This window comes from Streptomyces sp. NPDC049541 (genome assembly GCF_044465725.1).
Taxonomy (GTDB): domain Bacteria; phylum Actinomycetota; class Actinomycetes; order Streptomycetales; family Streptomycetaceae; genus Streptomyces.
Genome location: NZ_JBITLY010000009.1, coordinates 227030 through 283781 on the forward strand (window position 1 = coordinate 227030; position 56752 = coordinate 283781).

At 70.2% G+C, this 56752-nt stretch carries 47 protein-coding genes and 1 pseudogene (2 of these 48 cut by a window edge); 18 read left to right on the forward strand and 30 right to left on the reverse strand.

Features of this window, described 5'->3' with window-relative positions; translation table 11 throughout:
* Positions 1 to 608, reverse strand: the 5' portion of a protein-coding gene (locus ACIBW9_RS31040; RefSeq protein ID WP_398960343.1) for a fumarylacetoacetate hydrolase family protein. It extends 178 nt beyond the left edge of the window; 608 of the gene's 786 nt are visible here — the first part of the coding sequence; its start codon is at positions 606 to 608; its stop codon lies beyond the left edge, outside the window.
* A 127-nt stretch (positions 609 to 735) separates the two neighbouring features.
* Entirely contained in the window at positions 736 to 924 is a 189-nt protein-coding gene (locus ACIBW9_RS31045) for a hypothetical protein (RefSeq protein ID WP_398960344.1), read from the reverse strand.
* Positions 925 to 1527: 603 nt separating this feature from the next.
* Between ACIBW9_RS31045 and ACIBW9_RS31050 the strand changes: the two genes are divergently transcribed.
* From ACIBW9_RS31050 to ACIBW9_RS31085, 8 genes are all read left to right on the forward strand, one after another.
* Positions 1528 to 5235, forward strand: a complete 3708-nt coding sequence (locus tag ACIBW9_RS31050; RefSeq protein WP_398960345.1) for a nitrate- and nitrite sensing domain-containing protein — start codon at positions 1528 to 1530, stop codon at positions 5233 to 5235.
* 9 nt (positions 5236 to 5244) lie between these two features.
* A complete protein-coding gene (locus ACIBW9_RS31055) occupies positions 5245 to 5658 on the forward strand; it encodes a roadblock/LC7 domain-containing protein (protein WP_003973453.1) in 414 nt (137 codons plus the stop codon).
* A gap of 109 nt (positions 5659 to 5767) precedes the next feature.
* Positions 5768 to 6163: a DUF742 domain-containing protein gene (locus ACIBW9_RS31060; protein ID WP_030943001.1), complete on the forward strand. Its 396-nt coding sequence runs from the start codon at positions 5768 to 5770 to the stop codon at positions 6161 to 6163.
* Complete coding sequence (locus ACIBW9_RS31065; RefSeq protein WP_115905688.1) at positions 6144 to 6719, forward strand: ATP/GTP-binding protein; 576 nt, start codon at positions 6144 to 6146, stop codon at positions 6717 to 6719. The genes ACIBW9_RS31060 and ACIBW9_RS31065 overlap by 20 nt, the downstream gene beginning before the upstream one ends.
* Positions 6720 to 7106: 387 nt before the next feature.
* On the forward strand, positions 7107 to 10394 hold the full coding sequence (locus ACIBW9_RS31070) for a nitrate- and nitrite sensing domain-containing protein (RefSeq protein WP_398960346.1): 3288 nt from the start codon (positions 7107 to 7109) through the stop codon (positions 10392 to 10394).
* A 10-nt stretch (positions 10395 to 10404) separates the two neighbouring features.
* The gene (locus ACIBW9_RS31075; protein ID WP_004983065.1) at positions 10405 to 10818 is read left to right on the forward strand and encodes a roadblock/LC7 domain-containing protein; all 414 of its coding nucleotides are present in this window, start codon (positions 10405 to 10407) and stop codon (positions 10816 to 10818) included.
* Positions 10819 to 10916: 98 nt separating this feature from the next.
* The gene (locus ACIBW9_RS31080; protein WP_390699006.1) at positions 10917 to 11510 is read left to right on the forward strand and encodes a DUF742 domain-containing protein; all 594 of its coding nucleotides are present in this window, start codon (positions 10917 to 10919) and stop codon (positions 11508 to 11510) included.
* Positions 11491 to 12072 (forward strand): ATP/GTP-binding protein, encoded by a 582-nt coding sequence (locus ACIBW9_RS31085; RefSeq protein WP_026248371.1) that lies wholly within the window; start codon positions 11491 to 11493, stop codon positions 12070 to 12072. The genes ACIBW9_RS31080 and ACIBW9_RS31085 overlap by 20 nt, the downstream gene beginning before the upstream one ends.
* A 114-nt stretch (positions 12073 to 12186) precedes the next feature.
* Here the strand turns inward: ACIBW9_RS31085 and ACIBW9_RS31090 are convergent, their stop codons facing one another.
* From ACIBW9_RS31090 to ACIBW9_RS31100, 3 genes are all read right to left on the reverse strand, one after another.
* Positions 12187 to 12381: an acyl-CoA carboxylase subunit epsilon gene (locus tag ACIBW9_RS31090; RefSeq protein WP_398960347.1), complete on the reverse strand. Its 195-nt coding sequence runs from the start codon at positions 12379 to 12381 to the stop codon at positions 12187 to 12189.
* A 57-nt stretch (positions 12382 to 12438) separates the two neighbouring features.
* On the reverse strand, positions 12439 to 14022 hold the full coding sequence (locus ACIBW9_RS31095; RefSeq protein ID WP_398960348.1) for an acyl-CoA carboxylase subunit beta: 1584 nt from the start codon (positions 14020 to 14022) through the stop codon (positions 12439 to 12441).
* A 154-nt stretch (positions 14023 to 14176) separates the two neighbouring features.
* Complete coding sequence (locus ACIBW9_RS31100) at positions 14177 to 16480, reverse strand: polysaccharide lyase 8 family protein (protein ID WP_398960349.1); 2304 nt, start codon at positions 16478 to 16480, stop codon at positions 14177 to 14179.
* A 158-nt stretch (positions 16481 to 16638) separates the two neighbouring features.
* Between ACIBW9_RS31100 and ACIBW9_RS31105 the strand changes: the two genes are divergently transcribed.
* On the forward strand, positions 16639 to 17193 hold the full coding sequence (locus ACIBW9_RS31105) for a YceI family protein (RefSeq protein ID WP_398960350.1): 555 nt from the start codon (positions 16639 to 16641) through the stop codon (positions 17191 to 17193).
* A gap of 33 nt (positions 17194 to 17226) precedes the next feature.
* Here ACIBW9_RS31105 and ACIBW9_RS31110 read toward each other — a convergent pair whose 3' ends face one another.
* From ACIBW9_RS31110 to ACIBW9_RS31120, 3 genes are read right to left on the reverse strand one after another with little or no spacing between them, the layout of a single operon-like run.
* Complete coding sequence (locus ACIBW9_RS31110; RefSeq protein WP_398960351.1) at positions 17227 to 17910, reverse strand: DUF899 family protein; 684 nt, start codon at positions 17908 to 17910, stop codon at positions 17227 to 17229.
* A 56-nt stretch (positions 17911 to 17966) separates the two neighbouring features.
* The gene (locus tag ACIBW9_RS31115) at positions 17967 to 18512 is read right to left on the reverse strand and encodes a hypothetical protein (protein WP_398960352.1); all 546 of its coding nucleotides are present in this window, start codon (positions 18510 to 18512) and stop codon (positions 17967 to 17969) included.
* Positions 18442 to 19557 carry an FUSC family protein gene (locus ACIBW9_RS31120; protein ID WP_398960353.1) on the reverse strand — a complete coding sequence of 372 codons (1116 nt, stop codon included), beginning with the start codon at positions 19555 to 19557 and terminating at the stop codon, positions 18442 to 18444. Before ACIBW9_RS31120 ends, ACIBW9_RS31115 begins: the two co-directional genes overlap by 71 nt.
* Before the next feature lie 109 nt (positions 19558 to 19666).
* Here ACIBW9_RS31120 and ACIBW9_RS31125 point away from each other — a divergent pair, with 109 nt between their 5' ends.
* Positions 19667 to 20092: a MarR family winged helix-turn-helix transcriptional regulator gene (locus ACIBW9_RS31125; RefSeq protein ID WP_398960354.1), complete on the forward strand. Its 426-nt coding sequence runs from the start codon at positions 19667 to 19669 to the stop codon at positions 20090 to 20092.
* A 24-nt stretch (positions 20093 to 20116) separates the two neighbouring features.
* Here the strand turns inward: ACIBW9_RS31125 and ACIBW9_RS31130 are convergent, their stop codons facing one another.
* The 3 genes from ACIBW9_RS31130 to ACIBW9_RS31140 form a co-directional block, all read right to left on the reverse strand.
* Positions 20117 to 21475 carry a hypothetical protein gene (locus tag ACIBW9_RS31130; RefSeq protein WP_398960355.1) on the reverse strand — a complete coding sequence of 453 codons (1359 nt, stop codon included), beginning with the start codon at positions 21473 to 21475 and terminating at the stop codon, positions 20117 to 20119.
* Between the two features lie 70 nt (positions 21476 to 21545).
* Complete coding sequence (locus ACIBW9_RS31135; RefSeq protein ID WP_398960356.1) at positions 21546 to 24554, reverse strand: glycoside hydrolase family 3 protein; 3009 nt, start codon at positions 24552 to 24554, stop codon at positions 21546 to 21548.
* Positions 24555 to 24628: 74 nt separating this feature from the next.
* On the reverse strand, positions 24629 to 25042 hold the full coding sequence (locus ACIBW9_RS31140; RefSeq protein WP_398960357.1) for an ATP-binding protein: 414 nt from the start codon (positions 25040 to 25042) through the stop codon (positions 24629 to 24631).
* Positions 25043 to 25154: 112 nt separating this feature from the next.
* Here ACIBW9_RS31140 and ACIBW9_RS31145 point away from each other — a divergent pair, with 112 nt between their 5' ends.
* Together ACIBW9_RS31145 and ACIBW9_RS31150 are read left to right on the forward strand one after the other, a co-directional pair.
* A complete protein-coding gene (locus ACIBW9_RS31145; protein WP_398960358.1) occupies positions 25155 to 25961 on the forward strand; it encodes a Scr1 family TA system antitoxin-like transcriptional regulator in 807 nt (268 codons plus the stop codon).
* Complete coding sequence (locus tag ACIBW9_RS31150; protein ID WP_398960359.1) at positions 25958 to 26149, forward strand: DUF397 domain-containing protein; 192 nt, start codon at positions 25958 to 25960, stop codon at positions 26147 to 26149. The genes ACIBW9_RS31145 and ACIBW9_RS31150 overlap by 4 nt, the downstream gene beginning before the upstream one ends.
* Positions 26150 to 26191: 42 nt before the next feature.
* Here ACIBW9_RS31150 and cimA read toward each other — a convergent pair whose 3' ends face one another.
* The 6 genes from cimA to ureA form a co-directional block, all read right to left on the reverse strand.
* Positions 26192 to 27796: a citramalate synthase gene (gene cimA / locus ACIBW9_RS31155; protein WP_398960360.1), complete on the reverse strand. Its 1605-nt coding sequence runs from the start codon at positions 27794 to 27796 to the stop codon at positions 26192 to 26194.
* Between the two features lie 318 nt (positions 27797 to 28114).
* Positions 28115 to 29392 (reverse strand): TolB family protein, encoded by a 1278-nt coding sequence (locus ACIBW9_RS31160; protein WP_398960361.1) that lies wholly within the window; start codon positions 29390 to 29392, stop codon positions 28115 to 28117.
* Between the two features lie 137 nt (positions 29393 to 29529).
* The gene (locus ACIBW9_RS31165; protein WP_398960469.1) at positions 29530 to 30075 is read right to left on the reverse strand and encodes a TetR/AcrR family transcriptional regulator; all 546 of its coding nucleotides are present in this window, start codon (positions 30073 to 30075) and stop codon (positions 29530 to 29532) included.
* Positions 30076 to 30204: 129 nt separating this feature from the next.
* Positions 30205 to 31242, reverse strand: coding sequence for an agmatine/peptidylarginine deiminase (locus ACIBW9_RS31170; RefSeq protein ID WP_398960362.1), 1038 nt, complete (start codon positions 31240 to 31242; stop codon positions 30205 to 30207).
* Positions 31243 to 31266: 24 nt separating this feature from the next.
* Positions 31267 to 32961: an urease subunit alpha gene (locus ACIBW9_RS31175; protein WP_398960363.1), complete on the reverse strand. Its 1695-nt coding sequence runs from the start codon at positions 32959 to 32961 to the stop codon at positions 31267 to 31269.
* Positions 32958 to 33641, reverse strand: a complete 684-nt coding sequence (gene ureA, locus ACIBW9_RS31180; protein ID WP_398960364.1) for an urease subunit gamma — start codon at positions 33639 to 33641, stop codon at positions 32958 to 32960. The genes ACIBW9_RS31175 and ureA overlap by 4 nt, the downstream gene beginning before the upstream one ends.
* Before the next feature lie 118 nt (positions 33642 to 33759).
* Here ureA and ACIBW9_RS31185 point away from each other — a divergent pair, with 118 nt between their 5' ends.
* Complete coding sequence (locus ACIBW9_RS31185) at positions 33760 to 35241, forward strand: cytosine permease (RefSeq protein WP_398960365.1); 1482 nt, start codon at positions 33760 to 33762, stop codon at positions 35239 to 35241.
* A 36-nt stretch (positions 35242 to 35277) separates the two neighbouring features.
* Here ACIBW9_RS31185 and ACIBW9_RS31190 read toward each other — a convergent pair whose 3' ends face one another.
* Complete coding sequence (locus tag ACIBW9_RS31190; protein ID WP_398960366.1) at positions 35278 to 36366, reverse strand: branched-chain amino acid aminotransferase; 1089 nt, start codon at positions 36364 to 36366, stop codon at positions 35278 to 35280.
* A gap of 251 nt (positions 36367 to 36617) precedes the next feature.
* Positions 36618 to 37661, reverse strand: coding sequence for a 3-isopropylmalate dehydrogenase (locus ACIBW9_RS31195; protein WP_398960367.1), 1044 nt, complete (start codon positions 37659 to 37661; stop codon positions 36618 to 36620).
* A 142-nt stretch (positions 37662 to 37803) separates the two neighbouring features.
* Between ACIBW9_RS31195 and ACIBW9_RS31200 the strand changes: the two genes are divergently transcribed.
* Complete coding sequence (locus ACIBW9_RS31200) at positions 37804 to 39399, forward strand: purple acid phosphatase family protein (RefSeq protein WP_398960368.1); 1596 nt, start codon at positions 37804 to 37806, stop codon at positions 39397 to 39399.
* A 54-nt stretch (positions 39400 to 39453) separates the two neighbouring features.
* On the opposite strand, the gene ACIBW9_RS31205 is transcribed toward ACIBW9_RS31200, so the two are convergent.
* Positions 39454 to 39585: a hypothetical protein gene (locus ACIBW9_RS31205; protein WP_107056436.1), complete on the reverse strand. Its 132-nt coding sequence runs from the start codon at positions 39583 to 39585 to the stop codon at positions 39454 to 39456.
* A 285-nt stretch (positions 39586 to 39870) separates the two neighbouring features.
* Between ACIBW9_RS31205 and ACIBW9_RS31210 the strand changes: the two genes are divergently transcribed.
* Entirely contained in the window at positions 39871 to 40077 is a 207-nt protein-coding gene (locus tag ACIBW9_RS31210; protein WP_398960369.1) for a DUF5988 family protein, read from the forward strand.
* On the opposite strand, the gene ACIBW9_RS31215 is transcribed toward ACIBW9_RS31210, so the two are convergent.
* The 3 genes from ACIBW9_RS31215 to ACIBW9_RS31225 form a co-directional block, all read right to left on the reverse strand.
* Positions 40074 to 40946, reverse strand: coding sequence for an alpha/beta fold hydrolase (locus ACIBW9_RS31215; RefSeq protein ID WP_398960370.1), 873 nt, complete (start codon positions 40944 to 40946; stop codon positions 40074 to 40076). The two genes, ACIBW9_RS31210 and ACIBW9_RS31215, sit on opposite strands and share 4 nt — an antisense overlap.
* A 25-nt stretch (positions 40947 to 40971) precedes the next feature.
* Positions 40972 to 42603: an L-glutamate gamma-semialdehyde dehydrogenase gene (pruA, locus tag ACIBW9_RS31220; RefSeq protein WP_398960371.1), complete on the reverse strand. Its 1632-nt coding sequence runs from the start codon at positions 42601 to 42603 to the stop codon at positions 40972 to 40974.
* A gap of 79 nt (positions 42604 to 42682) precedes the next feature.
* Positions 42683 to 43609, reverse strand: a complete 927-nt coding sequence (locus ACIBW9_RS31225; protein WP_398960372.1) for a proline dehydrogenase family protein — start codon at positions 43607 to 43609, stop codon at positions 42683 to 42685.
* A gap of 128 nt (positions 43610 to 43737) precedes the next feature.
* Here ACIBW9_RS31225 and ACIBW9_RS31230 point away from each other — a divergent pair, with 128 nt between their 5' ends.
* Positions 43738 to 44949, forward strand: coding sequence for a PucR family transcriptional regulator (locus ACIBW9_RS31230; RefSeq protein WP_398960373.1), 1212 nt, complete (start codon positions 43738 to 43740; stop codon positions 44947 to 44949).
* 131 nt (positions 44950 to 45080) lie between these two features.
* Positions 45081 to 45254 (forward strand): annotated as a pseudogene (locus ACIBW9_RS31235) (ATP-binding cassette domain-containing protein); the annotation flags it as partial.
* Positions 45255 to 45262: 8 nt separating this feature from the next.
* Here the strand turns inward: ACIBW9_RS31235 and ACIBW9_RS31240 are convergent.
* The gene (locus ACIBW9_RS31240; protein ID WP_398960374.1) at positions 45263 to 45844 is read right to left on the reverse strand and encodes a TetR/AcrR family transcriptional regulator; all 582 of its coding nucleotides are present in this window, start codon (positions 45842 to 45844) and stop codon (positions 45263 to 45265) included.
* A gap of 95 nt (positions 45845 to 45939) precedes the next feature.
* Between ACIBW9_RS31240 and ACIBW9_RS31245 the strand changes: the two genes are divergently transcribed.
* On the forward strand, positions 45940 to 47457 hold the full coding sequence (locus tag ACIBW9_RS31245) for an MFS transporter (protein ID WP_398960375.1): 1518 nt from the start codon (positions 45940 to 45942) through the stop codon (positions 47455 to 47457).
* 59 nt (positions 47458 to 47516) lie between these two features.
* Here the strand turns inward: ACIBW9_RS31245 and serA are convergent, their stop codons facing one another.
* The 6 genes from serA to ACIBW9_RS31275 form a co-directional block, all read right to left on the reverse strand.
* Positions 47517 to 49106 carry a phosphoglycerate dehydrogenase gene (serA, locus tag ACIBW9_RS31250; protein ID WP_365844103.1) on the reverse strand — a complete coding sequence of 530 codons (1590 nt, stop codon included), beginning with the start codon at positions 49104 to 49106 and terminating at the stop codon, positions 47517 to 47519.
* A 231-nt stretch (positions 49107 to 49337) separates the two neighbouring features.
* Positions 49338 to 50336 carry a ketol-acid reductoisomerase gene (ilvC, locus tag ACIBW9_RS31255; protein ID WP_030942878.1) on the reverse strand — a complete coding sequence of 333 codons (999 nt, stop codon included), beginning with the start codon at positions 50334 to 50336 and terminating at the stop codon, positions 49338 to 49340.
* 118 nt (positions 50337 to 50454) lie between these two features.
* Complete coding sequence (ilvN, locus tag ACIBW9_RS31260) at positions 50455 to 50979, reverse strand: acetolactate synthase small subunit (protein WP_059128941.1); 525 nt, start codon at positions 50977 to 50979, stop codon at positions 50455 to 50457.
* Positions 50980 to 51004: 25 nt separating this feature from the next.
* Entirely contained in the window at positions 51005 to 52858 is a 1854-nt protein-coding gene (locus ACIBW9_RS31265; protein ID WP_398960470.1) for an acetolactate synthase large subunit, read from the reverse strand.
* A 236-nt stretch (positions 52859 to 53094) separates the two neighbouring features.
* Complete coding sequence (locus tag ACIBW9_RS31270) at positions 53095 to 56106, reverse strand: putative bifunctional diguanylate cyclase/phosphodiesterase (protein ID WP_398960376.1); 3012 nt, start codon at positions 56104 to 56106, stop codon at positions 53095 to 53097.
* 446 nt (positions 56107 to 56552) lie between these two features.
* Positions 56553 to 56752, reverse strand: partial view of a 2-hydroxyacid dehydrogenase gene (locus ACIBW9_RS31275; RefSeq protein WP_398960377.1) — the 3' end only. It continues 751 nt past the right edge of the window; 200 of the gene's 951 nt are visible here — the last part of the coding sequence; its start codon lies off the right edge, out of view — the gene reads right to left on this strand; it ends in the stop codon at positions 56553 to 56555.

Sequence of the window (56752 nt, forward strand, 5' to 3'; positions counted from 1 at the left end):
ATCTCGCTGGTGCGGCCGAGCTGGCGTTGTTCGCCGTTGACCGTGAGCTGGACGGTCAGGTCGGACGCGGTCGCGAGGTCGATGCCGGTCTCCACCCAGGGGCCGAGCGGGCAGGACGTGTCGAAGCCCTTGGCCCGGGCCCACTGCTTCTCGCGCTTCTGCACATCGCGGGCGGTGACGTCGTTGGCGCAGGTGTAGCCGAAGATCACGTCGGCCACGCGCTCGCGCGGGACCTCGCGGCACATACGGCCGATGACGACGGCCAGTTCCGCCTCGTGGTGCAGGTCCTCGGAGAAGGAGGGGTACTGGATCTCGTCGCCGGGGCCGATCACCGAGGTGGCGGGCTTGAAGAAGGCGAACGGGGCGTCGGGCACCTCGTTGCCCAGTTCGCGCGCGTGCTCCGCGTAGTTGCGGCCGAAGGCCACGACCTTGTTGGGGAGCACCGGCGGCAGCAGCCTGACCTTGCTGACCGGCACCTTCGTACCGGAGAGCTCGAAGTCCGCGAACGGGATGCCCTTGATGATGTCGAGGACGAGCTCGTCCGGCTTGTCGCCCTCGACCGCGCCGAAGGCGACGTTCCCGTCGATGGAGAACCTGGCGATGCGCACGGGATCCTGCGCCCCTCACTTGAGCCGGCTGGAGTCTGACGCTCCAGGCTAACGCGGTGAGGGGGCTGCGCTTCGCCCATTTGATCCGTGCGCGGCCGCGGTGAGTGATCTACCGCCGGTGTGCGTACTACTGCGCGACGGAGGTCGTGGCGGGGACCTCCATCAGGATGGTGCGGCGCGGGTTGGCGGTCTGGGAGGGGAGGTCGACGGAGTGCTCCGGCTGCTGCGGTGTCTGCAGTGCGTCGGCGTCCTCCAGGTGCGCCAGCGTGGTGCGCCGCGGGTTGGCTATGTTGCGGAACATCGTCGTCGTCTTCACTGTTGTACGTGACCTTGTCGTCTGCGGGCGCCCGGCCGGGACCTCGGGCCCCTCGCGCAGGCGCGGTTGTCAAAGTGTTACATCCTGTAAAGCGTCAGGCTAAACATTCAATTCCCGCCCCAAGGCGTGAAGTCCCCATGATCAGCATGTGAGTTTGCTCACGACCTGACAGGCAAAACGGTCAATCCGGGCCAGGGGGTGACCTCTACGAAACGGACATTGCCCACCTGAAGCCCGCATTCCGCTCCTGATCATGGCGACTGGGACACCGCTCCCACCTGGGCGACTCGCTCGCATAAGTCCGTTATGGACGAGATCACTTTCTACGTCCGGTAATCCCGCACTCACGTGCTGTCACGTGCGGCACGGCATAGTGCTCGGCCCTTGTTGGAGATCCGGCACTGTGCTGGAATTCCACGGACCGCCGCAGGATCGAGCCGGCGCACAGGGGGCGCGACGAGCGTCGCGTTGCGGCGAGAAGGGGGAGCCAGCGCCGGTCACTTCACGACCACAGGTGGGCGCATTCAGGGCGCCGCCTAAAACGCCGACACCGTGTCTTTCCGTTCACGCGGAGGGGCGCCTGGTCCAGAGGTTGCGACGCTAGTGCAGGGACGTTTCAAGAGGGATGGCAGTGCTTCGGCGGAGCCGGAGCCGCACGGCGGGACTGGCCCCAATGCCGGCAGTCCCTCCCCCCAGCACGCCCAGAACCCGGGCCCGGCACCGTCCGGCGACGGCGGAGAGCGCTCCGGGCGCTCCGGCGCGTCGGCACCTCCCGGGTCCCCCGGCTCCGCCGCTCCGGCGGTCAAGCCGCCCAGCGGTCCGAGCGGTCCGGGGTCCCGTATGGCCCTGCGCAACTGGCGCATCTCCACGCGCCTGGTGTCGCTGCTCGCGCTTCCCGTGGTGGCGGCCACCTCGCTGGGCGCGCTGCGCATCAGCGACAACGTGAACGACATCCAGCAGCTCGACAACATGAAGCTGCTGACGGACATGACCAAGCAGGCCACCGAGCTGGCCGACGCGCTCCAGAAGGAGCGCGACCTGTCCTCCGGTCCGCTGGCGCACGGCTCCAAGGCGAGCGACTACACGGTCAAGGGCTACCGGGACAAGACGGACCGGGCCAAGACCAACTTCATCGACTCCGCCGAGCAGATCGACACGTCCAACAAGGACGGCTCCCTCCAGGGCGTCCGCGAGAGCCTCGTCGGTGTGGTCCGCGACCTCGAACAGCTGGCGCAGATCCGCAACAGCGCCTACCAGGCCAAGAACAACTCGACCCAGACCGTCGAGGCCTACCACCGTCTGGTCACGCACCTGCTGGACCTCTCCCAGGACATGGCCGAGGCCACCAGCAACCCCGAGATGATCCAGCGCACCCGCGCCCTGGCCTCCTTCTCCTCCGCCAAGGAGTACGCGTCGATGCAGCGCGCCGTTCTGGCGGCGGCGCTCCCCGCGAACAACACCACCGTCGGCGACCTGTCGGAGAACGACCGGCTCTACGCGCAGTCGGCGCTGGAGAGCCAGAAGTCCGAGCTGCGCAGTTTCCGGAGCATCTACGGCAGCGAGAAGGCCACCGCTCTCCTCAAGCCCATCGAGGAGAACAACACGACGATCACGGCCAGCGACAAGTACGCCAGCCGTGCCCTCGCCTCCCAGAACGCCCTGGACGACCTGCCGAAGCGCTCGTACCAGGACTGGGTGGACGACAGCTCGACCAAGATCGAGCAGATGAAGAAGATCGAGCACACGCTGCTCGAGGACATGGAGCAGAAGGCCCGCGAGCTGCGTTCCGCCTCCGAGCGTGAGGCGATCATCTCCGGTGCGCTGATCCTGCTCGTGCTCGGCGTCTCCCTCGTCGGCGCCTTCGTCATCGCCCGCTCCATGATCCGCTCGCTGCGCCGGCTGCAGGAGACCGCCAACAAGGTCGCGCAGGACCGCCTGCCCGAGCTGGTCAAGCAGCTCTCCGAGTCCGACCCGCAGGACGTCGACACCTCCGTCGAGTCGGTCGGTGTGCACTCCCGTGACGAGATCGGCCAGGTGGCCGCGGCCTTCGACGACGTGCACCGCGAGGCGGTCCGCCTCGCCGCCGAGCAGGCCCTGCTGCGGGGCAACGTCAACGCGATGTTCACCAACCTCTCGCGCCGCTCCCAGGGCCTCATCCAGCGTCAGCTGTCGCTGATCTCCGAGCTCGAGTCCCGTGAGGCCGACCCGGACCAGCTGTCCTCGCTGTTCAAGCTCGACCACCTCGCGACGCGTATGCGCCGTAACGGTGAGAACCTCCTCGTCCTCGCGGGTGAGGAGCCCGGCCGCCGCTGGACCCGCCCGGTCCCGCTGGTCGACGTGCTCCGCGCCGCCGCCTCCGAGGTGGAGCAGTACGAGCGCATCGAGCTGGCCGCCGTGCCGACCACCGAGGTCGCCGGCCGCGTGGTCAACGACCTCGTGCACCTGCTCGCCGAGCTGCTGGAGAACGCGACCTCGTTCTCCTCCCCGCAGACCAAGGTCAAGGTCACCGGTCACGCGCTGCCCGACGGCCGCGTCCTGATCGAGATCCACGACACCGGTATCGGCCTCTCCCCCGAGGACCTCGCGGCGATCAACGAGCGGCTCGCCTCGCCGCCCACCGTGGACGTCTCGGTCTCCCGCCGCATGGGTCTGTTCGTGGTCGGCCGCCTTTCGCAGCGCCACGGCATCCGCATCCAGCTGCGCCCCTCCGACTCCGGCGGTACGACCGCGCTGGTCATGCTGCCCGTCGATGTCGCCCAGGGCGGCAAGAAGCCACAGCCCAAGCCGGGTCAGGGCGCCGGTGCCTCCGGTGGTCCCGCCGCCGCGCAGGCCGCCGCAGGTGTGGCCGCCGCACGGCGCCAGGCCGGTGCCGGTGCGCCCGGTGGCGGCGCCCTCGGTGCCGGTGCGGCCTCCGGTGGTGGTCTGCTCGGCGCCGGTCAGGGCCCGCGGGCCGCGCTGCCGGGTGCCGGCGACGGCCGTCCGGGTGCGCCCGGAGCGCGTGGACCGCAGTCCCCGGCAGCCCCGCAGCAGGGCCGGCCGGCTCCCGCGGGTGCGGGCGCCGGGTTCGGCCAGGCACCGGGTGCGCCGCAGGGCCTGCAGGCCGCGGGCATGGGCCAGGACAGCTTCGGCGGCGCTCGTGGCGCCGTACCGCCGCAGTCACCGTCCGCCGGCGCATCCGAGCAGGAGGGCCGCGGCCGGCGTGGCCGTCAGCCGCAGCTGCCGGGCCGTGGCGGTCCGCGTGCCGAGCTGCCGGGCGGCAACCCGCAGTCCCGGCCGAGCTGGAGCGACGAGAACGCGCAGCCGCCGGTGCCGCGTGCCTCGCTCGACACCCCGCGCGGCCACGACGAGACCTCCCGGATGCCGCGGATCGACGCGACGTCCGAGATGCCGGCGGTCCCGCGGTCCGACGAGCGTCAGGGCCCCGGTTCCACCTCGGAGTTCGCCCGCCCCGACTTCGGTGCTCCGGCGCCGGGCAACCCGCAGCACACCGGTCAGTTCGCCGCCCAGGACTTCGGGGCGCAGCAGCCGAGCGGCAACGGTTCGCAGAACTCGGGCCAGTTCGTCCGCTCGGACGTCTTCGGCGCTCCGTCCGGCCAGAACGGGCGAGGCGGCCAGAACCACCTGAACAACCCGAACAACCCCGCCAACACGGGCCAGTTCGCGAGCCCTCAGGCGTATGACTCCAGCTCCACGGGCCAGTTCGCCGCACCGGGCTACGACAACGGCTCCACCGGGCAGTTCGAGCGTCCGGGCGGCGACTTCGGTGCTCCCCGGCAGCCGGCTCCGCAGCGTCCGCAGCAGCGGCCCGTCCGCCAGGAGCCCGAGGCGCTGCCGCCGGCGCCGGGCCCGGGCGACGGCCGTACGCCGCTGTACGACACGCTGGAGACCAACTGGTTCCACCAGCAGGGCGGTCAGCAGAGCAACGGCTCCGCACCGGCCCCGCAGCAGCCGCAGGCCCCTGCCGCTCCCGCGGCCCCGCAGCACTCTGCGGCTTCACAGCGTCCCGCCACCTCTTCCTGGCGCACCTCGCCGAACGACGATCTCGTCCGGCAGGCAGAGCGTGTCAGGCAGCCGGCGGCGGGCGGCGTCACCACCTCCGGCCTGCCGCGCCGGGTGCCCCGGGCGAACCTCGTTCCGGGCACGGCTCAGCAGCAACAGCACCAAGCCGGTCCGCAGGTCTCGCGTGCGCCTGACGACGTACGCGGCCGGCTGACCAATCTCCGTCGGGGCATCGCGCAGGGTCGCCAGGCCGGTACCGGTACCGGTCAGACCGGCAGTTTCCCGAGCCCCACTCACCAGCAGGAGCGTTAGTTGAGCCAGATGAGCCAGGCGGCACAGAACCTCAACTGGTTGATCACCAACTTCGTGGACAACACCCCGGGTGTGTCCCACACCGTCGTCGTGTCCGCCGACGGTCTCCTTCTGGCGATGTCGGAAGGCTTCCCCCGCGACCGCGCCGATCAGCTGGCGGCCGTCGCATCCGGGCTGACCTCGCTGACGGCCGGGGCCTCCCGGATCTTCGAGGGCGGCAACGTGGCGCAGACGGTCGTCGAGATGGAGCGGGGTTTTCTCTTCCTGATGTCCGTCTCGGACGGCTCGTCCCTGGCCGTGCTCGCGCACCCCGAGTGCGACATCGGTCTGGTGGGCTACGAGATGGCACTGCTCGTCGACCGGGCAGGTGCGGTCCTCACGCCGGATCTGCGCGCCGAACTACAGGGCAGTCTGCTCCACTGACCCGCCCAGGATCCACACCCGTCACCACATCACCGTCCGGCCGCCACAATCCCCCCACGGCCAATAAGACGGCCAGCCCGACCGACTTGCTGTCCCGCCCGGAGGATTCATGACCCCGCCCACCGCCTCTCATGATCCGTACGCGGAGCCGTACGAGGACGAGGGCGACCAGCCACTGGTACGTCCGTATGCGATGACCGGTGGCCGGACCCGGCCCCGCTATCAGCTGGCCATCGAGGCGCTGATCAGCACCACGGCCGACCCCGCAGCGCTCATGGGACTGCTCCCGGAGCACCAGCGCATCTGCCACCTGTGCCGTGAGGTGAAGTCGGTCGCAGAGGTGTCGGCGCTCCTGTCCATGCCGCTGGGCGTGGCCCGGATCCTTGTCGCGGACCTGGCCGAGGCCGGGCTCGTCGCCATCCACCAGCCTGGTGGCGACGAGACGACCGGTGCGCCGGACGTGACCCTGCTCGAAAGGGTGCTCAGTGGACTTCGCAAGCTCTGAACCGAGTCGTGCCACGACCTCCGCCAAGATCGTGGTGGCGGGCGGCTTCGGCGTGGGCAAGACCACGTTCGTCGGCGCCGTCTCGGAGATCAACCCGCTGCGCACCGAGGCCGTCATGACCTCCGCCTCCGCGGGGATCGACGACCTCACCCACACCGGGGACAAGACCACCACCACGGTGGCCATGGACTTCGGCCGTATCACCCTGGACCAGGACCTGATCCTGTACCTCTTCGGTACACCGGGCCAGGACCGGTTCTGGTTCATGTGGGACGACCTGGTACGCGGTGCGATCGGCGCGGTGGTGCTCGTGGACACCCGGCGCCTGGCGGACTGCTTCCCCGCGGTCGACTACTTCGAGAACAGCGGCCTGCCCTTCGTCGTCGCGCTGAACGGCTTCGACGGGCACCAGCCGTATGCTCCCGAGGAGGTGCGCGAGGCGCTGCAGATCGGTCCGGACACCCCGATCATCACGACGGACGCCCGGCACCGCGCGGATGCCAAGAGTGCGCTGATCACGCTGGTCGAGCACGCTCTCATGGCACGGCTGAGGTAACACCCAAATCAACCATGCCGTACGGCAGTTGTCGTAGACGCATCGGAGCCGGCTGTGGCCTTTGACACGGTCGGCCCCGGTGTTCATAACGTTTCGGCAGAGGAATCGGGTGGAACGGCCACGCGTCGTTGCCAAACGGTCTCGCTGTGCTCACATCGGCCCCGTCTTTTGACGGGGCTCGCTCTTTATGACCGTTTTATCTGGGGCTTACATCACACGGAATCCTCGCTTTCCACTGTTTGGAAGAGCGCAGGTCCCCGTGCTGGAATGCCTGAACTGCCCAATAGTCAAAGACGTACTCGGTAGTACTGCGTACTCAATGGCGTACTGGGCTCTGAGACACTGCGGCACAACGTTGGTGCCCGCCGCCGAGAGGTTGTTGGTCGAGTGAGGCGAAGCAAGAACGGTCCCGAGCCGTCGGCCCGGGGCAACTTCACCCCGCCGCCGCGCGGAGCGGCGCCCGCCCCTGTGCCCGGTTCGGAACCGACGGCCGTACCCGCTCCGAGCGGCGGCCGTTTCTCCCCCCGCAACTGGCGGGTGCCGACCAGGCTGAACGCGATCCTGCTCATACCCGTGACGGTCGGGCTCGTCATGGGCGGCTTCCAGGTGAAGAGCTCGATCGACACCTGGCAGGAGGCGCAGGACGCGGAGAACACCGCACGGCTGGTGCGGGCCTCCCTGACCTATGCCAACGCGGTGAACAACGAGCGTGACATCACCGCGGCACCGCTGCTCAAGGGCAAGAGCGCGACCGCCAAGGACAAGGCGACGGTCGAGGCGGCCCGCAAGGCCACCGACGACGCGGCCGACGCCTTCGACGCGGCGGCGCAGCACATGCCGCAGAAGTCCGGCCTGCTGCGCCGCCTCAAGCTGTTCCGCCAGGCCGAGCCGCAGCTGGCCACCCTGCGCGCGATTGCGTACTCCTCCAAGGCCCACGGAGTGGAGACCGAGGAGGGCTACGTCGCCGTCGCCCACCCCCTGATGGAGTTCGCCAACGAGCTGGGCCTGGGCACGGGCAACATCACCAGCTACGGCCGGACCGTCTACGCCATCTCGCTCACCCAGGCCGCCCTGTCCCTGGAGCGGTCGATCGGCATGCACCTGCTGATCGCGCCCGGCCCCAAGAAGGACGACCTCGCCAAGCAGCGCGTCGCCCTCTCCTCCTACGCCTACCTCGAAGGCATCGCCATCGAGGAGTACAAGGCGGGCGGCACCGAGGCGGACGCGCAGAAGCTCGTCGACCTCGAGACGAAGGCCAAGGCCGAGGGCGTGGCCCAGGCCAAGCAGGCCGCCGCGCAGGCGGCCGCCAACAACCAGGCGTACGTACCGCCCCCGTCCGACCCGACCGCCATGGTCACGGCCCTGTCGTCGCTGCAGTCCACCGACACCAGCGACCGCGCCGTGCTCGCCGCGAAGGGCATCACCGCCGAGAACTGGTGGGGGGTCACCACCCTCCGCGCCAACGTCTACCGGCAGATCCAGTCGGACATGGCCGACAAGGCCGTGAACGAGGCCTCGGACATCGCCGACAACGCCAAGCGTGACGCCCTCATCACCGGTGCCGCCGTCGTCGTCGCCCTGCTCCTGGCATTCATCCTGGCCGGTGCCGTGGCCCGCCAGATGTCCCGCTCGATGCGCCAGCTGCGCAACGCCGCCTTCGGCATCGCCGAGCAGCGGCTGCCGATGCTGGTCGACCAGCTCTCGCGCACCGACCCGGGCCGGGTCGACACCCGCGTCCAGCCCATCCCGATCAACACCCGCGACGAGATCGGCGAGGTCGCCCGCGCCTTCGACCAGGTCCACCGCGAGGCGGTCCGGCTCGCGGCCGAGCAGGCCCTGCTCCGTGGCAACATCAACGCGATCTTCACCAACCTCTCGCGCCGCAACCAGTCGCTGATCGAGGGCCAGCTGACCCTGATCACCGACCTGGAGAACAACGAGGCCGACCCGGACCAGCTGGAGAACCTCTTCCGCCTGGACCACCTCGCGACCCGTATGCGCCGCAACGGCGAGAACCTCCTGGTCCTCGCCGGCGAGGAGCCCGGCCGTCGCTGGGACCAGCCGGTCCCGCTGGTCGACGTACTGCGCGCCGCCTCATCCGAGGTGGAGCAGTACGAGCGCATCGAGCTGTCCGGCGTCCCGGAGGCCGAGATCCACGGCCGCGCGGTCACCGACCTCGTGCATCTGCTCGCCGAGCTGCTGGAGAACGCGACCACGTTCTCCTCGCCGCAGACCAAGGTCCGGGTCACCGCGACCCGGCTGCCCGACGGCCGCATCATGATCGAGATCCACGACAAGGGCATCGGCCTCACCGCCGAGGACTTCGCGGACATCAACCACAAGCTGGCGAACCCGCCCACCGTCGACGCCGCGATATCCCAGCGCATGGGCCTGTTCGTGGTCGGCCGGCTGTCCGACCGGCACGGCATCCGGGTCCAGCTGCGCCCCTCCGGCGAGCAGGCCGGCACCACCTCGCTGGTCATGCTGCCGGACGCGATCACCCATGGTGGTGGCGGCGAGCAGCAGCCGCGCGACGAGTTCACGGTCTCGCAGATCATCCCGGAGCAGAACTACCGGGGTGAGGACTTCAACAACGGCCTGCCGATGCGGACGGCAGCGGAGCTCGGCTTCGACGACAGCCGCTACGCCGACGTCCCGGACGACATACGTGAGCTGGACCCCGTCGGCCGCTCGCTGATGCGCGAGGAGCGCCGTGCGGCCCTGGAGGCCCAGGCGCAGGACCAGCCGGCCCAGGAGTCCCCCGAGACGTCCTACGCAGACGCGTTCGACCAGTCGTCCTACGACAACGGCCTGGGCGGCTTCCCCGAGCAGCAGCCCGGCGGCTACGACCCGCGCCCGGCCTACGACGAGCCGCAGCAGACTCCGTACGAGGAGCAGCAGCGTCCCGCGTATGACGAGCCGGCGCAGCGCCCGTCGTACGACGAGCCGTACTTCGCGCCGAACGGCTCACTGCCGCACAACGACACGTTCTCGTCGAACGGCGGCTACCCCGAGCCCTCCTATGCGGAACCCGTCCGCGAGGAGCACGCCTCGGCCCCGGAGTCCTTCCCGGCCTTCCAGGAACGCCGCCAGCAGGACGACTGGCCGCAGCAGGACGGCTACCAGAACGGCTACTCCTCTGATTACGCTCCGGAAACGGAATCCGCGCAGGCCGCTGACGTGAGTGAGCGTGACCGCGTAGGCTTCGACCGTCCGGGACCGGCCTCTTCCGCCGCCCACGCGCTGACCGACGCCGGACTGCCCCGCCGCGGATCCTTCGCGGCAGGTGCGAACGGCACGAGCGGTGCGAACGGCTCGCGGCACGTGAGCCAGGAGGCGCCGGCCCCCAAGCCGGAGAGCAACGGCAATGGCACCGGCGACTGGCGTTCGGCGAACGACGAGCGCTGGCAGCAGGCCTCGCAGCTCCGGAAGCCGAAGGCAGGCGGGGTCACCTCCTCCGGCCTGCCGCGGCGGGTGCCCAAGGCCAACCTGGTCGAGGGAGCCGCCGAGACCACCCCCCAGGGCGGCCCACAGGTCTCCCGCGCCCCGGAGGACGTCCGGGGCAGGCTGAGCAACCTGCGTCGGGGCGTCCAGCGCGGACGCAGCGCCGGCGCAGGCAGTGAAACGAACGGTCAGGGCTTCGGTTCTGACAGCACCTACAACCAGGAGCGTTAGTGTGAGCCCGATGAGCCAGGCGGCACAGAACCTGAACTGGTTGATCACCAACTTCGTGGACAACACCCCGGGGGTGTCCCACACGGTGGTGGTCTCCGCCGACGGACTCCTTCTGGCGATGTCCGAAGGGTTTCCGCGCGACCGCGCCGATCAGCTCGCGGCCGTCGCCTCCGGTCTGACCTCGCTGACCGCGGGTGCCTCGCGCATCTTCGAGGGCGGCAGCGTGAACCAGACCGTTGTGGAGATGGAGCGGGGGTTCCTGTTCATCATGTCCATCTCCGACGGTTCCTCGCTCGCGGTGCTGGCCCACCCCGAGGCGGACATCGGTCTCATCGGGTACGAGATGGCTCTCCTGGTCGACCGTGCCGGTACGGTCCTGACACCGGATCTCCGTGCGGAGCTCCAGGGCAGCCTGCTCAACTGACAGACAGACGGTGCGTTTTGGCGTCCCGGGGCCGTAAGGTTTCGGGACGCGGCTCCACAGGGATTGGGTGCCCGGCACGGTCGGAGGAGGAGAAGAGAGTGGCAACACCCCCAGGCGGTTCGAATTCGGGCAACTGGTCGTACGGCCCTGCCCAGGGTCAGGGCGGCGGTCCCCAGAACCCGAACCGCTACAACTTCCCCTCCACCCCGAGCCAGCGGCGTCAGAACCCGTATGCGCCGCAGGGTCCGCAGGGCCCCGGTCCTTCGCCGTACGACCAGCCGCCGGCGCCGCGTATCCAGCCCGTGCAGCCGCAGCGACGCGCTCCCGAGCCGGCGCCCGCAGGGTCGTCGAACAACCCCCTGGTGCGTCCGTACGCCATGACCGGCGGCCGGACCCGCCCGCGCTACCAGCTCGCCATCGAGGCGCTGGTGCACACCACCGCGCAGCCGCACCAGATGCAGGGCCAGCTGCCCGAGCATCAGCGGATCTGCAACCTCTGCCGCGAGATCAAGTCGGTGGCGGAAATCTCCGCCCTCCTGACGATCCCTCTCGGCGTGGCCAGGATCCTCGTCGCCGACTTGGCGGAGGCGGGACTGGTCGCCATCCATCAGCCCGGCGGCGACGAGAACGCCGGCGGCCAGCCAGACGTGACACTGCTCGAAAGGGTGCTCAGTGGACTTCGCAAGCTCTAGCGGCGGTCCTTCCCGCTCCACCACCTCGGCGAAGATCGTGGTGGCGGGTGGCTTCGGCGTGGGCAAGACCACGTTCGTCGGGGCCGTCTCGGAGATCAACCCGCTGCGTACCGAGGCCGTCATGACGTCTGCTTCGGCAGGCATCGACGACCTCACCCACACCGGGGACAAGACCACCACCACGGTGGCCATGGACTTCGGCCGTATCACCCTGGACCAGGACCTGATCCTGTACCTGTTCGGCACCCCCGGGCAGGACCGGTTCTGGTTCATGTGGGACGACCTGGTGCGGGGTGCCATCGGCGCGATCGTCCTGGTCGACACCCGCCGTCTCGCCGACTGCTTCCCGGCGGTCGACTACTTCGAGAACAGCGGCCTGCCCTTCGTGATCGCCCTGAACGGCTTCGACGGCAACCAGCCGTACAACCCGGACGAGGTCCGGGAAGCCCTGCAGATCGGTCCGGACACCCCGATCATCACCACCGACGCCCGGCACCGGGCCGACGCCAAGAGCGCGCTGATCACCCTGGTCGAGCACGCCCTCATGGCACGACTGCGCTAGCACCCCCCTGCAAGCCGGCCCCTCTTCGGAGGGGCCTGTTTGCTGCCTCCGGCAGGAAGACGTACGAGAAGGGCCCCTCCCGGTTCGGGAGGGGCCCTTCTGTGTCGTACCGGCTCAGTGCCAGCTGTGCGGGGCGCGGAAGCCGCCCTCGCGTTCCAGGCGGCGCCAGCCGGCTTTCGCGCGGCCGCGGTGGGCCTGGGTGTCGTCCGACGGGGCGGCCGCGGCACGGGCCAGGAGGACGGCCGTGATGGCGGCGACCTCCTCGGGCTCGGCGTGGCCCTTCTCGACACGAATGTCAGGGGTGTTCATAGGTCTCAGTCTCCGTGAGAGAGGTTTCCGCGAGGGTGTCGCGGAGGGTCCGCTGGGTTACTGCGGGGGGTTGCCGTGCTTGCGGGACGGCAGATCGGCGTGCTTGGTCTGCAGCATCGCCAGGGAGCGGATGAGGATCTCGCGGGTCTCGGTCGGGTCGATGACGTCGTCGACCAGGCCGCGCTCGGCCGCGTAGTAGGGGTGCATCAGCTCGGACTTGTACTCCTTGACCATGCGGGCCCGCATGGCCTCGGGGTCCTCGGCCTCTGCGATCTGTCGCCGGAAGATGACGTTGGCGGCCCCTTCGGCGCCCATCACGGCGATCTCGTTCGTCGGCCAGGCATAGGTGAGGTCGGCACCGATGGACTGGCTGTCCATGACGATGTAGGCACCTCCGTACGCCTTGCGCAGGATCAGCGAAATCCTCGGCACGGTCGCGTTGCAGTAGGCGTAGAGGAGCTTCGCGCCGTGGCGGATGATTCCGCCGTGCTCCTGGTCGACACCGGGGAGGAACCCCGGCACGTCCAGGAAGGTGACGATCGGGATGTTAAAAGCGTCACACATCTGGACGAAGCGCGCAGCTTTTTCACTGGCCTCGATGTCCAGGACGCCCGCGAGGGTCTGCGGCTGGTTGGCGACGATGCCCACCACCTGGCCGTCCAGGCGGCCCAGGGCGCAGATGATGTTGCGGGCCCAGCGCTCGTGGACCTCCAGGTACTCGCCGTCGTCGACGATCTCCTCGATCACCTTGGCCATGTCGTACGGCCGGTTGCCGTCCGCCGGGACCAGGTCGAGCAGCACGTCGCTGCGGCGGTCCGCCGCGTCGGTGGGCTCCACCCGCGGCGGGTTCTCCCGGTTGTTCTGCGGGAGGAGGGAGAGCAGGTAGCGGACCTCGGCGATGCAGGTCTCTTCGTCGTCGTAGGCGAAGTGGCACACGCCGGAGGTCTCGGCGTGCACGTCCGCGCCGCCCAGGCCGTTCTGGGTGATCTCCTCGCCGGTGACCGCCTTGACCACGTCCGGGCCGGTGATGAACATCTGCGAGGTCTCACGGACCATGAACACGAAGTCCGTCAGGGCCGGCGAGTACGCGGCGCCGCCGGCGCAGGGGCCGAGCATCACCGAGATCTGCGGGATGACACCGGAGGCCTTGGTGTTGCGCTGGAAGATGCCGCCGTACCCGGCGAGCGCGGAGACGCCCTCCTGGATGCGGGCGCCGGCGCCGTCGTTCAGGGAGACCAGCGGGGCGCCGGCCGCGATCGCCATGTCCATGATCTTGTGGATCTTGGTGGCGTGGGCCTCGCCCAGCGCGCCGCCGAAGATACGGAAGTCATGGGCGTAGACGAAGACCGTGCGGCCCTCCACCGTGCCCCAGCCGGTGATCACACCGTCCGTGTACGGCTTCTTCGCCTCCAGGCCGAAGCCGACCGCACGGTGCCTGCGCAGCTGCTCGACCTCCTGGAAGGAGCCCGGGTCGAGGAGCAGCTCGATGCGCTCCCGGCCGGTCAGCTTGCCCTTGGCGTGCTGCGCCTCGGTCGCCTTCTCGCTCGGGCCGGCCAGTGCCTGCGCACGAATCTCGTGCAGTTCGGCCACTCGCCCGCGCGCGTCCGTCGGCTCACCCGGCGCCTCATCCAAAACGGTCATGTAGTGACCTTACGAAGCCCACCCAAGAAAGCGAGCCGTCGACTCCGTACAGTCTCCGGCCCGTTTTCCTGGTGCCACTGAACAGAACCATGACGGCATGCAGGCCTTCCGACTGCTCAGAGGGCGTGCGGCTTGTAGGGGTCACACAAAGCGGTCAGCTGAGAGCCAGCTCACATCGGTGAGTCGCACATGACACGCCTGGGGTAATCCGGAGGGTCGTACGGCGGCCTGTACCGAGGACTTCGACGGTGTCGTCGGCCCGTACCACTCCGCGCACCGGGTGGTTCCAGGTGATCTCGAACGGCTCGCCCGTTCGGGGTGGCTCGCTCACGCAGAGGGTAGCGGTGCGGCGGTGACGGCGTACGAGGACGCTCGCGGCGGCGGAGGCGGTCAGCGGGCCCGCCGTGCCGGGCGCCCAGAAGTTGGCCGCCGTCAGACCGAGGGAGGGGACGTGGACGGCCTGCCGGGTGCTGTCGTTGGCGAGGAGCGACAGCCAGTGGGGGTCGGCGGCGCGGGAGGCGACGGCTCGGCGGGAGGCACCGGGCATGAGGAGGTAGACGTAGGTGGCGTCGGCCGGGTCCGTGCCGTGGTCGAGCCACAGCGTCTGCCAGCGGCGGGTGGCCCGCCGGGTGGTGCTGGTGGTGTTGATGTCCGACCAGGCGCCGGTGCGGTCCTCGCGGAGGGTGTGCAGCCCGCCGCCGGGGACGACCCAGCCGCCGTGTCCCTCCAGATGGGCCCAGCCCCTCCCCCGTACGAACTCCTGCGTCCCGCCCTCCCCCAGGTTGCGGTTGTCCACGACGGTCTCGACCGGGACGCCGTCGGTGCAGGTGATGCCCGCGCCGAGGCAGATCACCGCGTCCATGACGCAGAACCACGACTTGCGGGCCTGGAGCGTCGAGCCGAGGCCCCTGAGGTGCTGGCCGACGGCCGCGTACTCGCCGTCCGTCGTGCCGCCCACCCAGCGCACGTCCGGCTTGGGCGCGCCCCACTCGCCGCCCGCCTTGTCGGGCAGCGGAAGGGTGGAGACGGTGGTGCCCGGGAGGCGGTACCAGTCGACGGTCGGCCAGAACCAGTCGGTGTACTGATCGCTGCGGCCTGCGGGCCACCAGGAGAGCATTCCGGCGCCCGTGTGCCAGCCGCGCGGGTTCTCGCCGTTGCCGCACTCGTAGTACGCGATGCGGTCGCTGCACATGGCGATGCTCGCCGTGAAGCCGGAGCCGCGGTGGACGGCGCGGTCCATCGCCGGGAAGAGGCGGTGGCCGGCCGGTTCGGGGGCGGCCGGGACCGGCGCGGCGGCGACCGCGTGCAGCCGGGCCAGGTCGGCGACGTCGAACTGACGTGCCGTCAGGATCGGTGTCACGGTGTCCCGTTCGATCCAGCCCTTGATGTACGCGTACCAGCGGTCCCGTTCGGCCGCGCTCGCCCCGCCGGCCAGCAGGGCGACGGCCGCGATGACGCCCTGCCCGTGGAAGTGGTCGCTGCGCATGACCTGGCGGTCGTCGTTCTTGAGGTAACCCCGGCTGATCGCACGGCCGTTGACGGCGTCCATCACCAACCCGTCGTGGATCAGGGGCGCGTAGGCGTGCTCGACGCTGTCGAGGACGAGCTGCCGGTTCGGGTCGGTCACCTCCCAGGCGGATCCCGAAAGGAGCGTGAAGAGGCGGCCGAGGCCGTCGAGCATGACCTGTCCGTACGTCCCCGAGTACGCGACCCAGGTGTGCTGCACGAACGAGCCGTCCGCGTACAGCCCGTCCCCTTTCGTGACGTACGGGAAGACCGGGGAGAGGGCGTCGCGGGCGAGGGCCAGCTTGGCGTCCGCCCGGCCCAGGATCCCGCGCAGGGCGACCGAGCGGCACAGGTCGACGCGGTTGGCGCCGGTGGAGGTGCCGGAGTAGTCGGTGAGCATCCCGTCGGGGATGAAGTGGTCGACGGCGGCGCAGGCCGCTTGCCGCTGGACATCGGTGAGGTCGTCGTACAGGACCGCCGTGATGTCCATCAGCAGGCGGGGACTGCCGATCTGCCATTCCCACCAGTTGCCGTAGCGGGTGGTGGCGGGGTTGTAGATCGTCGCGGAGAGATGGTCGAGGCCGCGCAGGACGGCCGCGAGGAGGGCGGGGTCGCCGGTCGAGCCGGTGCCCTGCTGGACGTAGGCCCGGGTCATCGTCCACAGACGGCCGTAGCTCTGGGTGATGCCCGAGGGAGGGTCGTAGGGGTAGGCGGGCCAGAGGGAGGTAGGCGTGGCGGCCATGGTGGCCAGGGCGGCGCGGGCGAGTTCGCCGGTCTGGGCGAGCCGGGAGGCGTACGGCTCCGCGGTGGGGTCGTAGCCGGTGCCGAGGGCGAGGTCGAGCCAGCGGCGGCGCAGGGCGTCATAGGGGTCCGGGGCGGCGGCGCGGGCGGGCGGTGCGGCCGCGGCCAGGAGGGCCGCCGCGAGTAGGACGGCTCTGCGGGTGGGTCTCATGGAGCCCCTGCGGTGTGTGGTCATGCCATGGGCGACTACCACCTGAGCGTAACCACGCCAACACTTTGCGGATGACGTTGAAACGCGAAGGGAATAGGTCTACGGTCGTTCCCGTTGAGTAGTTCAACGTTCAACATCCTCATTCAGGGAGCACCGTCATGGCGAACACCGACCTGACCGCACTGACCGGCGACTACACGATCGACACGGCCCACTCCACCATCGGCTTCACCGTCCGCCACGCCATGGTCACCAACGTCAAGGGCAAGTTCCTCGACTTCAGCGGGTCACTGCACCTGGACGGCGGCGACCCGTCCGCGTCGTCGGCCTCCATCGACGTCAAGATGGAGAGCATCGACACGGGCTCGGCCGACCGCGACGGTCACCTGAAGAGCGCGGACTTCTTCAAGACCGACGAGTTCCCGACGATGACCTTCCGCTCGACCTCGGCGGAGGCCCTCGGCGGCGAGGACTACCGCATCACCGGCGATCTGACGATCCTCGGCACCACCAAGCCGCTCACCATCGACCTCGAGTTCAACGGCGCCGCGAAGGACCCCTTCGGCAACGAGCGCGTGGGCTTCGAGGGCAAGGCGGAGATCAAGCGCTCCGAGTGGGGCCTGACCTGGAACGCGGCGCTGGAGACGGGCGGCGTGCTGATCTCCGACAAGATCAAGCTGAACTTCGACATCTCGGCGATCAGGAACGCCTGATCCCTGCGCCTGGAGCGGAACCGGGGCGTGGGGTCAGTACTCGATGCTCGGGTACCAGTCGCCGCGCCCCCGCGGGGTCAGGTCCAGGAGGTGCCACACCGGCGCCAGGAGGTCGATGCCGCGTTCCTTGATGTCATCGGCCATGCGGGGGTGCGTGGAGTAGAAGTGGCGGACCGTGCCGTCGTCGTCGCGGGTGAAGACCGAGACGGTGGAGTCCTGTTCGCCGTTCTCGTCCTCGCTGCCGGTGTCGTACTTGAACGTGCTGTCGCCGCAGCTGAGCAGGCGCAGCCCGGACCAGCCGCGGTTGCGGGCGTACCGGCGCAGGACGGGCGGGTCGGCGGCGGCCGCGACGACGAAGTCGGCGTTCCGGGTGACGTGGTGGGCCACGCCGCTGAAGCCGTCGATCCACAGGGTGCACATCGGACAGGGCTCGGTCTGCTTCTTGCCGTACATGAACTGGTAGACGATCAGCGGGCGTTCGGGGGCGCTGAACAGCTCGCTCAGCCTGACCTCGCGGACCGGGGTGTCGCCGGCGTCGAGGTCGGCGGGGCCCTCCAGGAAGGTGTAGTCGTCGACGGGCGGCCCCGGCGGCAGCGCGCGGCGCTGAGCGGCGACCTTCTCCCGTTGGCGCATGAGCTCGATCTCGGCCAGGCGCAGCTCTTCGCGGGCGGCGAGGTACTCCGCGCTCTCCCCGGCCAGTCGTGTGTGCCGCAACATCGCGTCCTCCTGGGGTGCGGGTCCCCCGTGCCGGTTCTTCCACTGTAGGACGGCGGTCACCGCCGGCAGATCTGCTGCACGGCGCGGTCGATGCCGGCGAGTTGCACCGCGGTGGGCACGACCGGTGCCCGGCCCTCGCGGCGGGCGTTGCGCACGGTCACGAACAGCAGGGGTGTTCCCTGCCGTGGCAGGGGCAGCTGGCAGTAGACGTTCAGACGGGTGTGCAGGACGCGGGCCTGACCGGGCAGCAGCGCGCCGCCGGGTACGGGCAGGGTCTGCAGGAAGCCGTCGTAGCCCTGTCCCGTTCCCGTGAGGGTGACGGGAGCGTCGGAGGCGACGCGGAAAGTGATGCCGAGGTCCAGGGTGTAGCGCTGCGGCATCTCCACTTCGGTGATCCGGACACTGGTGGCGGCGACCGGGTCGGGCGGCGGCCGCGTGGCGACGACGTAGCCCAGAAGCACGCCCAGCAGGACCGCGCAGACCGACCCGACGACCGCAACCCGGGCCCGGCGCGACAACGCCCGCCACCGCTCACCGAGCAGTGGCCGATCGTCGCCGAAACCCTCGACGAGTTCCCGTTCGTCCCCATCGGGCGCGGTCACCACCCCCCAAGAGTAGGAGCCCGTCCGGCCGTTGGACACCGGTCGGAGCGGTCTGTGTCGCCGTCGCCCGCCTGCGCGGCACCGGCAGCAGCCACCACGCCGACGCCACCGAGAGCGCCGCGCCGACGGCGATGCCCTCCAGGCGGGTGGGCAGCAGGTGCTGGGCGTCCTGGCCGAAGTAGCCGAGGAGCAGGGAGAGGGCGCAGGTCATGCCCGCCGCCCAGTAGGCGTAGCTGAGCGGGCGCAGCCACAGCGCGACCGCGAGGATCGTGAACATCAGCGCCACGGAGGCGTGACCGGTGACACCGGCCGCGGCCACCCCCGTCGCCAGCAACGTGCCGACACAGGCGCCCAGCAGCCGCTCGATCCCCTTGCGCAGCACGTCGGTCCGGCCGCGGTTGCCGCTCGCCGCCACGTAGGCGGTCAGCACCACCCAGGGCCAGTGGTCGTCGAAGAGCAGTCGGCCGAGGGCGAAGGCGAGGGCGACCCCGGCCGCCATCTGCAGGGCCATGCGAGTGCTCGGACTGGGGTGGAGACGGGAGCGGCGCGGCGGCTGCTCGGGGACCGGCTCGGCGCGCCACGGCCCGTACCGGTCCGCCGGCCCCTGCACCAGCCAGACCGAGCAGCACGCCAGCGCCCCGATCAGCGCGGACCAGAACCAGGTCACCAGCCCGCTCTGCGCCTCGGGCGGCAGCGCGGGACCCGGCACGACCAGGAGGGCGATGAGGGGGAGGGTCAGCAGGGTCCCGGCCTTCGTGGCGGCCGGGCCGTAGCGGCGGATCCAGATGCCCAGCGAGATGCCCGCGGTGAAGACGGCGGCCCCGATCACGTAGTGGGCGGCGATCAGCCGGCCGAGGAAGATCGACGCACCGGCCGCCACGGGCAGCACCACGAGCGCGGTGAGCCGACGGCGGGTGTCCGCGGTGCGCTGGCTCGAGGACAGGGTGAGCGACAGGGCCACCGCGAGGACGAGCACGTCGGTGTGCAGCCCCGCGGCGCCCTCCAGCACGAGGGCGGCGGCCCAGCACAGCAGCATGGCACTCATCGTCAGCACCGCTTCGTACGCATTACGTATTAATATTGCGGTCACTCGCCCGATATTACGGGCATTGAGGGCAGGCCAGGTAGTAAGTAAACACGTACGATCGTTCCTCATGGACCACCTCGCCGAAGCCGCCCGTATCCGCCGTGGCGTCATGCGTCTCAACCGTCGGCTGCGGCAGGAGCGCGGCGCCGGGAGTCTCAGCGCCAACCAGCTGTTGGTGCTCGGCCATCTGCACCGTCACGGTCCGGCCACCCCCGGCGAGGTCGCGGCGGCCGAGCGGCAGCGGCCGCAGTCGCTGACCCGGGTCTTCGCGGAGCTGCAGGCGGAGGGGCTGGTCGCACGCGAGCCGGACACGGCTGACCGGCGGCAGTCCGTGCTGTCGCTGACCGAGGCGGGCCGGCGGGCGCTGGAGCGGGACATGGCCGAGCGGGACGCCTACCTGTCGCGGGCGCTGGACTCCCTGAGCCCGACCGAGCGGGGCGTGCTGGAGCTTGCGGTGGCGCTGATGGAGCGGCTGGCGGACGCGGAGGTGTGACGCATCAAGGCGCCTCAGGACGCCTCAGAACCCTCCGCCGAAGTCACCGCCCCCGCCTCCGAAGTCCCCTCCCCCACCGTCGCCGAATCCGCCCCCGAAGTCACCGGGGTCGAAGTCCGCGCCCGAGGTGTCCCCGCCCTCGAATCCGCCGCCGAAGTCCCCGTATCCGGTGCCGTAGTCGGCCGCGTACGACGGGGTCGCCATCATGCTGCCCAGCAGGGTGCCGACCAGCAGGCCGGGCAGCAGGCCGCCGCCGAAGTAGCCGCCCGCCCAGGGGCCGTAGGCCGGGCCCGCGTCCCAGTACGGGCGGCGGCCGTAGTCGGTGTCGACCTCGCGGACGACGGGGTCGCGGCCGTCGGCGAGGCGGGTGGCGTCGGCCGCGCAGACCGGGACCTCGCGCGGGGCGCCGCCCGGGGGCGTCCAGTGGGCGTCGGCGACGGACGGGCCGTGGCGGGGGTCGAAGAAGCAGGGCGGCCGGCGTTCCGGCAGCGGGCGGCCCTCGCGTCGGGCGGCGAGCAGGGCCAGCGAGAAGCGGCCGTCCTCCAGAGCCTGGGTGACGGCCCGCACGTCCTCGGGCTTACGGGCCTCGGCCATGGCCGACTTTGCCTGCTCGTAGGCGTCCAGCGCGCGTTCGTAGTCGGCGCGCATGGCGTCGTCGGCGCCCGGCTGCGCCGGGTGGAAGTCGAGGCGGTCCAGCTCCTCGCCGAAGGCCGTGATGTCCTCGTCGACCACGACCCGCAGCCGGTCCAGTGCCGCCTGCTGCTCCGCGGCCCTGCGGCGCCGGCTCCGCCGTACCAGCGTGAAGGCGCCCGCGCCGCCCGCCACCAGCACCGCGCCCGCGGTGATCAGCGCGGTGTACGACACCCCGCCGCCACCGGAGGAGGAGCCCCAACTCGACGGGGCGGAGCCGCCCATGTCGGTGACGGCGCTGTTGGTGAAGTCGGTCAGCTGGGTCCTGGCGGCCTTGTCGCCCTGGACGCTGTTGACGAGGTTCTCTACGGCGGTGCGCGGCAGGACGGACGAGTCGGCCCTCGCGTCGAAGCGGTCGCCGAGCCGGATCGCGTACAGGCCCGTGATGCCGGTGGCGGTGCGGAGGTTCCGGAAGAGGTCCGTCGTGGGGTAGCCGGCGGGGAGGACGGCGACGAAGAGCGGTTTGTCGGCGCCCTTGATCCGTTCGGCGAGGGCGTGCGCGTCGGCGGACGACAGCTGGGCGCTCGCTGCCGGGTCGACGTAGACCGGGCTCTTGCGCAGGGCCTCGGCGATCGTCGAGACGCCGGTGGCGGCGGAGGCCGGCGGGGAGCCCGCCGACAGGACGGTCAGGGCGGCGAGCAGCAGGGCCAGGAGCAGCCCCGGGAGACTTCGGGTCCGTACGACGGCCTTCATGGTTCGAAGCTACCCGAAGCCTCCCAAAACTGGTCATCCGGTCAGGTAAAAGAGGCGGGCGATGTCCTCCTCAGGTGGCCCGGTAGGCCGTGATCAGCTTCTCCACGGCCGCTCCGTACCGTCCGGTGAGCGAGAGGTGGTCCGCGTCGGCGAAGGGCTTCGCCACCGCCTGGGTGATGCCCGCCCCCACCTTCTGCTGGACGATCAGCCGGGCCTTGGTGACGAGCGCGCGGCCGGTGGCGTCCGCGCCCTTCTTCTCCGCGACGGCGGCGGCGACGGCGAGCGCCCTCAGCGTCGCCGCGCCTCCCTCCGGCACCTCGGTCAGGGTCGTCAGACCCCAGCCGTACGGGAACTGCGGGTCGTACGCCGTGTCACCGACGTTGATCGGCAGCTGCGCCTCGGACTTCGGCCAGGTGACCGGCAGTTGACCGGTGAAGGGGCGTTTGCCGTACAGCACGTCGGCCACCCCGTCGCCCTCCGTGCCCGGCAGCCAGGAGGCGACCAGGCCGTCGATCTCGCCGAGCCGGTCACCGATCAGCTGGGGGCGTCCGGAGACGATCAGCACCGCGCACTTCATGGCCGCGCACACCTTGTCGACGGCGGCCCGGTCGGCGGCGGACAGCTGCAGATCATGCCCGTTGCCGACGTCTCCGACGCCCTCGGCGTACGGGGTCTCGCCGACGACGACCACGCCGACGTCGTAGCCGGCCGTGGGTGCGGAGGCGTCCTTGGAGTAGGTGACGTCTCCGTCCTTGCGCATCCCGGCGAGGATCGTCGTGCCCTGGGTGTGGGTGCCGGAGGCGCCCTGCCAGGTGACGGTCCAGCCGCCGGTCTGGTTGCCGAGGTCGTCGGCGTTGGACCCGGCGACGTAGACCTTCTGGTTCTTCTTCAGGGGCAGTACGCCGTTCGCGTTCTTCAGCAGGACCTGCGACTCGGCGGCCGCCTGCCGTGCTACGGCCCGGTGGGCGGCGGAGCCGATCGCCGGGGCACCGCTCGTGTCGGCGTACGGCTTCTCGAAGAGCCCCAGCCGGAACTTCTGGGTGAGGATGCGCGAGACGGCGTCGTCGATCCGCCGCTCGCCGATGCGGCCGGCCTGCACCTCGGCGACGAGCTGCGCGGTGAAGTCCTTGTACGAGTACGGCACCATCATCATGTCCACACCCGCGTCGACGGCTGTGCGTACGTGGGAGGAGTAGTCGCCGGGAAGCTGGTCGATGGCGTTCCAGTCGCTGATCACGAAGCCGTCGAAGCCCATCCTGCCCTTGAGCACGCCGTTGATCATGTCGGCGCGGGCGTGCATCTTCACGGGGCCCTGTCCGTCGCCGAGGATGTCGAGCGAGGAGTACGAGGGCATGACCGTACCGATGCCACGGTCGACGGCGGTCCGGTACGGCGCCAGGTGGACGGCCTCCAGCTGCTGCCGGGTGACCTTGGTGACCCCCTGGTCGATGGTGTACGTGCCGGTCGTGGACGAGCCGTACTCGGTGCCGCCGTCGCCGACGAAGTGCTTGGCGGTGGCGAGGACCTTGTCGCCGTCCTTCAGGTCCCGTCCGTCCGCGCGGCCTTGGAGGCCGTGGATGATCGTCTCCATGGACTCGACGAGGGCCGGGTCCTCGCCGAAGGACTCGTAGGAGCGGCCCCAGCGTTCGTCGCGGGAGACGCAGAGGCAGGGGGCGAAGTCCCAGGGGACGCCGGTGGCGCGGACCTCGGAGGCGGTCACCGCGCCTGCCTTCTCGGCGAGCCGGGGATCTCGGGTCGCCCCGATGCCGATGTTGTGCGGCATGATCGTGGCACCGACCAGGTTGTTGTGGCCGTGCACCGCGTCGACCCCGTAGATCAGCGGGATCTGGAACCGCGTTGCCTGGGCCCGCAGTTGGAAGCCGTCGATCATCTTCGCCCAGGCCTCGGGGGTGTTGGGCGTGGGCGTGGAACCGCCGCCGGACAGGAGTGAGCCGAGCGCGTACGTCGCGATGTCGCCGCCGTCCCCGACGGCCCCACGCTCGGCCTGGGTCATCTGGCCGACCTTCTCCGCCAGGGACATACGGGACAGGAGGTCGGCGACGCGCTTCTTGACCGGCAACTTGCCGTCCAGATACGGCAGTCCGTGGGCGTCGATCACCACCTGCGGGGTCTCGGCCGGGGGTTTGGCGCCGGTGACCGTGAGCTTGAGCGGGATCGTCTCGGCGGACTCGGGCGACTTGTCGCGCAGGGTCGGTACGTGGATGGTCCGCGTCGCCCCGGAGGCCGTACCGGCGGGGAAGGTGAGGGTTCCGGAGACCGGTGTGTAGTCCCTGCCGGGGGCCGCGGTGCCGCCCGTGGTCTCGTACGTGACGGTCACCGGGTCCGCGACGGGGGCGGAGCCGGTGGTGGCGAGGGTGACCCGGATCGCGGCCGTACCGCCCTCCTTCACCGGGTGCACGGCGGCGTCGGTCGTGACGCCCGCCCGCAGCGACTGGTCCGCCTTGCCGTACAACTCGACGTCGTCCATGGCGAATCGGCCCTTGACGCCGACCGGGAGGGTGACGGAGTAGCCCCACATCTGCGTCAGGCCGAGGACGTGGTCGATGCCGCCGACCGGCTGGTAGTCGGTCCGGTAGACGAAGTCCGTGAAGGGGATCTCGACCTGTTTCCAGCCGGTGAAGTCGTCGGTGAAGGAGGTCGTCCAGAGCTCGGAGGCCTCGCCGTTCGCGCCGCCGTCCTTGATCTCGAAGGCGATCTTCTTGCCGTTGTCCTGGCCGTCCCACCAGAAGCGGATGCCCTTGCGGGACGACCAGTCGTGTGCGGGTTCGTCGGCGGCGAAGTCGTGGCTGAAGCCGCCGTAACCGCTGATGTCGTAGGTGCCGGTGAGTACTTTTTCGCCCTCGGGGGCGTCGGATCTGGCGGTCAGCTGCAGCGCGGGCGGATCGTCGCTGTCGCCGCCCCAGGTGAAGATGCCCTCCGCCGGCTGGGAGGCGAAGGGGACCTCGCCCTCGAAGCGGTCGACGGGCGTGGGAGCCGGATCGTCGACCGCCTGGGCCACGGCGAGGGGTAACAGGGCGGTGAGCAAGGCGGTGGAGACGAGCAGGGCGGTTCTGCGCATGGCCTTCCCTCAACTCTCTTGTCTCACAAACGACTTAGTTCACCTCGTGAGTTAACGAGTGACGCAGGAAGCCGTCAAGACGGCCGACAGCCCCGGAACTCACACCAGACCACTTTTCCAGGATCCCGCTGCCGCACGCCCCAGTCGTCGGACAGCGCGGCGACGAGCAGGAGCCCCCGGCCGCGTTCCGACTCCGGCGCGATGTCCGGGGTGCGGAGCTCGCCGGGTCCGCTGTCGTGGACCTCGATGCGGAGGACTTCGGCGGTGTCGAGACTCAGGTCCAGCCGGAAGCAACGGCCCGGCGGGACGCCGTGCAGCAGGGCGTTGGTGGCCAGTTCGCTCACGCAGAGCAGTACGTCGTCGCTCCGCCGCGTCAGCCCCCAGCCGGCGAGGGTGATGCGGGTGAGATCTCTGGCCACGGCCACGTTTCTGCGGTCGCGGGGGTAGAGGGCCGTGCGGGCGTGGAGGAGTTGGGGATGGGCGTTCATGGGGCGACTGTCACAGGGAGTGACTATGGTTGGGCAGTGAGTGAGGTCGTAGTTCTGATTACTACGAGTTCACTACGAGGACTTCGTGCGTGTACGGGGGAAAGGGTTGGCCATGCCCAAAAAGGTTGGTTCATGGTTCGCGGTCGGTGCGCTGGTTGCGCACTACCGGAAGCAAGCGCGGCTCACACAGGAGCAGTTCGCCGAGTTGGCGAACATTCACGTCGACACGGTGGGATCGATCGAGCAAGGGAGACTGGCACTTCAGCCCGATCGCGCCGAGCACTTCGACGAACTGCTCGACACCGGCGGATCGTTGGCGGTGTTCGTGGCGAACCTGCCCGTGCGAGACAAGATCGTGCAGTTCGCGCAGGGCCTCGTGGACCAGGAGCAGGAGGCGGTCGGCATCCTCTCCTACCAGGGCCTGGTGGTCCCCGGGCTGCTCCAGACCCAGGACTACTGCCGTGCCGTCTTCGGCTACCGGTATCCGGCGCTGGGAGGCGAGACGGCGGAGCAGTGGGTGAACGCCCGAATGGAACGGCAGTTGGTCTTCCAGCGGGAGCGGCCTCCCGTGTGCCACTTCATCATCGAGGAGAGCATCTTGCGCCGGCAGGTCGGCGGCCCGGATGTGATGCAGGAGCAGTACCGCCGGATCCTGGAGTACACCGAGCCGGTCCACATGAGCTTCCAGATCATGCCGATGGATCGAACGCCGCACGCGGGTTTGGACGGACCCATGGTGCTGCTGGAAACACCTGAACATGAGCGCCTGGCCTACTTGGAGGTCCAGCGTGTCAGCTTCCTCGTGGACGATCCCGACGAGGTCAGCGACTATCACCACAAGTATGGAATGCTGCGGTCACAGGCCCTCTCGCCAGACGAGAGCGTGCGCTACCTGCGAAAATTGCTAGGAGACCGATGAGCACCGCACTTGAGTGGTTCAAGTCCAGCTACAGCGGCAGCGAAGGCGGCGACTGCATCGAGGTCGCCACGCAGCCTTCCGCCGTCCACATCCGCGACACCAAGAACACCGGCCCCAACCTCACCGTGTCGCCGCGCACTTGGGCGGCCTTCGTCGGGCTCGCCCGGCAGGAAGGGCACGGGGCCTAGCGGGGGTCTTCGCGGACGAAGGCCCCCGCGCGAGCGACGGAGTTACTCCGCGGGCTCCACCCCGGCCCGCAGCAGACCGTACGTGTACGCGTCCTCCAGCGCCTGCCAGGACGCGGCGATCACGTTCTCCGCGACGCCCACCGTCGACCACTCGCCCGCGCCGTCGGAGGTGGAGATCAGGACCCGGGTCGTGGACTGCGTGCCGTGGACGCCCTCCAGGATGCGGACCTTGTAGTCGACGAGGTCGAGCTTGGCCAGCTGGGGGTAGATCTTCTCCAGCGCCACGCGCAGGGCGCGGTCGAGGGCGTTGACCGGGCCGTTGCCCTCGGCGGTGGCGACAATGCGCTCGCCCTTGGCGTAGAGCTTGACGGTGGCCTCGTTGGCGTGGGTGCCGTCGGGGCGGTCCTCGACGATGGCCCGCCAGGACTCGACCTCGAAGTAGCGCAGCGGCCCGCCCTGGACCTCGGCGCGCAGCAGCAGCTCGAAGCTCGCGTCGGCGGCCTCGTAGGTGTAGCCCCTGAGCTCGCGCTCCTTGACGCGCTCGACGACCCGGCCGACCAGCTCGCGGTCGCCGCCCAGGTCGACGCCGAGCTCCTTGCCCTTCAGCTCGATCGAGGCGCGGCCCGCCATGTCGGACACCAGCATCCGCATGGTGTTGCCGACCAGCTCGGGGTCGATGTGCTGGTACAGGTCCGGGTCGACCTTGATCGCGGAGGCGTGCAGACCGGCCTTGTGGGCGAACGCCGAGACACCCACATAGGGCTGGTGGGTGGAGGGGGTGAGGTTGACGACCTCGGCGATGGCGTGCGAGATCCGGGTCATCTCGCGCAGCGCGCCCTGGGGCAGGACCCGCTTGCCGTACTTGAGCTCCAGGGCGGCGACGACCGGGAAGAGGTTGGCGTTGCCGACGCGCTCGCCGTAGCCGTTGGCCGTGCACTGGACGTGGGTGGCGCCCGCGTCGACCGCGGCGAGGGTGTTGGCGACCGCACAGCCGGTGTCGTCCTGGGCGTGGATGCCGAGCCGGGCCCCGGTGTCGGCCAGGACGGTGGAGACGACGGCCTGGACCTGGGCGGGGAGCATGCCGCCGTTGGTGTCGCAGAGGATGACGACGGAGGCGCCGGCCTCGGCGGCGGCGCGTACGACGGCCTTCGCGTACTCGGGGTTGGCGCGGTAGCCGTCGAAGAAGTGCTCGCAGTCGACGAACACCCGGCGGCCCTGCTCACGGAGGTACGAGACCGTGTCGCGGACCATCTCCAGGTTCTCGTCCAGCGTGGTGCGCAGGGCGAGCTCGACGTGCCGGTCGTGGGACTTGGCGACCAGGGTGATCACCTCGGCGCCCGAGTCCAGGAGCGCCTTGACCTGCGGGTCCTCGCTCGCCTTGGCGCCGGCGCGGCGGGTGGCGCCGAAGGCGACGAGCTGGGCGTGCTTGAAGTCGATCTCCTGCCGGGCGCGGGCGAAGAACTCGGTGTCCCGCGGGTTGGCGCCGGGCCAGCCGCCCTCGATGAAGCCCACGCCGAAGTCGTCCAGGTGCCGTGCGATGGCCAGCTTGTCCGCGACCGTGAGGTTGATGCCCTCACGCTGCGCGCCGTCGCGCAGGGTGGTGTCGAAGACGTGGAACGAATCGTCGAGCTCGCTGGTTGCGGTCATGGTGTTCAAGGCTCCTGCTGTTGGATCCCGTCGGATCACGGTCGTTACCGGAATGACCGGCTCCACCGTCCTCAATGATCCCTCGCGCTTTGCTCCCGGCTGAAGGTGGGCCAGAAAAGCGAAAAACCTCTCGCGGGTGCGAGAGGTCTGCGCGCGGGTCGAGGACGACGGTGTCCACCCGTACCTGGTCGTACGTGGCGGTCACTGCGGACCGGCGCGCCTGCTGCCAATAATCATGGCGAACGAGAGCACGGGGGCAGTCTGGCACAACCCGCCCCCGCGCTCACCCTCCGTCTCAGGATGCGAGCACTGTGCTGATCACGGCAGGCGTCGTACGAAACCGTCGTAGAAGCCGTTGGTGTCGCCCGCGACGAGCTGGCTCGACTCGCTGCCGAGGCCGATGCGGTGGGCGCCCGCGCTCACCGAGTAGACGGCGACGGACCGGTCCGTGACGGGTCCGCCGGTGACGGACTCGCTGACCAGGCGGGTGGAGCCGGTGCGCAGGTCGCGGAGGTAGACGTTGGCGGGCCCGGGGCGGCCGTCCGCGAGTCGCGGCTGTGCCTCATAGGTCACATAGCGACCGTCCGGGCTGAGCACGGGCTGGCTGATCCCGTCCTCCTCCGCGGGGCCGGCCTTGACCCGCCGGGTGACGTCCTTGCGCAGGTCGCGGACGTAGACGGTGGAGCCGGTGCCGGGGTCCTCGCCCGGGACGAGTTCCTCGTCGCCCCAGTAGGAGAAGGCGATGGTGCGGCCGTCCGCGGAGAGCGAGGCGGGCAGCGCGTACCGCTGGGCCGGGGTGCCGTCCGGTTTGACGTTGACCTGTTCCTCGGTGCCGGTGCGGCGGTCGTGCACCCAGGTGCGGCCGTAGGAGCTGCGCGGCACCAGCTGGGTGTACGCCACATAGCGGCCGTTGTCGCTCAGCCCCTGCAGCAGGGAGGGATTGTCCGGGCGGTCCCGGTTGCTGATCCGCTCCACGGTGCCGGTGCGGCGGTCCAGGAGGTACACGAGTCCGAAGATGTCGCGGGGGTTCGTCTCCATCCGGTCGGCCTTGGCGTTGAATGCGATGTAGCGGGCGTCCGGTGTCATCGTGGCGTTGGCGGTGAACGCGGAACCCCCGTCGAGGGCGACGCTGATGCGCTCGGTGCGGCCGGTGCGGCGGTCGTGCAGATAGACGTCCTGGGCCGCCTCGTTGGTGGGCGGGTTGTCCCAGTGGACCAGGTTCCTGGCGTTGGAGCTGAACAGCACGTACCGGCCGTCGGCGCTGATGGCCCGCGCCTGAGAATCGCCGCCGGCCGCCTGGGTGCCGTCCGAAGCGACATCGACCCGCTCGACCGTCCCCTTGCGCAGGTCGCGCACGAAGACGTCCCCGCTGCGGTTGGTGTCGCCCGGCACCAGATTGGAGGCGTATGCCGTGAAGAGCGCGAAGCGGCCGTCCGCGCTGAACTGCGGTCCGTACGCGTTGTCGTCGGCCTGCTGCCCCGTGGCCGACAGCGTGACCCGCTCGGTCCCCGGCCTGTGCGCCGCTGCCCCGGACGACGACGTCGCCGTCAACGCGACCATGGCACCCGCAACCACCGCGACGGACATCCCACGCATGGCTCTGAGCACGATTCCCCCTGTGTTCCCCGTGTGACGCTTGTCCCCCCGGCCCTGCGCCAAGGGCTCCCTTGGAGACAAACGCATCACGCGGGACAGCGTCAATCCCCCGAATTGAGTACAACCCGGGCACCGGGTCAGACGTCCGCGAGGAGGCTCTCGTCCAGGAACTCCCTTACGTGGCCGAGAACTTGCGCCCGGTCCGTCCCCCGCAGCCCGATCGCCACGTGGATGGAGAAGCCGTCGAGCAAGGCCCGCAGCCGGGTGGCGAAACGGTCCGGATCGACCCGGCGGAACTCCCCCCGCGACACCCCCTCCGCGACCAGTGCCACCAGGTCACGGTGCCAGACGCCCTCGATGGCGGCCTGCCGGTCGCGGGCGTCCTCGTCGGCGTTCTGCGAGCGGTTCCAGACCTCCAGCCAGAGGGTCCAGTGCGGGTCGCGGTGGCCGTCGGGGACGTACAGGTCGACGTAGGCGTCGAGCCGCTCGCGGGCCGTGCCGCCGCGCGCCAGCAGCCGTCCCCGCGCGGCGCCCAGCCGGCCCTCGCTCCACTCCAGGGCCTGCAGCAGCAGCTCGTCCTTGGTGCGGAAGTAGTAGAGGAGATGCCCGCTGCTCATGCCGACCTCACGGCCGAGCGCCGCCATGGTGAGCTTCTCCAGACCGCGCTCGGCGATCATCTCCATCGCAGCCGCCAGGACGTCCTCGCGGGGCGGGGCGGGGGTGCGGCGCCGGGTGGTCACGGGGCCGCCTCGGCGGCGCAGATCAGCACGTTCACCCGTATGTTCTACCTGACGGTCCTGCCCCGCGGGCCGTCAGCGGACCTTCGGCTGCTGCTGGGTGATGCAGTGGATCCCGCCGCCGCCCGCGAAGATCGTCCGGGCGTCCACGAGGGTCACCGTCCGCTCCGGGAAGAGCCGCCGGAAGATCCCGGCGGCGATCTCGTCGCGCGGGTCGTCGAAGCCGCAGAGCACGACTCCGCCGTTGCAGAGGTAGTGGTTGATGTAGGAGTAGTCGGCCCAGTGGCCGTCGGCCTCCAGCACGGTGGGCGCCGGGACCTCGACGACCTCCAGGCTCCGGCCCCGCGCGTCCCTCTGCGCCCTCAGCAGCCCGATGACCTCCTTCGTCACCTCGTGGTCCGGGTGCGCCGGGTCCGGCTGGGAGTGCGCGACCACGACACCGGGGCGTGCGAACGCGGCGACGATGTCGACATGGCCGAGGGTGCCGAAGCCGTGCGGGGGGTAGTCGCCGGTGAGGCCGCGGGGCAGCCAGATCGCCTTGCGGGTGCCGAGCTGGGCGTGGATCTCCGCCTCGACCTGCTCCTTCGTCCAGCCCGGGTTGCGCTCGGAGCCGAGCTGCACCGTCTGCGTGAGCAGGACCGTCCCCTCGCCGTCGACGTGGATCGCGCCGCCCTCGTTGACCAGCTTCGAGGCGTACGTCCTCGCGCCCGCGAGGTCCGAGACATAGGCGGCGATCTTCGCGTCGTGCTCCCAGCGGGCCCAGCCCTGGGCGCCCCAGCCGTTGAACGTCCAGTCCACCGCGGCGAGTTCACGCCCGTTCGTGAGGAACGTCGGGCCGATGTCCCGCATCCACGCGTCGTCCAGCTCGCGCTCGACCGTGTCGACGTCCGGGCCCAGCAGCGCCCGCGCCTGCGCCGACTGCCCCGGCCCGCACACCACCGTCACCGGCTCGAAGCGGCGGACCGCACGGGCGACCGCGGCCCAGGCGGCGCGGGAGGCGGCGAGGTCCTCCGGGTCCTCGAAGGTCGCGTTGGGTCCCGGCCACGCCATCCAGGTGCGCTCGTGCGGGGCCCATTCGGCGGGCATGCGGAAGCCGTCGGCGGCAGCAGACATCGAGGGTCCTTGTCGGAGGAAGTGTCAGAGGAAGTAGAGGCGGTTGAGGGAGACGGAGTCGGCCGGCTGCGAGCGGATCGGCTCTCCGTCGAGGGTGACCAGACCGGTCCGCTGGTCGACGTCCACCGCTCCGGTACGGGAGTTGAGCCGCAGATCGGCCGGTCCGATGCCGCGAGTACCGCGCACGGCGACCCTTCTGCGCCGGGTCGGCATGGTGTCGTTGCCCTGGTCCAGGGCAGCCTGGGCGACGAAGGCGACGGAGATCTCGGCGGGTGTCGCACCGTGCGCCCCGAACTGCGGCCCGAGGACGAGGGGTTCGCAGGTGTCGGTGGCCGCGTTCGGGTCGCCGACGACGCCGTAGGCCGGAAAACCCGACTTGAGGACGAGCTGCGGCTTCGCCCCGAAGTACTCCGCCCGCCACAGCACGATGTCGGCCAGCTTGCCGACCTCGATCGATCCGACCTCGTGCGAGAGGCCGTGCGCGATGGCCGGGTTGATGGTCAGCTTGGCCATGTAGCGCAGGACGCGCTCGTTGTCGTGCTCGTCCGGGGCGCCGAACTCGGCCTTCATCTTCCCGGCCATGGCGAAGGTACGGCGGACGGTCTCGCCGGCCCGCCCCATGCCCTGCGCGTCGGACGAGGTGATGCCGATCGCGCCGAGATCGTGCAGCACGTCCTCGGCGCCCATGGTCCCGGCACGGATGCGGTCACGGGCCATGGCGGCGTCGCCCGGCAGGTCCGTCTTCAGGTCGTGGACGGAGACGATCATGCCGTAGTGCTCTGCGACGGCGTCCCGCCCGAAGGGGAGGGTGGGGTTGGTGGAGGAGCCGATGACGTTCGGGACACCCGCCATCTTCAGGACGTTGGGGACGTGCCCGCCGCCGCACCCCTCGATGTGGAAGGCATGGATGGTCCGCCCCTCCAGCACCCGCAGGGTGTCCTCCACCGACAGGCACTCGTTCAACCCGTCGCTGTGCAGGGCCACTTGGACGTCGTGCTCCTCGGCGACGCGCAAGGCCGTGTCCAGGGCGCGCGTGTGGGCGCCCATGTCCTCGTGCACCTTGAAGCCGCTCGCGCCGCCCTCGGCCAACGCCTCCACCAGGGGCGCGGAGTGCGAGGACGAACCGCGCCCCAGGAAGCCGATGTTGACCGGCCAGGCGTCGAAGGCGTTGAACGCGTGCCGCAGCGCCCAGGGCGAGTTGACGCCGACCCCCCACACGGGCCCGAACTCCTGCCCGATGATCGTGGTCACGCCGGACGCCAGCGAGGCCTCCATGATCCGCGGCGAGAGCAGATGGACGTGGGTGTCGACGGCACCGGCGGTGGCGATGAGCCCCTCACCCGACACGATCGAGGTGCCCGTGCCGACGACGACGTCGACCCCGTCGAGGGTGTCGGGGTTCCCGGCCCGCCCGATGGAGCAGATCCGCCCCTCCCGGATGCCGATCGACACCTTACGGATCCCCTGCACGGCATCGATCACCACCACATTGCTGATCACGACGTCACAGGTCTCCCGGACGGCCGCCGCCTTGAGGTGCAGGCCGTCGCGGGCGGTCTTGCCGAAGCCGGCGAGGAACTCGTCGCCGTACCGCTGGGAGTCGGACTCCACGCGGACGGTCAGCCCGGAGTCCCCGAGCCGGATGCGGTCGCCGGCGCGGGGCCCATGGGTGGCGGCATAGGCACGAGGGTCGATGCTCGGGCGGTGGTCGTTGCTCATCGTTCTGCTCCCAGATATCCGCAGGCGGCGGCCCTGCGCAGGGCCTCTTCCTTCGCCCCCGGCGCGTCCAGCGCCCCGTCGACGAGCCCCGCGAACCCGATCGCGACCCGCTCGCCCCCGATCGGCACCAGCCCGACCTCGACGCTCTCCCCCGGCCCGAACCGCACCGACGACCCGGCGGGCACGGCGAGCCGCATCCCGTAGGCCTGTTCCCGTGCGAAGTCGAGGCGCGGGTTGGCCTCGAAGAAGTGGAAGTGGGAGGTGACGGAGACGGGCACGGTGGCGGTGTTGGTCACCGTCAGCCGCACGGCCGCCGCGGGCTCGGCATGCTCAGGCCCGGGCAGCAGCGCGCCCGGTGCCTGCTCCCCCAGCCCGCCCCCGCCGATCGGATCGCTCACCACCGCGAGCCGCGAACCGTCGTCGAAGACGGCCTCCACATGCACCTCGGTGACGACGTCCGCGACACCGGGCAGCACATCGGCCGGGCCGAGGACCGACCGGGCGCGCTCGATGGCCTCGGCGAGGCGGGCGCCGTCGCGGGCGGCCTCACAGACGGTGTCCGCTATCAGCGCGGTGGCCTCGGGCACGTTGAGCCGAAGGCCCCTGGCCCGCCGGGCCCGGGCCAGCTCGGCGGCCCCGAAGAGCAGCAGCCGGTCGCGTTCGGTCGGTGTCAGCCGCATGTCCATCCCTCCATTTAGAGCGACACTCTAAACAGAACAGGCCTTAGAGGGAAGGTCTTGACGGCCACAGCGTCTCGGGTCACATTGAGTGTCGCTCTAACCAACCGAAAGGGCCGCCATGCCGATCTCGATGGAACAGCGCGGAGTGGACACCATCCCCGACGAGGAACGCACCAGCGGGCCCCGCGACCTCGTCTCGATCCTGCTGGGCTCCAACCTCTGTCTGGGCGTGATCATCTTCGGCTGGCTGCCGCCGTCGTTCGGCCTGGACTGGTGGTCGTCGCTGAGCTCGATCGTGGTCGGCACGGTGGCGGGGACGGCCCTGACGGCACCCCTGGCGCTGATCTCCCTGCGCACCGCGACGAACCTCTCGACCTCCTCCGGCGCCCAGTTCGGCGTGCGCGGACGGCTGGTCGGCTCGGTGGTAGGTCTGCTCCTCGCCCTCGGCTACACGGCGCTGACCGTGTGGATCGGCGGGGACGTGATGGTGGGCGTGCTGCGCCGGCTGTTCGGCCTGCCGGTGGACGGAGTGGCGTACGCCCTGGTCTACGCGGTCCTCGCCGGCGCGACGGTCGCCGGCGCCGTGTACGGCTACCGGATGCTGCTGGCCATGTCCCGGGTCCTGGCGATCGGCATGACGGCGCTGCTGGCGCTGGGCGTCCTCGCCTACGCCCCGCACTTCACCACCTCGGCGATCCCGGAGACCGGTGGCTATCTGCTCGGCGGCTACTGGCCGACCTGGTTCCTGGCGACGGTGGCCGCGGGCCTGTCCGGCCCGATCGCCTTCATCACCCTGCTCGGCGACTACACCCGTTACATCTCCCCGGCCCGCCACTCCTCCCGCCGGGTCCTGCACGCGACCTGGCTCGGCCTGATCCTGGGCCTGCTGGTCCCCCAGCTCTTCGGCACCTTCACGGCGTACGCGGCACACGCGGCGGCGGACTACGCGGGCCCGCTGGTGACGGCGTCCCCCGCCTGGTACCTGATCCCGCTGCTGCTCTCCGCCTCCGCGGGCTCGGTCGGCAACGCGGGTCTGATGCTGTACTCCATGGGCCTCGACCTGGACGCCATCCTGCCGCGGGCGTCCCGCGCCCGAGCCACCTACACCGTCGCGATCGTCGCCACGGCCTGCGTCTTCATCGGCCACTACACCTGGAACGCCCAGTCGGCGATGACGTCCTTCGTGCTGCTCCTGACGGCCATCGGCACCCCGTGGGCGGTCATCACCCTCATCGGCTTCGTGCGCTGCCGCGGGGTGTACGACGCCGACGCCCTGCAGGTCTTCAACCGCCGCGCCCGGGGCGGGATCTACTGGTACCGGGCGGGCTGGAACGTGTGGGCGACGGTGTCCTGGGCGGTGGGCGCCGGGTTCGGCCTGCTGGCGGTGTCACTGCCGTCGTACGAGGGCCCACTGCTGTCGCTGACGGGCGGGGTGGACTGCAGCTTCGTGCTGTCGGGCCTCGTGGGCGGCGTGACGTATGTGTTGTTGCAGCTGCGGGTGCTTTCTCAGCCCGGGTCGGCCACCCCAGCCCGTCCGGCGTTTGAGGACGAGGCCGTCCAGGCCGAAACGGGGGGCCTGGGGGGCGCAGCCCCCCAGTAGGGCGCAACACCCCCCGCACAAAACCCCGCTCAGCCCTCAGCCGAGCACGTGCATCCAGCCGTGCTTGTCCGCCGCGGTCCCGCGCTGAATGTTCAGCAATGCCTCACGAAGGCGGAGCGTCACCTCGCCCGGCTCGCCTCCCGCCTGCTGCCACTCGGCGCTCGCGCGCTTGACGGTGCCGACCGGGGTGATCACGGCGGCGGTACCGCAGGCGAAGACCTCGGTCAGCGTGCCGTTCTCGGCGTCGCGCTGCCACTGGTCGATGGAGATGCGGCCCTCCTCGGACTCGTAGCCGAGGTCGCGGGCGACGGTCAGCAGCGAGTCACGGGTGACGCCCTCCAGGATGGAGCCGGTCAGCGAGGGGGTGACGATCTTGTCGCCGTACACGAAGTACAGGTTCATGCCGCCGAGTTCCTCGACCCACTTGTGCTCGACCGCGTCGAGGTAGCAGACCTGGTCGCAGCCCTTGGCGGCGGCCTCGGCCTGGGCGAGCAGGGAGGCCGCGTAGTTGCCGCCCGTCTTCGCGTCTCCCATGCCGCCGGGGACGGCGCGGACGCGGTCCTCGGAGAGCCAGATGGAGACCGGCTTGACGCCGCCGGGGAAGTAGGCGCCGGCCGGCGAGGCGATGACCAGGAAGAGGTACTCGTTGGCGGGCTTCACGCCCAGGCCGACCTCGGTCGCGATCATGAACGGGCGCAGGTAGAGGGACTCCTCGCCGCCGTGCGCGGGCACCCATGCCTTGTCCTGCTGGACGAGGACGTCACAGGCCTCGATGAACGTCTCGACCGGAAGTTCGGGCATGCCGAGGCGGTGCGCGGAGCGCTGGAAGCGGCGGGCGTTCATCTCGGGGCGGAAGGTGGCGACCGAGCCGTCCGGGCGGCGGTAGGCCTTGAGGCCCTCGAAGATCTCCTGCGCGTAGTGCAGGACCATCGTCGCCGGGTCGAGGGAGAGCGGGGCGTACGGGACGAGCTGGCCGTCGTGCCAGCCGCGGCCCTCGGTCCACTTGATCGTCACCATGTGGTCGGTGAAGTGGCGGCCGAACCCGGGGTTCGCCAGGATCGCCTCGCGCTCCGCGTCGGAGAGTGGCGAGGCCGAGGGCTTGAGCTCGATCGTGGGCGTCGTCATGAGTGGTTGTCCTTCACCGGTTGTGTGTGACGGGCCGCGCTCACGTCCGTACGGCCGGTGGCCAGTGCTGGGACGTCCGAGCATTCCCTCAATCCGCGGCTCCGCGTTCGATTATCGCAAGGCGGGGACCGTGGAAGAAACGGCGTGAAATGCAGCCCAGGGATGATGGTGGCACCCGGCGGGGACACAGCGGAAGCCGCCGGGTGCTGATGCGACCCGGCGGCTTCGAAAGGCTTTCGAGAGGCGGCGGGTCAGCCGGCTACTCGTACGGCCAGCGCGTCGCCGATCTCCGACGTGGAGCGGGCGGGCTTGCCGGTGCGCTCGGCGAGGTCGGCGGAGACCGCCTCGTCGATACGGGCGGCCTCGGCCTCGTAGCCGAGGTGGCGCAGGAGCAGCGCGACGGACAGGACGGTGGCGGAGGGGTCGGCCTTGCCCTGGCCCGCGATGTCGGGCGCCGAGCCGTGCACGGGCTCGAACATCGAGGGGAACTCGCCGGACGGGTTGATGTTCCCGCTCGCGGCGACGCCGATGCCGCCGGAGACGGCCGCGGCGAGGTCGGTGATGATGTCGCCGAAGAGGTTGTCGGTGACGATCACGTCGAACCGGCCCGGGTCGGTGACCAGGTAGATGGTCGCCGCGTCGACGTGGATGTAGTCGGTGGTGACCTCGGGGAACTCCGCGGCCACCTTGTTGAAGATGTTCGTCCACAGGTGGCCCGCGAAAGTCAGCACGTTGTTCTTGTGGACCAGCGTGAGCTTCTTGCGGGGGCGGGCCTGGGCGCGGGCGAAGGCGTCGCGGACCACGCGCTCGACACCGAAGGCCGTGTTCACGGAGACCTCGGTGGCGACCTCGTGCTCGGTGCCCTTGCGGATGGTGCCGCCGTTGCCGGTGTACGGGCCCTCGGTGCCCTCGCGGACCACGACGAAGTCGATGCTCGGCTCGCCGGCCAGCGGGGTGGCGACACCCGGCAGGAGCTTCGAGGGACGCAGGTTGACGTGGTGGTCGAAGGCGAAGCGGAGCTTGAGCAGGAAGCCGCGCTCCAGGACGCCGGAGGGGACGCTCGGGTCGCCGATGGCGCCGAGCAGAATGGCGTCGTGCTTCTTCAGCGCGTCGAGGTCGGCGTCGGTGAGGGTCTCACCGGTGGCGTGGTAGCGCTGGGCGCCGAAGTCGTACTCCTTGGTCTCCAGCTTCACATCCTGCGGAAGGACGGCGGAGAGGACCTTCAGACCTTCGGCCACGACCTCCTGGCCGATGCCGTCACCGGGAATCACTGCGAGATTGATGCTGCGAGACATGTCGGCACCCTACTCCGCGTCCCATGGAATGACATGTCATGTCCGCCATACGGACATGACAGTGACTTGGAGCGCCAACTGGTCGTCGCCCGTTCACCCGTATGTCTGGCGGGCGTTGGCCGTCGCTGGGAAGTTCCTTCCCATGACTGTGCCTTCCAGGGGGCTGCCCCCCGGACCCCCCGTACCCGACTTCGGCATCCCGCCGCAGCTCGCCAGCCGGATGAGCATGGCCGAGCAGCACGAGTACCTGCGTACGAAGCTGGTCCGGCGCCGCACGCTGGTGACCGCGGGAGCGGTGGCGGCGGGCGGGGTGCTGAGCGGCTGCGGTGGCGGATCGGGAGCACGGGGCACGAGGACCTCGGCGCCCGCGACCCCGACGGTGCACGGCTCGGTCGTCGCCCCCTTCGGCCGGCATCTCGCCTTCGGCGCCGACCCGAAGTCGCAGCTGCGGGTCTCCTGGCAGGTCCCGCTGGCCGTGCGGAAGCCGTACGTCCGTATCGGTCTGAAGCCCGAGGAGCTGAGCCGGAAGATCGAGGCCGAGGTCCGCGCTCTGCACACGCCGGGGGTGACGGGCGTGCGTCCGGCGCTGGAGCAGTACTACCTGCACGCGGCCCTGGACGGCCTGCGCCCCGGAACGACGTACTACTACGGCGTGGGCCACGAGGGCTTCGATCCGGCGGACGCCAAGCACCGCTCGACGATCGCCACCTTCCGCACGGCGCCGGCCGCCCCGGAGAAGTTCGTGTTCACGGCCTTCGGCGACCAGGGCGTCAGCCGGGCCGCGGCCGCCAACGACCACGTCGTCCTGCGCCAGAACCCCGCCTTCCATCTGCACGCGGGGGACATCTGCTACGCCGACACCAACGGCCGGGGCGAGAAGTCGGACGGCTACGACCCCGCGTTCTGGGACCTGTTCCTCAAGCAGAACGAGCCGGTGGCGAGGTCGGTGCCGTGGATGGTGACCACCGGCAACCACGACATGGAGGCCTGGTACTCACCGGAGGGCTACGGCGGCCAGCTGGCCCGCTTCTCCCTCCCGGACACCGGCTTCGACGCCCGCACGGCGCCCGGGGTGTACGCGTTCACGTACGGCAACGTCGGCTTCGTGGCGCTGGACGCGAACGACGTCTCGTACGAGATCCCCGCCAACTTCGGCTACAGCGGCGGCAGGCAGACGAAGTGGCTGGACGAGAAGCTGGCCGAGCTGCGGTCGGCGAAGGAGATCGACTTCCTCGTCGTCTTCTTCCACCACTGCGCCTACTCGACCTCCGCGCACGCCTCCGACGGCGGGGTACGGGCGGAATGGCTGCCGCTGTTCGCCCGGCACCAGGTGGATCTGGTGATCAACGGGCACAACCATGTGTACGAGCGGACGGACGCCATCAGGAACGGCGAGGTCGGCAGACCGGTCCCCATCGGTGCGTCCACCGACCCGACACGGGACGGGATCGTGTACGTCACGGCGGGCGGTGGCGGCCGTGATCTGTACGGCTTCCCGGCGGGCGTGCGGGAGAGCTACGAGGGACACGTCACGCACCACGACTCCGTCGGCACGTTCCAGTGGACGAAGTCGCAGGCCTCCACGGCGGAGACCGTGGAGTGGTCGCGGGTGCGCTACCGGGGCTTCTCCCTGCTCAGGGTGGAGGCGGACCGCGGTGCAAGGCCCAGCCTGAAGGTGTCGGCGCTCACGGACGGCGGCGAGCGCATCGATCACTTCGAGGTGCGGCGCGGCACATGAGTCCGCGCCGCACCTCATGCGGGTGCGGCTCCCGGCTCAGAGGTGATGCCCGGCTCAGTGGCCGGTCGAACCACCGTTGTCCCTGCGGTCCAGGGCGCGCTGGAGGGCGGCTGCGGCGTTCTTGCGGTCGGACTCGCTCGTACGGGAGATGTGACGGACTCGGCGGCGTGCGGTCGTCTCGGCCATGGGAAATCGACTCCTTCGACATCCGGGAGTGCGGAAAGGGGTTACGAGACGCCGGATGGGGCGGGGAGCGGTGCCGCAGGGGTTGCCTGCACGGGGCGCGCTCACGACCGCCATTCGCTTGGTCGAGCGAGACGTTCGGCTCCTACAAAAGTAAGGGAGCGGGCCCGGTCTGTCTCCACAATTACTCGGACTTCCTACTATCTGAGACGGTGGACTGGGTCACACCGCTCTGATCAGGAGTAATGTCGTTTTCTGCCGGACTCCAACCGAGGGAAGGGTGAGCTCATGCCCGACACGGTCAAGGCACTTCTCGAGGGCGGCCCACAGGATCTGCCCGCACGGATCGTCCCGGTCGACACCTCCGGATGGGACCTGAAGATCGAGCTCCGGAACGGCTACGAGCACTTCAGGGCGACCTCGCGTCACGCGAACACCCCGGAAGGCAGCCTGCCGGTGTACGAGTGGTGGGAGCGGACGGAGATGCCCGGCTAGGCCACCGCCGACCCGACCGCCTCCCGGAAGCCCTTCGGGTCGTCCGTCCACACCATGTGCCCCGCGTCCGGCAGGATCACCCGGCGGACGCGGGGCAGAGCACGTTCCAGGGAGTCCACGGCGGAACGGGGGCGGATGTCCTGGGCGCCGTCGAGGATCAGAACCGGCAGATCGAGGGCACGGCAGGCGTCGTAGAGCCCGGGAGTCCCCCAACTGCGCCCGCGTTCCTGGTTGAGGGCCTTGCCGCACGCGCGGTTGATCCCGAACCAGGGGTCGGCCATCCGTTCGGCACGCTCCAGCGCCCGCTCATGGTCCTGGAACTCGGCCGACCACTGCAGGACCGCCGACTCCCGGTCCTCGTCATCCGATCGCACCGGCCGGTCGCCCAACTCCCGCCAGCGGGCGAGGTGTTCGGGCTGCCGGCCGAGGCGGGTGAGGAGGTTGGCGAGGTAGGCGGGGTGCCAGTCGGAGTCAGGTCCGATGCCCGTGCCGGACACGTACACGAGCAGGCTCACCCGCTCCGGGTGCGCCAGGGCGTAGCTCAACGCGAGCTGAGCGCCCCACGAGTGGCCCAGCAGCCGCATCCGCTCCAACCCGAAGTGCCGCCGTACGGCGTCGAGATCGGCGACGAAGCGGTCGAGCGTCCAGGGGCCGGTGACCTCCCGCTCGGAACGGCCGCAGCCCCGCTGGTCCCAGCGGACCACCGGGGTCAGGTCGGCGAGCAGCTCCGCGAGGTCCTCGAAGTAGTCCCACAGGCCCGGACCGCCGTGGCAGAGCACCAGGGGGTCGCCGCTGCCCGACCGTGCGGCCCACAGGCGTACGCCGTCGTCGGCCTGCACGGTCGGGCTCTCGTTCCGCGTCACCGTCATGAGGGGCAGTCTGCCCGGTGACGGGTCAGCCCATGTGCGGGTAGGTGTAGTCGGTCGGCGGGACCAGCGTCTCCTTGATGGCGCGGGTCAGGGTCCAGCGCATCAGGTTCTGCGGGGCGCCGGCCTTGTCGTTGGTGCCGGAGGCGCGGCCGCCGCCGAAGGGCTGCTGGCCGACGACGGCGCCGGTCGACTTGTCGTTGATGTAGAAGTTGCCCGCCGCGTAGCGGAGCTTGTCCATCGTGTACGCGGCCGCCGCACGGTCGTTGGAGATGACCGAGCCGGTCAGCGCGTAGTCGGACACCGACTCCATCTGGGTCAGCATCTCCTCGTACGTGTCGTCCTCGTAGACGTACACGGCGAGGAACGGGCCGAAGTACTCGGTGCGGAACACCTCGTTCTCCGGGTCGCTGCACTCGACGACGGTCGGGCGGACGAACCAGCCCACCGAGTCGTCGTAGGAGCCGCCCGCGACGATCGTGCAGGCCGGGTCGGACTTGGCGCGGTCGATGGCGGCCTTGTTCTTGGCGAAGGACCGCTCGTCGATGACGGCGCCGATGAAGTTGGAGAGGTCCGTGACGTCCCCCATGGTCAGGTAGTCGACCTCGGCGGCGAACTCCTCCTTGAAGCCGGAGTTCCAGATGGACGCCGGGATGTAGGCGCGGGAGGTCGCGCTGCACTTCTGGCCCTGGTACTCGAAGGCACCGCGGGTCAGCGCCGTCTTCAGGACCGCGCGATCGGCGCTGGGGTGCGCGACCAGGAAGTCCTTGCCGCCGGTCTCGCCGACCAGGCGCGGGTAGGAGCGGTACTTCTCGATGTTGTTGCCGACCGTCTTCCACAGGTACTGGAAGGTCTTGGTCGACCCGGTGAAGTGGATGCCGGCCAGGTCGCGGTGCTCGAGCGCCACCTTGGAGACCTCGATGCCGTCACCGGTGACGAGGTTGATGACGCCCTTGGGCAGCCCGGCCTCCTCCAGCAGCTGCATCAGCAGGACGGCCGCGTGGGTCTGGGTCGGGGACGGCTTCCACACCACCACGTTGCCCATGAGCGCGGGGGCGGTGGGCAGGTTGCCCGCGATCGCGGTGAAGTTGAAGGGCGTGATCGCGTAGACGAAGCCCTCCAGCGGGCGGTGGTCCAGGCGGTTCCAGACGCCCGGGGAGTTGGCCGGGGGCTGCTCGGCCAGGAGCTGGCGGGCGTAGGCCACGTTGAAGCGCCAGAAGTCGACCAGCTCGCAGGGACAGTCGATCTCGGCCTGCTGGGCGGTCTTCGACTGGCCGAGCATGGTCGATGCGGCGAGCGTCTCGCGCCACGGCCCGGACAGCAGCTCCGCCGCACGCAGGATGATCGCGGCGCGGTCGTCGAAGGACATCGCACGCCAGGCGGGCGCGGCGGCGAGGGCCGCGTCGATGGCGTCCTGCGCGTCCTGCTGGGTGGCGTTGGCGTACGTGCCCAGGCGGGCCTTGTGGTTGTGCGGCTGCACGACGTCGAACCGCTCGCCGCCGCCCATCCGCTTCTCGCCGCCGATCGTCATCGGCAGGTCGACCGGGTTCTCGGCCAGCTCCTTCAGCTTGACCTCGAGCCGGGCGCGCTCGGGCGAGCCGGGGGCGTAGCCGTGCACCGGCTCGTTGACGGGGGTGGGGACCTGGGTCACAGCGTCCATGGGATCCGTAACTCCTTGATGTTGAGCGGGTGTTGCGAGCGGGGGTGCGGGCTCAGCCCTACTGATCGGTTCTCGGCGGTCAGCCTTTGCTGACCATCGACCGGAGGAAGAAGCGCAGGTTCGCCGGCTTCTCCGCGAGCCGCCTCATGAAGTAGCCGTACCAGTCGGTGCCGTAGGCGGTGTAGACACGCATGCGGTGGCCCTCGGCGGCGAGTCGGAGGTGTTCGTCGCTCCGGATGCCGTAGAGCATCTGGAACTCGTACTCGTCGGGCTTGCGCCCGGCCTTGCGGGCCAGCTCCTGGGCGATGGAGATCAGGCGCGGGTCGTGGGATCCGACCATCGGGTACCCCTCGCCCTCCATCAGGATCCTGAGGACCCGCACATACGCCTTGTCGATCTCCTGCTTCTGCTGGTACGCGACCTCGGCGGGCTCCTTGTACGCGCCCTTCACCAGCCGCACCCGGCTGCCGGCCGCGGCGAGGCGGCGGGCGTCGGCCTCGGTGCGGAACAGATAGGCCTGGATGACGCACCCGGTCTGCGGGAAGTCCTTCCGCAGCTCCTCGTGGATGGCGAACATCGAGTCGAGGGTGGTGTGGTCCTCGGCGTCGAGCGTGACCGTCGTACCGATCGCGGCGGCGGCCTCGACGACCGGCCGGACGTTGGCGAGGGCCAGCTCATGGCCGCCGGGCAGCGCCTGCCCGAACATCGACAGCTTCACGGACATCTCGACCCGCTCGCCGAGGCCCAGCTCGCTCAGCCGGTCGACCAGCCTCAGATAGGCGTCGCGGGCCGCGGCGGCCTGTGCGGGCGTGGTGATGTCCTCGCCGACGACGTCCATCGTCAGCTCCAGGCCACGGCCGGTGAGGTCCTTGATGATCGGCAGGATGTCGTCGACGGTCTCACCGGGGATGAAGCGGTCGACGACCTGCTTGGTCACCGGGGCCGCCGAGATCAGGCGTCGCATCCGGTCGCTGCGCGACGCGGCAAGAATCACGGGACCCAGCACGGGGCACCTCCACAAACCAGCAGATAGAACCACCGTGAAACCTAAGGATCCCTCCGATCCTCAGCCATCGACAGCTGTCACGCATCCGTGCCGCAGATCTCAGACAGATGTATGAAGCGGGCCCGGAAATGCGGGAGAATGCCCGAGTGACGTCCGAAGTCTTCAGCCACGCGGGTGACTACCAGGAGCTGGTCGACGAGATCTCCGGGCTCCTCGGGGTCCCCGCGACCCTGGAGAACCGGGACTTCGAGCTGATCGCCTTCGGTGCGTACGACAGTGAGGGCGACCTCGACGCCTCCGCGCTGGACCCGGTGCGCACCCGCTCGATCCTGACGCGGCGCTCCACGTCCGCGGTCCGTGCGTGGTTCGAGGGCTTCGGCATCACCCGGGCGACGGGCCCGGTCCGTATCCCGCCGACGCCCGAGGCGGGCGTGTACCGGGGACGCATCTGCCTTCCGGTACGCCATCGGGGTGTCGTCCTCGGCTATGTCTGGCTGCTGGACTCCGACCCGGGCCCGACCGAGCGGCAGCTGAGCGCGGCCATGGACGTGGCGGCCCGCATCGGCGCCCTGCTGGCGGACGAGGCGCAGCACGGCGCCGACCTCACCCGGGAGCTGCGGGCCGTGCTCACCGCCGAGCGCGGCTGGCCGCAGGACATGGCGGTGGCGGAACTGCGCACCGCGCTGGGTGCCCGTGCGGACGGCCTGCACACGGTGGTCTGCGTGACCCCCTGGCCGTCCGCCGACCCGGACGACGCCCCCTCCGTCCGTACGGTGCCGGCGGCGACGGCGCTGTGCACGGTGCCGTGGGGTGCGGCCTCCCACTCCCTCGCCCTGCTGGTACGGCTGCGCTCGGCGGACGTCCTGACGCCGGCCACCTCGGCGGCGGGGCGGCTGCTGGAGCGGGCGCGGCAGCTGGAGGGGGGCGGCGCGGCGGCGTGCGGCATCGCGGGCGCGCGCACCGGGCTCGCGGAGCTGGCGGCGGCCTGGCACGAGGCCCTGGCGGCGGCGCGGGCCGCGCTGGCGGAGCCCCGGCTCGGTCCGGTCGCCGAGTGGGCGCACATCGGCCCGTTCCGCCTGCTGACCGCGCTGCCACCGGAGGTCGCCCACGACCCTGCCGTACGCACCCTGTTGTCTCCGACCTACCGCGAACTCGCCCGTACCGCCGAGGTCTACCTCGACTGCGCGGGCCAGGCCGCCCGCACGGCCGCCGAGCTGGGCATCCACCGCCAGACCCTGTACTACCGCCTGTCCCGCGTGGAAAAACTGACGGGCCTGGACCTGGACGACGGCGAGGACCGGCTGCTGCTGCACATGGCGCTGAAGGGCGCAAGGCTGTAGCCGCCGCGCGCGACCGACCGGTTCTGCCGCGGCTGTCGGCCCTCGGGGCGAAGTCGTGCTGCGGGAAGACGGTGAACCCGGTCGGCGCCGGCACCGGCTCCTTCGAGCTCGTGTCCGTCGAGGGCACCTCCGCGGCCACCCTCGACCGCGTCGGCCTGGACCCGTCGTACGGTGAACGCCGGCCGCACGAACTCTCCGGGGGCCGGTGCCAACGCGCCGGATTCGCCCGGGCGTCGGCCTCCGACCCGCATCTGCTGGTCCTCGACGAACCCGTCTCCGCCCTGGCCCGGTCCGTCCGCGCCGGTGGGGCGGGTCAGCGCTTCGTGGCCCCGGCGATCACCTGGCGCAGCCCCTCGGTGAGCTGCTCCGCGGTGGGCGCGGTCTTCGGGTCGAAGCTCCACTGGGCGATGAGACCCGTCATGAGGGTCACGTAGAACATGCCGAGCGTGTCGGTGGTCTCGTCCGAGACGTCCTCCTCGCGCCCGCCCATGAGCATCGGCACGAACCCGCGTCCAGCCTCCCGCTGGGCCCGTGCCAAGTGGTCGCGCAGCTCCGGCATGTGGTCGCCCATGACCACGATCTCCATGCTGAGACGCCAGATCGAGCCCGGCGCCCGCATGGTGCCGATGACGTTCGACCACACCTCCTGGAACCGTTCGAGGGAACCGGGCTCGGCGCTCGTCGCGGCCCCGTCCCCCTCGAAGGCGTCCCCCATCCCCTCGACCAGCGACACATACGCCTGCGCCAGCAGTGCGTCCTTCGACCCGTAGTGGTAGCCGATCGAGGCCAGGTTGGTCCCCGACGCCTTGACGATGTCCCGCGCCGTCGTGCGCGCGAACCCCTTCTCCAGCAGGCAGCGCTTGGCGCCTTCGAGCAGATCCTCACGGTGTCCCATGCCCCCACCCTACCGCGATCCATACAACCGTCCTAGACGCATGACTTATACAATCGTTCTAGACATACGTTTAAGACGCCCGTACAGTCCCTGTCATGACGAACTCGACGAGCACCACAACCCCGCCCGGCCAACTGGCCGGCCGCCGCGAATGGACCGCAGTGGGCGTGCTGATGCTCCCGTTGCTGCTGGTCTCGATGGACGTCTCGGTCCTGTACTTCGCTATCCCGGCCATCAGTGCCGACCTGGAACCGAGCGGCACCCAACAGCTGTGGATCTTCGACATCTACGCCTTCGTCCTGGCCGGCCTGCTGATGACGATGGGCTCCCTGGGCGACCGCATCGGCCGCCGCAGGCTCCTCCTGTTCGGCGCTGCGGCCTTCGGCCTCGCGTCGCTCACCGCGGCCTACGCGAACAGCGCCGAGACCCTGATCGCGGCCCGCGCGGTCCTCGGCATCGGCGGTGCGACCCTGATGCCATCGACGATGGCGCTGATCCGCACGATGTTCACCGACCCGGGCCAGCGTGCGAAGGCGATCGGCCTGTGGTCCGGTGTGATGACGGCCGGCATCGCGCTCGGCTCGGTGCTGAGCGGTGTCCTCGTCCAGTACTTCTGGTGGGGCTCGGTCTTCCTGGTCAACCTGCCCGCGATGGCGCTGCTGCTGATCCTCGGTCCGTTCCTGCTGCCCGAGTCGCGCGACCCCTCCCCGGGCCGCTTCGACTGGCTGAGCGTGCCCCTGTCGATGGCCGCGGTGCTGCCCGTCATCTACGGCCTCAAGGAGATCCCCTCCGAGGGCTGGCACGTCCAGTACGTCGTCTCGATCACCGTCGGCCTGCTCTTCGCGACCGCCTTCGTCCACCGCCAGCGCACCGCGGCCTCACCGATGATCTCGCCGGCCCTGTTCCGCGGCCGCGGCTTCGCGCCCTCGGTCGTCCTCAACCTGATCGGCTCATTCGCCATCATGGGCTCGGCGTACTTCACCACGCAGTATCTGCAGTCGGTGCTCGACAAGAGCGCCATGGAGGCCGCCCTGTGGTCTCTGCTCCCCTCGGTGCCGATCGGCATGGCGGCCCCGATGGCGGCCTCCCTGGTCCAGAAGGGCGTCGAGCGCGCCCATGTGGTCACCGCGGGCTTCACCATCGGCGCGGCCGGCTACGCGCTCCTGGCCTTCGTGGGCACGGACTCCCTCTGGCTGGTCCTGGTCGCGTCCGGCGTCCTCGCCTCGGGAGTCGTCATGGTCATCTCCCAGATCACGGACCTGGCGCTGAGCAGCGCCCCGGTGGAACGGGCGGGCTCGGCCTCCTCCCTGATGGAGACCGGCGCGGAGTTCGGCGGCGCGCTCGGGATGGCGATCCTCGGCTCCATCGGTACGGCCCTCTACCGCCACGAGATCCCCGCCTCGGCCCCCGCTCCGGCCCACGAAACACTGGGCGGCGCACTGGCGGTGGCCGCTCGGCTCCCGGGGCGCGCGGGAGACGCCCTGGCGACCACGGCCCGCGAGGCGTTCACCAGCGGAATGCACGGCGCGGCGATCGCCGGGACGGTGGTTCTGGTGGGGGCGGCAGCGCTGGCGGCGAGGGCGCTGCGGGGGATCCGCGTCAGCGAGAAGTAGGGCGACGCGAAGGGGCCGAGCCGACTCACGTCGGCTCGGCCCCTTCGCGTGGTGATGTGTCAGACCAGGTTCACCGAGCGGGCGAACGTCGCGCCGATCTCCGCCTCGACCTCGACCAGCACCGCGGGGGGCACCGTGTCGTCGACGGTCAGTACGGCCAGCGCCTCGCCGCCGGCCACGGCACGCGAGACCTGCATACCGGCGATGTTGATCCCCGCCTCGCCGAAGATCCGGCCGACCGTGCCGACGACACCGGGACGATCCTCGTACCGCAGCACGACCATGTGGTCGGCAAGGGCGAGGTCGACGTCGTACTCGCCCACGGCCACGATCTTCTGCAGGTGCTTCGGACCGGCCAGGGTGCCCGAGACCGACACCTCGTCGCCGCCCGAGAGCGTGCCGCGCACGGTGACGACGTTGCGGTGGTCGGTCGCCTCGGAGCTGGTGGTCAGCCGCACCTCGACGCCGCGCTCCTGCGCGAACAGCGGGGCGTTGACGTACGATACCGTCTCGTCGACGACGTCCTCGAAGACACCCTTGAGGGCGGACAGCTCCAGCACCTTCACGTCGTGCTGGGTGATCTCGCCGTACACCTCCACGTCGAGGCGGACCGCGACCTCACCGGCGAGCGCGGTGAAGATCCGGCCGAGGCGCTCGGCGAGGGGCAGGCCCGGCTTGACGTCCTCGGCGATGACACCGCCCTGGACGTTCACCGCGTCCGGTACGAGCTCACCGGCGAGGGCGAGCCGCACCGAGCGGGCGACGGCGATACCGGCCTTCTCCTGCGCCTCGTCGGTGGAGGCACCGAGGTGCGGGGTGGCGACGACCTGGTCGAACTCGAACAGCGGGGAGTCCGTGCAGGGCTCCTTCGCGTACACGTCGAGACCGGCGCCCGCGACGCGCCCCTCCTTCAGCGCCGAGTACAGCGCCTCCTCGTCGACGATCCCGCCGCGCGCGGCGTTGACGATCCGCACGCTCGGCTTGACCTTGCGCAGCGCCTCGTCACCGATGAGGCCGACCGTCTCGGGGGTCTTGGGCAGGTGGACGGTGATGAAGTCGGAGACCTCGAGCAGCTCGTCCAGCGAGAGCACCTTGACGCCCATCTGCGCGGCGCGCGCGGGCTGGATGTACGGGTCGTAGGCGACGACCTTCATACCGAACCCGGACATGCGCTGGGCGACCAGCGCGCCGATCCGGCCGAGGCCGACGACACCGAGGGTCTTCTCGGCCAGCTCGACGCCCGTGTACTTGCTGCGCTTCCACTCGCCGTTCTTCAGCGCGGCGTTGGCCTGCGGGATGTGGCGGGCGGTGGCGACGATGAGACCGCAGGCCAGCTCGGCGGCGGTCACGATGTTCGAGGTGGGGGCGTTGACGACCATCACGCCTGCCTTGGTGGCGGCGGAGACGTCCACGTTGTCCAGGCCGACGCCGGCTCGTGCGACGACCTTCAGCTTGTTCGCGGCGGCGATCGCCTCGGCGTCCACCTTGGTGGCGGAGCGGATCAGGATCGCGTCGACGTCGGCGATGGCCGGGAGCAGTTCGGCTCGGTCCGCTCCGTTGCAGTGCCGGATCTCGAAGTCCGGGCCAAGCGCGTCCACAGTCGCGGGCGACAGCTCTTCAGCGATGAGTACGACGGGTTTCGAGCTCACGTGAGTCCTCACAAGTCCAATGCGGACGGCCGTCCCGACGGCCGCAGGCGGTGGAGGTTGGCTAGCCGCGTGGAAGACGCACGACGCTGTGGGCCTGACGCGTATGTAGTACGGCAGTGTAGTGGCGCCGCGACGATCGTCCTGCGCCTCTCCGGAAGGATCACCCGTCCGTGAGTGGACGGTCTGGACAACGGGCCGGAGCAGTCCGCTCCGGCCCCGCCGCCATGAGGCTTACGCCTCCTCGTCGACCCAGCTCATCAGCTTGCGCAGCTGCTTGCCGGTGGTCTCCAGCAGGTGCTCGGAGTCGGCCGTCTTGTACTCGTTGTACTTCTTCAGACCGCCGTGGTACTCGGCCATCCACTCACGGGCGAAGGTGCCGTCCTGGATCTCGGCGAGGACCTTCTTCATCTCGGCCTTGGTGGCGTCGGTGATGATCCGCGGGCCGGTGACGTAGTCGCCCCACTCGGCGGTCTCGGAAATCGACCAGCGCATCTTCTCCAGGCCGCCCTCGTACATGAGGTCCACGATCAGCTTCAGCTCGTGCAGGCACTCGAAGTACGCGATCTCCGGCTGGTAGCCCGCCTCGGTCAGCGTCTCGAAACCGGCCTTCACCAGCGCGGCCGTACCACCACAGAGAACCGCCTGCTCACCGAAGAGGTCGGTCTCGGTCTCCTCGGTGAAGGTGGTCTTGATGACGCCGGCACGGGTGCCGCCGATGCCCTTGGCGTACGACAGCGCGAGCGCGAAGGCGTTGCCGGTCGCGTCCTGCTCGACGGCCGCGATGCACGGAACGCCGCGGCCCTCCTCGTACTGACGGCGCACCAGGTGACCCGGGCCCTTGGGGGCGACCATGCAGACGTCCACGTTGGCCGGGGGCTTGATGAAGTCGAAGCGGATGTTCAGGCCGTGGCCGAAGAACAGCGCGTCGCCGTCCTTGAGGTTGTCCTTGATGGACTCCTCGTAGACCTGGGCCTGGATCGGGTCCGGAACCAGGATCATGATGACGTCGGCCTCGGCGGCGGCCTCGGACGGCGTCACCACGCGCAGGCCCTGCTCCTCGGCCTTCGCCTTGGACTTGGAGCCCTCGTGCAGCCCGACACGGACGTCGACACCCGAGTCACGGAGCGACAGCGCGTGGGCGTGGCCCTGGCTGCCGTAACCGATGACCGCGACCTTGCGGCCCTGGATGATGGACAGGTCGGCGTCGGCGTCGTAGAACAGCTCGGCCACTTTGGGTTCTCTCCTTGAGTGCAGATGTTGCGTCCCACCGTATGACGGCGGGCGGAAGTGAAGTCTCGGGGTCTCGGAATACGGGCGGCCGGTGTCACCCGGCCGCCCCAACACGTCGTTACGCCGACCGGTCGAGCGCGCGCAGCGACCGGTCCGTGATCGAACGGGCGCCCCGGCCGATCGCGATCGTGCCGGACTGGACGAGCTCCTTGATGCCGTACGGCTCCAGCATCTTCAGCATGGCGGACAGCTTGTCGCTGCTGCCGGTGGCCTCGATCGTGACGGCCTCCGGGGAGACGTCGACGGTCTTGGCGCGGAACAGCTGGACGATCTCGACGATCTGGGAGCGCGTCTCGTTGTCGGCGCGCACCTTCACCAGGACGAGTTCGCGCTGGACGGCCTGGGCCGGCTCCAGCTCGACGATCTTCAGCACGTTGACCAGCTTGTTGAGCTGTTTGGTCACCTGCTCGAGCGGCAGGTCCTCGACGTTCACCACGATGGTGATGCGGGAGATGTCGGGGTGCTCGGTGACGCCGACCGCGAGCGAGTCGATGTTGAAGCCGCGGCGGGAGAACAGGGCGGCGATCCGGGCCAGGATGCCCGGGGTGTTCTCCACCAGGACGGAGAGCGTGTGCTTGGACATGGTCGGGTTCCTTTACCTACGGCTCTCAGTCGTCTTCGTTGTCGCCGAAGTCGGGGCGGACGTCCCGGGCGGCCATGATCGTGTCGTTCGAGGTGCCGGCGGCGACCATCGGCCACACCATCGCGTCCTCATGGACGATGAAGTCGATGACGACGGGGCGGTCGTTGATGGAGTTCGCCTCTTCGATGACCTTGTCGAGGTCGGCCGGGTCCTCGCAGCGGATCGCGTAGCAGCCCATGGCCTCCGACAGCTTCACGAAGTCGGGAACCCGGGTGCCGGCGCTCGGCTGCTTGCCGTCCGCCTCCGGGCCGGAGTGCAGCACGGTGTTGGAGTAGCGCTGGTTGTAGAAGAGGGTCTGCCACTGGCGGACCATCCCGAGGGCGCCGTTGTTGATGATGGCGACCTTGATCGGGATGTTGTTCAGGGCGCAGGTGGTGAGCTCCTGATTGGTCATCTGGAAGCAGCCGTCGCCGTCGATCGCCCAGACCGTCTGGTCCGGGGCACCGGCCTTGGCGCCCATCGCGGCCGGGACCGCGTAACCCATCGTTCCGGCACCGCCCGAGTTCAGCCAGGTCGCGGGCTTCTCGTACCGGATGTAGTGCGCGGCCCACATCTGGTGCTGGCCCACACCCGCCGCGAAGATCGTGCCCTCCGGCGCGAGCTGCCCGATGCGCTCGATCACCTGCTGCGGCGACAGCTGGCCGTTCTCCGGGTGCTCGTAGCCCAGCGGGTAGGTCTCGCGCCAGCGGTTGAGGTCCTTCCACCAGGCGCTGTAGTCGCCCTGGTGGCCCTCGCTGTGCTCCTTCTGGACGGCCTGGATCAGGTCGGCGAGCACCTCGCGCGCGTCCCCGACGATCGGCACGTCCGCGGCGCGGTTCTTGCCGATCTCGGCGGGGTCGATGTCGGCGTGGACGATCTTGGCGTACGGGGCGAAGCTGTCCAGCTTGCCGGTGACGCGGTCGTCGAAGCGGGCTCCGAGGGCGACGATCAGGTCGGCCTTCTGCAGCGCGGTGACGGCGGTGACCGCACCGTGCATGCCCGGCATCCCCACGTGCAGCGGGTGGCTGTCGGGGAACGCGCCGAGCGCCATCAGGGTGGTGGTGACAGGCGCTCCGGTGAGCTCGGCGAGAACCTTGAGCTCGGCGGTGGCGTGTGCCTTGATGACACCGCCACCGACATAGAGGACGGGCCGCTTGGCGGAGGTGATGAGCTTCGCGGCCTCGCGGATCTGCTTGGCGTGCGGCTTGGTCACCGGGCGGTAGCCGGGCAGGTCCATGACCGGCGGCCAGGAGAAGGTCGTCTGCGCCTGCAGCGCGTCCTTCGCGATGTCGACCAGGACCGGGCCGGGCCGGCCGGTGGAGGCGATGTGGAAGGCCTGCGCGATCACCCGCGGAATGTCCTCCGCCTTGGTGACCAGGAAGTTGTGCTTGGTGATCGGCATGGTGATGCCGACGATGTCCGCCTCCTGGAAGGCGTCCGTGCCGATCGCCTTGGACGCGACCTGACCGGTGATCGCCACGAGCGGCACGGAGTCCATGTGCGCGTCGGCGATCGGGGTCACCAGGTTCGTGGCGCCCGGCCCCGAGGTGGCCATGCAGACGCCGACCTTGCCGGTGGCCTGCGCATAACCCGTCGCCGCGTGGCCGGCGCCCTGCTCGTGGCGGACCAGGACGTGGCGCACCCGCGTGGAGTCCATCATCGGGTCGTACGCGGGAAGGATCGCACCGCCGGGAATGCCGAATACCGTGTCGGCCCCGACTTCCTCGAGAGAGCGGATGAGGGACTTCGCACCCGTGACGTGCTCGGGTGCGGACTGCTGTCCTCCGGATCGGGGCCGCGGCTGCGGATGGGCCCCGGTGGCCTGCTCGGTCATCGTCAGTCTCTTCTCGATGCTGAGGGTTTTTGCGAGGTTTGTACGGTGTTCAAGCGCTGCATGACTGGTGCCTGTGCAACAAAAAACCCCTCGTGCCGTAAGGCAAGCGAGGGGAGCGCGCCGGGAGTAGTCGCTGGGAGTTCCGGGTCGGTCCGGACATCACCAGCTCAGCCGACGCGCTTTCCAAGTACGAGAATTCGGGTGCGCATGGCACAGACCCTCCCCCCGGCACGCACCACGTGTCAAGTGGGTGGGACGGGAGTCTCATTATGTGAGCGGAGTCCACTTCCGCCTCCCAGAACGGCGGGGACACCACTTGTGTACACCCCTGAGCCACCTCCCGCGAACGCGGGCTCGACAGGTCCGTGCGGCACCGGATAGTGGCCGGAAGCAAGCGCCCGGCGCACCCGGACCTCGTCCAGCGGACCGGAGAACGCCATGCCCTGCCCGTGCGTGCACCCCATCGCGCGCAGCGCCACGACCTGTTCGGGCAGGTCCACGCCGTCGGCCACGGACTGCAGCCCGAGGTCGGTCGCGATCCGCAGCAGCCCACTGGTGATCTTGTGTAGCCGCGCCGACTCGACGACGCCCTCGACCAGGCTGCGGTCGAGTTTCAGCACGTCGACGGGGAGTCTGCGCAGTGCCGTGATCGCCGCGTGGCCGCCGCCGAAGCCGTCCAGGGCGATCCGGATGCCGAGTCTGCGCAGGGCGGCCAGGCGTCGCTCCAGTTCGTCCAGGGAGACCCGGGGGTCAGTGTCGGACAGCTCGATCACCAGCGACCCGGAGGGCAGCCCGTGCCGGGTCAGCAGGGCCTCGATCGAGCCGAGCGGCATCGAACGGTCGAGCAGCCGGCGGGCGCTCATCGGGACCGCGACGGGCACCGACAGTCCGGTGCCGGTGCGCTCGGCGGCCTGTTCCACCGCCTCCTCCAGCATCCAGCGGCCGAGCTCGGCGGTCTTGTCGCTGTCCTCGGCGACCCGCAGGAACTCGGCCGGGGTGAACAGCACCCCTTGCGAGGACCGCCAGCGCGCCTGGGCCTCGAGGGACGTGATCCGGCCGTCCTCCAGACAGACCACGGGCTGGTGCAGCAGCGTGAACTCGCCGTCGTGCAGTGCGGCACGCAGCCGCGTGGCCAGCTCCGCCTTGCGTACGACGTCCTGCTGCATCTGCGGGGCGTACAGCTCGACGCGGCCCTTGCCGGCCGCCTTGGCGCGGTACATGGCGAGGTCGGCGTTGCGCAGCAGCTCGCCCGCGCCGAGGCCCGGCTCGGCGAAGGCGACACCGATGGAGGCCGCCACCCGGACATCGTTGCCGTCGATGAGATACGGCTGCGAGAGCGTGATCCTGAGGCGGTCGGCGAGCTCCAGGATGTGCCGTTCGCGCGCCGAGCGGTCCCGGGTGCCGTCCCCCGCGATCAGGGCCGCGAACTCGTCGCCGCCGAGCCGGGAGGCGGTGTCCCCGTGCCGTACCGCTTCCTGGAGTCTGCGGGCGGCCTGGACGAGCAGTTCGTCCCCGGCCTGGTGCCCGATCGTGTCGTTGACGGCCTTGAAGCCGTCGAGGTCGATGAAGAGGACGGCCGTGCCGCGCAGGGACACCCGGTCGGCGGCCCGGCGGCCGGACAGGGCCTGCTGGACGCGCTTGGTGAACAGGGCGCGGTTGGGCAGGTCGGTGAGCGGGTCGTGCTCGGCGTTGTGCTGCAGCTGTGCCTGCAGGCGCACTCTTTCGGTCACGTCCCGGCTGTTGAAGATGAGGCCGCCGTGGTGGCGGTTGACCGTGGACTCCACGTTGAGCCAGCCGCCGTCGCCGGACCGGAAGCGGCACTCGATGCGTGTGGTGGGTTCCTCGAGCGGGCTGGCGGCGAGGAAACGGCGCACCTCGTGCACCACGCAGCCCAGGTCCTCCGGGTGGATGAGATTGGCCAGTTCCGTACCCACGAGGTCCTCGGCGGGCCGTCCGTAGACCCCTGCGGCGGCCGGGGAGACGTAGCGGAGGATGCCGTTGGGCGCGGCGATCATGATGACGTCGCTGGAGCCCTGCACCAGGGAGCGGAAGTGGTTCTCCTTCTGGGCCAGCTCCTGGGTGAGGGTGATGTTGTCGAGCAGCATGATGCCCTGGCGCACCACGAGGGCGAGCACCACCGTGCCTCCGGTGAAGAGCACCACGCGGTCGACCCGGTGGCCGTTGAGGACGGTGTAGAGGATCCCGAGGGTGCACACGGCCGCGGCGAGATAGGGCGTGAGGGCGGCCAGGGAGCCGGCGATGGGCCGGGCGGCCGGGTACCGGCTGTGATCACCTCCCTGCGGTGCCGGGTGGTGCTGGTGCGCGCCGCCCCGCTGGCCCGGCACGTGTTCGTGCACCACGCGCGTGTGCCCGTCGAGCTCGCACCGGTCGGCCTCGGACTGCTGGCCCTGCCGGGGCGCGGCCCAGGGGGCGTACGCGAGGAGCAGGGAGCCGGCGAACCAGCCCGCGTCGAGCAACTGGCCCGAGTGGTAGCTGTTGTGCAGCAGCGGCGAGGTGAACAGGGCGTCGCACATCACCGTCAGCGCCAGTGCGCCGATGGCGGTGTTGACCGCCGTGCGGTTCACCGCCGAGCGCCTGAAGTGCAGGGCCAGCACCATGCTGACCAGGGCGATGTCCAGCAGCGGGTAGGCGAGCGAGAGCGCGGTGTGCGCGACGCTCGGCCCGTCGAACTTGGCCGCCTGGGCGAGCGCGAGGCTCCACGACAGCGTGAGCAGCGAGCCGCCGATCAGCCAGGCGTCGAGGGCGAGGCACACCCAGCCGGCCTTGGTCACCGGCCGCTTGGCGAGCACCAGGAGCCCCACGATCGCGGGCGGCGCGAAGCAGAGGAAGAACAGGTCGGCATAGCTGGGAGTGGGCACCTGCTCCCCCAGGACGACCTCGTACCACCCCCAGACCCCGTTGCCCAGGGCGGCCATGGCCGAGGAGAGGGCGAACAACAGCCAGGCGGGTCGAAAGCGGACACGGCGGCTACGGGCGTACAGGAACAGCGACACGGCGGCGGTACCGGCCGCGGCGCTCAGTCCGAAGTCACCCATGATCAGCGAGAGTTCGTCCGAACCCCAGCCGAACGCGGAACCGACGGCGTATCCCGCGCACACCAGAGCCAGAACGAGTTGGGGGACCAGACCGGGTCCGCGGCCGGCGGCCGGCGGACGGGGTACCAGCGTCCCCGGCGAAGGCTGTACCCGCACCGCTGCGGCGAGGGTGGTCGTGGGGGGCGGGGGCGAGCTCACCGGGCCCACCCGGTCCGCATCGTGCCCAGGTCCCGCGGCTCCCGGTGCGCTGGGTGCGCATGCCCCCGGCGGCTGTGCCTGCGGTGGTGATGGCTGTGACGGCAGCCGTGACTGCCGTGGTGACCGCGTCTGCGCGCGGCCGTACGCCAGAGTCGCCTCCGGCGGCCCCGTCGCGTCGGATCGCTCGCCCATAGGCCGTGCATCGCCCGTCGCCCCCCTCACAGTCTGAATTTCCGTCCCCGGCGCCGAACGGTGCGGCGCAGCCCCTGCTCGGGACGATACACCAGTCTCGTCACTCAGGGACATAGTTCCTCTACGCTCCGTGACGACCAGCAGGAATGTGTGCACGGACCGCGTCCGCAAGGTTGCGGAGGGTACCGGAAGCGGATTACGAGCCCGTTGCGCCCGTCGTGCGGGGCGCGCACGGGACGCTCAGGTCGTCGGGGTCACGCGCTGTTTGCGCCTGTCGTAAGGATCACGTTGCGCAGCGGCTCCCGGTTCACGAACCGGGTCAACTGGTCCACCAGCAGCCGCTTGGCGCGCGGCAGGAACGCCGATGTGGGGCCGCCGACATGGGGGCTGATCAGGACGCCGGGCGCGCGCCACAGGGGGTGTTCGCGGGGCAGCGGCTCCGGGTCCGTGACGT

What these genes read in the sequence shown, in the direction of transcription:
- ACIBW9_RS31055 (WP_003973453.1), top strand. Translation starts at nt 5,245, where the DNA reads ATGAGCCAGGCGGCACAGAACCTCAACTGGTTGATCACCAACTTCGTG.
- ACIBW9_RS31060 (WP_030943001.1), top strand. Translation starts at nt 5,768, where the DNA reads ATGACCCCGCCCACCGCCTCTCATGATCCGTACGCGGAGCCGTACGAG.
- ACIBW9_RS31075 (WP_004983065.1), top strand. Translation starts at nt 10,405, where the DNA reads ATGAGCCAGGCGGCACAGAACCTGAACTGGTTGATCACCAACTTCGTG.
- ACIBW9_RS31090 (WP_398960347.1), bottom strand. Translation starts at nt 12,381, where the DNA reads ATGAACACCCCTGACATTCGTGTCGAGAAGGGCCACGCCGAGCCCGAG.
- ACIBW9_RS31095 (WP_398960348.1), bottom strand. Translation starts at nt 14,022, where the DNA reads ATGACCGTTTTGGATGAGGCGCCGGGTGAGCCGACGGACGCGCGCGGG.
- ACIBW9_RS31100 (WP_398960349.1), bottom strand. Translation starts at nt 16,480, where the DNA reads ATGAGACCCACCCGCAGAGCCGTCCTACTCGCGGCGGCCCTCCTGGCC.
- ACIBW9_RS31105 (WP_398960350.1), top strand. Translation starts at nt 16,639, where the DNA reads ATGGCGAACACCGACCTGACCGCACTGACCGGCGACTACACGATCGAC.
- ACIBW9_RS31110 (WP_398960351.1), bottom strand. Translation starts at nt 17,910, where the DNA reads ATGTTGCGGCACACACGACTGGCCGGGGAGAGCGCGGAGTACCTCGCC.
- ACIBW9_RS31120 (WP_398960353.1), bottom strand. Translation starts at nt 19,557, where the DNA reads ATGAGTGCCATGCTGCTGTGCTGGGCCGCCGCCCTCGTGCTGGAGGGC.
- ACIBW9_RS31125 (WP_398960354.1), top strand. Translation starts at nt 19,667, where the DNA reads ATGGACCACCTCGCCGAAGCCGCCCGTATCCGCCGTGGCGTCATGCGT.
- ACIBW9_RS31130 (WP_398960355.1), bottom strand. Translation starts at nt 21,475, where the DNA reads ATGAAGGCCGTCGTACGGACCCGAAGTCTCCCGGGGCTGCTCCTGGCC.
- ACIBW9_RS31135 (WP_398960356.1), bottom strand. Translation starts at nt 24,554, where the DNA reads ATGCGCAGAACCGCCCTGCTCGTCTCCACCGCCTTGCTCACCGCCCTG.
- ACIBW9_RS31140 (WP_398960357.1), bottom strand. Translation starts at nt 25,042, where the DNA reads ATGAACGCCCATCCCCAACTCCTCCACGCCCGCACGGCCCTCTACCCC.
- ACIBW9_RS31145 (WP_398960358.1), top strand. Translation starts at nt 25,155, where the DNA reads ATGCCCAAAAAGGTTGGTTCATGGTTCGCGGTCGGTGCGCTGGTTGCG.
- ACIBW9_RS31150 (WP_398960359.1), top strand. Translation starts at nt 25,958, where the DNA reads ATGAGCACCGCACTTGAGTGGTTCAAGTCCAGCTACAGCGGCAGCGAA.
- cimA (WP_398960360.1), bottom strand. Translation starts at nt 27,796, where the DNA reads ATGACCGCAACCAGCGAGCTCGACGATTCGTTCCACGTCTTCGACACC.
- ACIBW9_RS31160 (WP_398960361.1), bottom strand. Translation starts at nt 29,392, where the DNA reads ATGCGTGGGATGTCCGTCGCGGTGGTTGCGGGTGCCATGGTCGCGTTG.
- ACIBW9_RS31165 (WP_398960469.1), bottom strand. Translation starts at nt 30,075, where the DNA reads ATGGAGATGATCGCCGAGCGCGGTCTGGAGAAGCTCACCATGGCGGCG.
- ACIBW9_RS31170 (WP_398960362.1), bottom strand. Translation starts at nt 31,242, where the DNA reads ATGTCTGCTGCCGCCGACGGCTTCCGCATGCCCGCCGAATGGGCCCCG.
- ACIBW9_RS31175 (WP_398960363.1), bottom strand. Translation starts at nt 32,961, where the DNA reads ATGAGCAACGACCACCGCCCGAGCATCGACCCTCGTGCCTATGCCGCC.
- ureA (WP_398960364.1), bottom strand. Translation starts at nt 33,641, where the DNA reads ATGCGGCTGACACCGACCGAACGCGACCGGCTGCTGCTCTTCGGGGCC.
- ACIBW9_RS31185 (WP_398960365.1), top strand. Translation starts at nt 33,760, where the DNA reads ATGCCGATCTCGATGGAACAGCGCGGAGTGGACACCATCCCCGACGAG.
- ACIBW9_RS31190 (WP_398960366.1), bottom strand. Translation starts at nt 36,366, where the DNA reads ATGACGACGCCCACGATCGAGCTCAAGCCCTCGGCCTCGCCACTCTCC.
- ACIBW9_RS31195 (WP_398960367.1), bottom strand. Translation starts at nt 37,661, where the DNA reads ATGTCTCGCAGCATCAATCTCGCAGTGATTCCCGGTGACGGCATCGGC.
- ACIBW9_RS31200 (WP_398960368.1), top strand. Translation starts at nt 37,804, where the DNA reads ATGACTGTGCCTTCCAGGGGGCTGCCCCCCGGACCCCCCGTACCCGAC.
- ACIBW9_RS31205 (WP_107056436.1), bottom strand. Translation starts at nt 39,585, where the DNA reads ATGGCCGAGACGACCGCACGCCGCCGAGTCCGTCACATCTCCCGTACG.
- ACIBW9_RS31210 (WP_398960369.1), top strand. Translation starts at nt 39,871, where the DNA reads ATGCCCGACACGGTCAAGGCACTTCTCGAGGGCGGCCCACAGGATCTG.
- ACIBW9_RS31215 (WP_398960370.1), bottom strand. Translation starts at nt 40,946, where the DNA reads ATGACGGTGACGCGGAACGAGAGCCCGACCGTGCAGGCCGACGACGGC.
- pruA (WP_398960371.1), bottom strand. Translation starts at nt 42,603, where the DNA reads ATGGACGCTGTGACCCAGGTCCCCACCCCCGTCAACGAGCCGGTGCAC.
- ACIBW9_RS31230 (WP_398960373.1), top strand. Translation starts at nt 43,738, where the DNA reads ATGCGGGAGAATGCCCGAGTGACGTCCGAAGTCTTCAGCCACGCGGGT.
- ACIBW9_RS31240 (WP_398960374.1), bottom strand. Translation starts at nt 45,844, where the DNA reads ATGGGACACCGTGAGGATCTGCTCGAAGGCGCCAAGCGCTGCCTGCTG.
- ACIBW9_RS31245 (WP_398960375.1), top strand. Translation starts at nt 45,940, where the DNA reads ATGACGAACTCGACGAGCACCACAACCCCGCCCGGCCAACTGGCCGGC.
- ilvN (WP_059128941.1), bottom strand. Translation starts at nt 50,979, where the DNA reads ATGTCCAAGCACACGCTCTCCGTCCTGGTGGAGAACACCCCGGGCATC.